A 57,671-nucleotide genomic window follows, 5' to 3' on the forward strand; every position below is an offset into this window, starting at 1 on the left:
GCCCGCGTAACCCGCCGGGTCGCTGCTGGGTTCCGTCCCCGCGGCGGGCCCGTCCCCGTCCCACCCCATCCGCCCCGCCCCTACGTGGTGGGGGCGGGCCTCTTGCGTTCGTTCTGCTACCGCCTGTGGGCGAACTACTGCTTGTTCGCGAACTTCTGGCTGAGCGCGTCGTAGACGCCCTTCGCCTCCGGACCCAGGCGCGGGCCCGCCAGCCAGGTGCTGTTGGAGGGGCCGATCGAGGTGTTCGAGACGAGCACCACCTTGCCGTCGGCGCCCTTGGCGAACCAGCCGCCACCGGACGAACCACCGGTCATCGTGCAGCCGATGCGGTACATCGTCGGCTGCGAGGGCTCGATGGTCAGACGGCCCGGCTTGTCGACGCAGTCGTACATCTTCTGGCCGTCGAAGGGCGGGGCGGCCGGGTAGCCCCAGGCACCCATGCTCTGGATGGACTTCACCTGCGGGGTGCTGAAGTCGACGGTCAGGGCGTTGCCGACCGTCTCCTCCAGCGACTTGCCGTTGCCGTTCTCCGACTTCACGTGCAGGACGGAGAAGTCGTAGGGGGCGCCGGCGCCACCGGTCTCGGCGCCCTGCGTGATCCACTGCGCGGACGTCTGCGCCCAGTCCGCCCACCACACGCCGTACGGAGCGACGTCCGTCACCGGCGCGCTGTTGACCTGCGCGCCCGGCAGGCCCTTGTCGTTGTACGACGGCACGAAGGCGATGTTGCGGTACCAGCCGCCCTTCTTGCCGGCGTGCACGCAGTGACCCGCGGTCCACACCATGTTCGACTTGCCGGGGTGTGCCGGGTCCTTGACGACCGTCGCCGAGCAGACCATGTGGCCCTCGGGGCCGTCGAAGAAGACCTTGCCGACCGGGGCGGCGTTGTTGTGGTACGGCAGGCCGACGGCCTTGGCCTGGACCGGCCGCGGCTCGGCGTCGGTGACGCCCTGATCGGTGGAACCGCCGCCCGGTACCGTGCCCGGGGCGCCCTGGGTGGCGAGCGTCTTGTCGCTGGCGCGCGCGTCCTTCATCGTGTCGGGCTTCCAGTGGCCCTCGATGATGGGGTTGATGAAGTCGCGGGCCTCACGCAGCCACTGGTCCTTGTCCCAGTTCTTCCAGGCCCCGTCCTTCCACTTCTTCTTCCACTTCTCCAGGTCCTGGGTGGGGATCCCCTTGGGAAGGCTGGGGAAGTCGTCGCCCTTCTGACCGGCGGTCGCGCTGGGCTTCGCCTCGCCGGTGGCCTTGTCGTCGGACGGGCCGCACGCGGTGGCGGTCAGCGCCAGAGCGGCGGCGAGGGCGGCGGCCGCCAGGGCCGGCCGGCGTTTCGATGGCATGGAGTGGACTCCCCCTGTGATGTGCACTCGCTCTGGGCGAATGTCCGCTATGTGCGCGGAATGTTGTGAACTTGTCATGCACCGCCCCGGCGCGGGGCAGGGCCCCACTATGCCGGTGCCGAGGGAGACGGGCACGGGCGGGTCCACGGTTCCGCAATGAAGGATCTTGATCCGGGCCGTGATCCGCAGCTCTCGGCGTCGTTGGTACGTACGGGGGACACCCGACCATCGTTCAGCGGCAGGAGGAGGTACCCGAGCCATGGCCCCGACCCGACTACCGCCGCCCACGCCCTTAGCGGCTCCGCCCGCAGGTCATGCGGGCATCCTGCGGCGGCAGTCCGCACGCGAGCCCGCGGCCCGTACGTACGCGAGGTCGCTGCCCATCGTGCCGGTGCGCGCCCGGGGGCTGACGATCGAGGGCGCCGACGGCCGCCGCTACCTCGACTGCCTGTCGGGAGCGGGCACACTGGCGCTCGGCCACAACCACCCGGTGGTGCTCGAAGCCATCCGCTCCGTCCTCGATTCCGGTGCACCGCTGCAGGCCCTGGACCTGGCCACCCCCGTGCGGGACGCCTTCACCGGCGAGCTGTTCGCCACGCTCCCGCGCGGCCTCGCCGACTCGGCCCGGATCCGGTTCTGCGGACCGGCCGGCACCGACGCGCTGGAGGCCGCGCTCGACCTCGTACGGGCCGCGACCGGCCGCGACGGCCTGCTGGCGTTCTCCGGCGCCTGCCACGGGACGTCCGGCGGGTCACCGGCCGCGGCGCCAGGCGTGCGGGCCGCGCGGCTGCCGTTCCCGCAGGACTACCGCTGCCCGTTCGGGGTCGGCGGCGAGGCCGGCCGACAGCTGTCGGCGCGCTGGGCGGCGTCCCTGCTCGACGATCCCGGCAGCGGCCTGTACGACCCGGCCGCGGTGATCGTCGAGCCGGTGCAGGGCGAGGGCGGGGTCCTTCCCGCACCCGACGCCTGGCTGCGCGCCATGCGCGAGATCACCACGGCCCGGGCCATCGCCCTGATCGCCGACGAGACGCTGACGGGGGTCGGCCGGACGGGAGCTTTCTGGGCCGTCGAGCACAGCGGGATCGTCCCGGACGTGATGGTCATGTCCAAGGCCATCGGCGGCAGTCTCCCCCTCGCCGTCATCGTCCACCACGAGGACCTCGGCGCCGGGCGTCCCGGCGACCGGGCCGACACCTTCCGCGGCAATCAGCTCGCCATGGCCGCGGGCACCGCGACCCTCAAGTACGTCCGGGAGAACGCACTGGCCGGGCGCGCGGCCCTGCTCGGCGAGCGCATGCTCGACCGGCTCCGGCCGCTGGTACGGGAACACGACTGCGTCGGCGACGTACGGGGCCGGGGCCTGATGACCGGCATCGAGCTCGTCGACGCCGCGGCGGCGCCGGGTCCCGGCTCCCCGGCCACCGGTCCGCTCCCCGCCGCCCCCGCGCTGGCCGCCGCCGTGCAGCAGGAGTGTCTGCGGCGCGGGCTGATCGTCGAACTGGGCGGCCGTCACTCCTGCGTCGTCCGCCTGCTGCCGCCCCTCACCATCACCGACGAACAGGCGGAAGCCGTCCTCGACCGGCTGTGCGACGCCATCGCCGAGGTCTCCCGCACAGCCCACCGGATCACCGCCCCGAGAACGCCGAAGGAGGAAGGCGCCGCATCCCCGGCCGGAACGCCGCGACATGCCCGCCGCACAACCGCATGAACGCACCCCGCCCCGCCGACGCGTCCACCGCGGGCCCCGACCGGTCCCTGGTGGTGCCCCGTCCGGCCGGCCACCGCGGCGGGACTCCGGACCCCGGCTTCCCCGGCGCCGGCGACCCCCTGGACCACCCCGACCCGCGCACCGCCGGCGACGCCGCCGCCGTGGAGAGCCTGCTGCGCTGCTGGGTGCGGGAGAACGGCATCCCCCGTCCCCACGGCGACATCCTGTACCTGCCGCTCAACGCCAGCGGCATCCCCCTGACCGTCCCCGTGCGCTACTGGTCGGCCACCGGCTGGCACCGCTTCGGCCGGGTCACCCTCACCGGCGGCCCCGACGACGCCCCCGCCTTCGACGCCGTCACCCTGGCCGCCCTGCTCGGCCGCGAGGCCGCCCACCGGTCAGCACAGACCGGCCGGGCGCCCGCAGAGGACGGTGCCGACCTCGTGGCCCGGGTCGCCGACTCGGCGCGGCGCACCGCCCTGTTCCTCGCGCACCGGCGCCAACGGCCCGCCGACCCGGACGCCGGAGACCTCTTCCTCTACAGCGAACAGTCCCTGCTCCTCGGGCACCCCCTGCACCCCGCCCCCAAGAGCCGCGAGGGCCTCTCCGACGCCGAAGCGTTCGACTACTCACCCGAACTGCGCGGCCGCTTCCCCCTGCACTGGCTCGCCGTCCACCGTTCCGTACTGGCCACGGACTCGGCGTGGACCGAGCGCGGCCGCGCCGTCGACGCCCCCACCCTGGCCGCCCGCCTAGCCGGACCCGGCCTGGAACTGGAACTTCCGCCCGACACCGTGGCCCTGCCGGCCCACCCCTGGCAGGCCCGCGACCTCCACCACCGCCCAGCCGTGGCCGCGCTCTTCGAGGCCGGGCTGCTCCACGACCTCGGCGCCCGCGGCGAGCCCTGGTACCCCACGTCATCCGTACGCACGGTGCACCGGCCCGGCGCGCCCGCCATGCTCAAGCTCTCCCTCGGCCTGCGCATCACCAACTCGCGCCGGGAGAACCTCCGCAAGGAGCTGTGGCGCGGCGTCGAGGTGCACCGCCTGCTGCGCGGCGGCCTCGCCGAGCGGTGGCGGGCAGCCTGCCCCGGCGGCCTCGGCTTCGACATCGTCCGCGACCCCGCCTGGCTGGCGGTCGACGCCCCCGACGGCACGCCCCTGCCCGGCATCGACGCCGTCATCCGGCACAACCCCTTCGGCCCCGGCGACGACGCCGTGTGCGTCGCCGGGCTCGCCTCCCCCCGGCCGTGGCCCGGCGAGCAGGGCCAGAGCGGGCAGCCGGCCATGTCCTCCCGCCTCGCGCACACCATCGGCCGGCTCGCCTACCGCACCGGGCGCCCCACCGGTGCCGTCGCCGCCGAGTGGTTCCTGCGCTACCTGGACGCCGTCGTACGGCCCATGCTCTGGCTGGACGGCGAGGCGGGCATCGCGCTGGAGGCGCACCAGCAGAACACGCTCGTCCTGCTGGACGCCGACGGCTGGCCGGTCGGCGGGCGTTTCCGCGACAACCAGGGTTACTACTTCCGTGAGTCCCAGCGTGCCGCCCTCGACCAAAGGCTTCCCGGCATCGGCCGGGAGAGCGACACCTTCGTGGCCGACGAGGTCGTGGACGAGCGGTTCTTCTACTACCTCGGCATCAACAACGTCCTCGGGCTGATCGGTGCGTTCGGCTCGCAGAGCCTGGCCGACGAGCAGGTCCTGCTCGCCGCCCTGCGCCGCTTCTTCAAGGAGGCCGCCACCGGACCCGCCCGGACCAGCTCCACCCTGGCCGAGCGCTTCCTCCACGCACCCACCCTGCGCTGCAAGGCCAACATGCTGACCAGGCTTCGGGGGCTCGACGAGCTCGTCGGACCGGTGGACACCCAGTCCGTGTACGTCACCATCGCCAACCCTCTTGCCCAGACGGCGGGGTGAGGGGCATGAGCACCGAGTGGAACGAGGCAGCGGGTGTGCCGGCCTTCGACCCGCTGACGGACCCCCTCCCCGGCTGCTCCCACAGCGAGGACAGCATCGACACGGTCGACCTCCGGCTGACCGAGGAACTCATCGAGTTCATCGCCTGCGACCACCCGGGGGCCGCCCCTGCGCCGGGCCCGCCCCACGGGTCCGACCTTCTGGACGGCCTCGCCGACTGGGGACCTGTCAGCACGGACGCGGGTCCGTTCCAGCTCGTACCGGTGCGCATCGAGCGTGACCTGGGGCTGGTCACGCAGTGGATGAACGATCCGGCAGTCGAGGCGTTCTGGGGCCTGGCCGGGCCCGACACCGCCACCGCGGGCCATCTGCGCGCGCAGCTCGACGGCGACGGGCGCAGCGTTCCCTGCCTGGGGGTGCTCGGGGGAGTCCCCATGAGCTACTGGGAGCTCTACCGCGCCGATCTCGACCCGATCGCCCGCCACTATCCGGCCCGGCCGCACGACACGGGGATCCACTTCCTCATCGGCAGGACCGCCGACCGTGGCCACGGCCTGGGCACCCTCCTGCTGCGCACTGTCGCCGATCTCGTCCTCGACCGCCGGCCGCCCTGCGGCCGCGTCGTCGGGGAACCGGATCTGCGCAACGTCCCCTCCGCGGCGGCCTTCCTCGGCGCGGGGTTCCGGATGACGGGCGAGGTGGAGCTGCCCGACAAGCGGGCGGCTCTGATGATCCGCGACCGCGCCCTGCGTGCCGTCCTCTAGACGTCCACCGGGGTCCGCTGGTGCCCATCCAGGTCCACTGGGCTCCGGTCGCGTCGGCCGCTGCGGCCCGCCTCCGCCTTGCGGGGACGCTCCGTCGGCTGCCCTTGGAACGTATCGACGGGGGCACCGGGAGAGCCATCACGGCCCGCGATGTCAGTGCCGCCCCGTAGGCTGGCAACGCTATGACTGCCACCTCCTCGCCTTCCCTCCCCGACCTGCTGCACGCCGCCGTCACCGCCGTCGGGGGCACCGAGCGGCCCGGCCAGGTCGCCATGGCCGAAGCCGTCGCCGCCGCCATCGACGGCAACTCCCACCTGCTCGTACAGGCGGGTACCGGCACCGGTAAGTCGCTCGGCTATCTCGTCCCGGCGCTCGCCCACGGCGAGCGCGTGGTCGTCGCGACGGCCACGCTCGCGCTGCAGCGCCAGCTCGTCGAGCGCGACCTTCCGCGCACGGTCGACGCGCTGCATCCGCAGCTGCGCCGCCGCCCGGAGTTCGCCATGCTCAAGGGCCGCTCCAACTACCTCTGCCTGCACCGGCTCCACGAGGGCGTGCCCCAGGAAGAGGAGGAGGGGCTCTTTGATCCCTTCGAGGCGGCGGCACCCTCCAGCAAGCTGGGCAAGGACCTGCTGCGGCTGCGCGACTGGTCGGACGAGACCGAGACCGGCGACCGCGATGATCTCACGCCCGGCGTCTCGGACCGCGCCTGGTCGCAGGTGTCCGTCACCTCCCGTGAGTGCCTGGGCGCGTCGAAGTGCGCGTACGGCGCCGAGTGCTTCGCCGAGGCCGCCCGTGAGCGGGCCAAGCTCGCCGACGTCGTGGTCACCAATCACGCGCTGCTCGCCATCGACGCGATCGAGGGCGCGCCGGTGCTCCCCAGCCACGAGGTCCTGATCGTCGATGAGGCCCACGAGCTGGTCTCCCGGGTCACCGGTGTCGCCACCGGCGAGCTCACCCCGGGCCAGGTCAACCGGGCCGTGCGGCGGGCCGCCAAGCTCGTCGACGAGAAGGCGGCGGACGCCCTGCAGACGGCGGCCGAGAGCTTCGAGCGGCTGATGGAGCTGGCCCTGCCCGGCCGGCTGGAGGAGGTCCCCGAGGAGCTCGGTTACTGCCTGATGGCGCTGCGTGACGCGGCGCGCACGGTCATCACGGCTCTGGGCAACACCCGGGACAAGTCCGTCCAGGACGAGGACGCGGTCCGCAAGCAGGCCCTCGCCGCAGTGGAGAGCATCCACGCGGTCGCCGAGCGCATCGTGGAGGGATCGGAGTACGACGTCGTCTGGTACGAGCGCCACGACCGCTTCGGGGCTTCGCTGCGGGTCGCGCCGCTCTCGGTCTCGGGGCTGCTGCGGGAGAAACTCTTCAGCGAGCGGTCGGTGGTGCTCACCTCGGCCACGCTCAAGCTCGGCGGCGACTTCAACGGCGTCGGCGCCTCCCTGGGCCTCGCGCCCGAGGGCGTCGAGGGTGAGGACTGCCCGGAGTGGAAGGGCGTCGACGTCGGCTCGCCGTTCGACTATCCGAAGCAGGGCATCCTGTATGTCGCCAGGCACCTGGCGCAGCCGGGCCGTGAGGGCAGCCGGACGGACATGCTCGACGAGCTCGCGGAGCTCATCGAGGCCGCCGGCGGCCGCACGCTCGGCCTCTTCTCCTCGATGCGGGCGGCGCAGGCCGCCGCCGAGGAGCTGCGTGGCCGGCTGGACATGCCGATCCTGCTGCAGGGCGAGGAAACGCTGGGCGAGCTCATCCGGACCTTCGCCGCGGACACCCGTACATGCCTCTTCGGCACTCTGTCCCTGTGGCAGGGCGTGGACGTTCCCGGCCCGAGCTGCCAGCTCGTCGTGATGGACCGGGTGCCGTTCCCGCGGCCGGACGATCCGCTGATGAGCGCTCGCCAGCGGGCGGTGGAGGACGCGGGCGGCAACGGCTTCATGGCCGTGGCCGCGACGCACGCGGCGCTGCTCATGGCGCAGGGGGCGGGCCGGCTGGTGCGCGCGTCGGGGGACCGGGGTGTGGTCGCGGTGCTCGACCCCAGACTCGCCACGGCCCGCTACGGCTCGTTCCTGCGGGCCTCGATGCCGGACTTCTGGTACACCACGGACCGTAACCAGGTGCGGCGCTCCCTGGCCGCGATCGACGCGGCGGCGAAGGCCGACGGGCGTTAGGGGCGGGGTTTCACCGGCGGTCCGGTAACCGCGGCCGCCGATGGAGCGACCCCGCCGCGCCGATCTGGCACGCTCGCGAAAGCAGCGGCGGCTAAGGCGCAACACAAAGCGCTGACCGGGCGTAACGCACAAGGCATTCAAAAGGCAGGCCCCGGAACCGGCGCAGTGGTTCCGGGGCCCGGTCTTGCCGTGCGTGGCTTCACACCCGCCGCAGTACCGCCACGACCTTGCCCAGGATGGTGGCCTCGTCGCCGGGAATCGGCTGGTAGGCGGCGTTGTGCGGGAGCAGCCAGACGTGGCCGTCCTCGCGCTTGAATCGCTTGACGGTCGCCTCGCCGTCGAGCATGGCGGCCACGATGTCACCGTTCTCCGCGACCGGCTGGCGGCGTACGGTCACCCAGTCGCCGTCACAGATGGCGGCCTCGATCATGGAGTCGCCGACGACCTTCAGGACGAACAGCTCGCCGTCACCCACCAGTTGGCGAGGGAGGGGGAAGACGTCCTCCACCGACTCCTCGGCCAGGATGGGGCCACCTGCGGCGATCCGGCCGACCAGCGGGACGTACGAGGCCGCGGGCTTGCCGGTGGTGTCGGTCGGCTGCGTGCTCGGCTGATCGGAGCCGCGCACCTCGTAGGCCCGGGGGCGGTGGGGGTCCCTGCGCAGGAACCCCTTCCGTTCGAGAGCCATGAGCTGGTGGGCGACCGAGGATGTGCTGGAGAGCCCCACCGCCTGGCCGATCTCACGCATGGATGGTGGGTACCCACGGCGCTGGACGGAGTCCCGGATCACCTCGATCACACGGCGCTGCCGGTCGGTGAGCCCGGAGCTGTCCGCCCGGATGCCCGGGGGCCGTCCAGGGAGCGAGCGGGCCGGCTTCTGCCCCTCGGCGTTCATGGCTGCGTCGTTCATCGGGTGTGCCTGGTCGAGTCGGTTCTGGGAGCGGTCCTGGGCGGTGATGGTGGCGCTGTCTGCGGTGGTGGTCACGTCGGCCCCTCTCGAGATGTTCTCTCCCTAGCTGGACAACGGTAGTTGCTTTCGAAAGGTTGCGCCAAACACACGTTCGAGTGAAATATCGGGGATTCGCTGACGTGATCAGTTGGGAGGGTGTACGGACGGAGATCAATTCGTCCCATTACGGTACTCTTCGGTGCTGAGCCGCCCCGGTTTGTCGGCGTCCGTCCAAGCCGGACGGTAGCCGGTCGGGAGGGTCCGTCCGATACCGCGCGGGAACGCCGCGCCGTGGTGCCAGTGTGACACCCGCGCCCCGCTGGGGCTGCCTTCGGGGCCCCTTCGTAGGGTCGTGTCCGGCTTTCCCGGGGCGACACGCGGTGGAGACGGTTCGCCGCCCGGCACCAGATCTAGTGGTTTGATGGCGACAGCTACCCACAAGTTGTGGTCGATGGGCCCTCCCGGTCATTCGGGGCCGCGGCCATCGCCTATGCTGGGGGCTGCTCGGCGAGAGCCCCTGCGGGCCCGCCGTGGCCGAGGCTTGTGCACGTTTTTTTCGAGGTTTCTCGAGGGTGAAGGAGGGTGGAGAGCCATGCACTGCCCCTTCTGCAGGCACCCCGACAGTCGAGTCGTCGACAGCCGGACCACCGATGACGGCTGTTCGATCCGTAGACGCCGCCAGTGCCCCGACTGCTCCCGTCGGTTCACGACCGTGGAGACCGCGTCACTCATGGTGATCAAGCGGAGCGGGGTCACCGAGCCCTTCTCGCGCAACAAGGTGATCTCCGGGGTGCGTAAGGCGTGCCAGGGCCGCCCGGTCACCGAGGACGCCCTGGCCCAGCTCGGCCAGCGGGTCGAGGAGGCGGTGCGCGCCACGGGCAGCGCCGAGCTCTCCACGCACGACGTCGGGCTCGCCATACTCGGCCCGCTCAAGGACCTCGACCTCGTCGCGTATCTGCGGTTCGCGTCGGTGTACCAGGCGTTCGACTCGCTCGAGGACTTCGAGGCCGCCGTCGCGGAGCTCCGCGACGGTGTCCGCCGCGCCGAGGGTGCGTCCGCGGCGGACCCGGACGGTCCCGTCGCGGATGCCGAAGTCCCGGCGCCCGCCGTGGCCGTCGACTGAGCGGCCGCACATCAGACCTGCCCGGCGCGCTGAGCGCAGCCGGGTGACAGAACACATCGCGCCCCGGAAGAATTAGGCGCATAAGGGCGTTTTGCCCGTAGAGGGAGGCGGCATGACCGAGACGACGAGCGGCCCGGCACGAGGTTCCCGCTCCAAGGGAAACAAGGGCGGCAAGGGTCTGCGCATCGAACGCATCCACACGACCCCCGGCGTGCACCCGTACGACGAGGTGGTCTGGGAGCGTCGTGACGTCGTCATGACCAACTGGCGCGACGGCTCGATCAACTTCGAGCAGCGCGGCGTGAAGTTCCCCGACTTCTGGTCGGTGAACGCGGTCAACATCGTCACCAGCAAGTACTTCCGTGGCGCCACCGGTTCGCCCGAGCGCGAGTCCAGCCTCCGCCAGCTCATCGACCGCGTCGTGAAGACCTACCGCGCGGCCGGCGAGGAGCACGGTTACTTCGCCTCCCCCGCGGACGCCGAGATCTTCGACCACGAGCTGACCTACGCCCTGCTGCACCAGGTCTTCAGCTTCAACTCGCCGGTCTGGTTCAACGTCGGCACCAAGCAGCCGCAGCAGGTCTCCGCCTGCTTCATCCTGTCCGTCGACGACTCCATGGAGTCGATTCTCGACTGGTACAAGGAAGAGGGGATGATCTTCAAGGGCGGCTCCGGCGCCGGCCTGAACCTCTCCCGCATCCGCTCCTCCAAGGAGCTGCTCTCCTCCGGCGGCAACGCCTCCGGTCCCGTCTCCTTCATGCGCGGCGCCGACGCCTCCGCCGGAACGATCAAGTCGGGTGGTGCTACCCGCCGCGCGGCCAAGATGGTCGTGCTCGACGTCGACCACCCGGACGTCGAGGCCTTCATCGAGACCAAGGTGAAGGAGGAGGAGAAGGTCCGCGCCCTGCGCGACGCCGGCTTCGACATGGACCTGGGCGGGGACGACATCACCTCCGTCCAGTACCAGAACGCCAACAACTCGGTCCGGGTCAACGACGAGTTCATGAAGGCCGTCGAGAGCGGCTCGACGTTCGGTCTGCGCGCCCGGATGACCGGCGAGGTCATCGAGGAGATCGACGCCAAGGGCCTCTTCCGCAAGATGGCCGAGGCGGCCTGGGCCTGCGCCGACCCGGGCATCCAGTACGACGACACGATCAACCACTGGCACACTTCGCCGGAGTCGGGCCGGATCACCGCGTCCAACCCGTGCAGCGAGTACATGCATCTGGACAACTCCTCGTGCAACCTCGCCTCGCTCAACCTCATGAAGTTCCTGCGCGACGACGACAATGGCAACCAGTCGTTCGACGCCGAGCGCTTCGCCAAGGTCGTCGAGCTCGTCATCACGGCGATGGACATCTCCATCTGCTTCGCCGACTTCCCGACCGAGAAGATCGGCGAGACCACCCGCGCCTTCCGCCAGCTGGGCATCGGCTACGCCAACCTCGGCGCCCTGCTGATGGCCACCGGTCACGCCTACGACAGCGACGGCGGCCGCGCGCTCGCCGGTGCCATCACCTCGCTGATGACCGGCACCTCCTACAAGCGCTCCGCCGAGCTGGCCGAGGTCGTCGGCCCGTACGAGGGCTACGCCCGCAACGCCGACGCCCACAAGCGCGTCATGAAGCAGCACGCCGACGCCAATGGCGCCGCCCTGCGCATGGACGACCTGGACACCCCGGTCTGGGCCGCGGCGACGGAGGCGTGGCAGGACGTCGTCCGTCTCGGTGAGAAGAACGGCTTCCGGAACGCCCAGGCCTCGGTGCTGGCCCCCACGGGCACCATCGGCCTGATGATGGACTGCGACACCACGGGCGTCGAGCCGGACCTGGCCCTGGTCAAGTTCAAGAAGCTCGTCGGCGGCGGCTCGATGCAGATCGTGAACAACACGGTTCCCAAGGCGCTCAAGCGCCTCGGCTACCAGCCGGAGCAGGTCGAGGCGATCGTCGCCCACATCGCCGAGCACGGCAACGTGATCGACGCTCCGGGCCTGAAGAGCGGGCACTACGAGGTCTTCGACTGCGCGATGGGCGAGCGCGCGATCTCCGCCATGGGTCACGTGCGCATGATGGCCGCCGCGCAGCCGTTCCTGTCGGGTGCGATCTCCAAGACCGTGAACCTGCCGGAGTCGGCCACCGTCGAGGAGGTCGAGGAGGTCTACTTCGAGGGCTGGAAGTTCGGGCTGAAGGCGCTCGCGATCTACCGCGACAACTGCAAGGTCGGTCAGCCGCTCTCCGCCAAGAAGAAGGAGCAGGCCAAGGCCCCCGAGGCTGCTGCCCCCGCCGCCGCGGAGAAGGTCGTCGAGTACCGCCCGGTCCGCAAGCGCCTGCCCAAGGGCCGCCCGGGGATCACTACCTCCTTCACGGTGGGTGGTGCCGAGGGCTACATGACCGCCAACTCCTACCCGGACGACGGGCTGGGCGAGGTCTTCCTGAAGATGTCCAAGCAGGGCTCGACCCTCGCGGGCATGATGGACGCCTTCTCGATCGCCGTCTCGGTCGGTCTGCAGTACGGCGTGCCGCTGGAGACATACGTCTCGAAGTTCACGAACATGCGCTTCGAGCCGGCCGGTATGACGGACGACCCGGACGTGCGGATGGCGCAGTCGATCGTCGACTACATCTTCCGCCGCCTGGCGCTGGACTTCCTGCCCTTCGAGACGCGCTCGGCGCTCGGCATCCACTCCGCCGAGGAGCGTCAGCGTCACCTGGACACCGGGTCGTACGAGGCGGCCGACGACGAGGTCGACGTGGAGGGGCTCGCCCAGTCCGCTCCGCGTCACGTCGAGGCTCCCAAGCCCGAGGTCCCGGCCCAGCCCGCCGCGGCGGCCCCGGCCCCGAAGCAGGTGCACAACTCCACCGAGCTGGTGGAGATGCAGCTCGGCCTGAGTGCGGACGCGCCGCTGTGCTTCTCGTGCGGCACCAAGATGCGCCGTGCGGGAAGCTGCTACCTCTGCGAGGGCTGCGGCTCGACCAGCGGCTGCAGCTGATCGCCCGGTCAGCGCTCCGCCCGAGCGACTGACCGTCGTGTGACCGATGGGGGAGCCGGCTTTTGCCGGCTCCCCCATCGGTGTACCCGGCCCCGCACCAGGGTGTGAATACTAGTGAGGTGATCAACTGGAAGGCGGTGGCAGGGAATGAGTAATTCCATATGGTGCGGCGAGGAATTGGACCTCGATGCCTACTTGGCCCGTATCGGGTTCGAGGGGACCTTCCGGCCGGACCTGGAGACGCTGCGGGCGGTGCATCGCAGTCATGTGGCGGCGATTCCCTTCGAGAATCTCGAGGTGATCCTCGGCCGCCCGGTTCTGCTGGACATCAAGGCACTGCAGGACAAGATGGTGACGCGCAGGCGCGGCGGCTACTGCTACGAGCAGAATTCCCTGCTGGCCGCGGCTCTCGAACGCATGGGTTTCTCCGTCTCCGGGCTCGGCGCGCGGGTGCGGGCGAGCAGCGAGACCCTGCGTCCGGTCACGCACATGGCGCTGAGCGTGGAGGCCGACAGCGAGGAGTGGCTGTGCGATGTCGGCTTCGGTGGTGAGGGCTTGATGGAGCCGCTGCCGCTGCGGGACGGTGCGGAAGCCGGGCAGGGGGAGTGGAGGTTTGGAATGGGGCGTGAAGAGAAGGGCGTACGGGTCCTGCGCACGCTCCGGTCGGACGGTTGGGCCGACCTTTACGCCATCGGTCCAGAGGACCGCTTTCCCGTGGACTACGTCCTGATGAACCACTTCACTTCGACGCACCCGCGTTCGCCGTTCGTCTCCAGGCCGGTCGTCCAGCAGGCGCAGCCGGCCCTACGACGGACGCTCGTGGGTTCGATGCTCACGAACGTACGTCCCGACGGTTCCATGGAACAACGGAAAGTCGGGGAAGGGGAGTTGACGGAGGTGCTGCGGAGCGAGTTCCGGATCGAACTGGACGAGCGGGAGGCCGCGACGCTCGCCCGCGTGTACTCCTGCGGTACGTGACCCGGGCCACTTCCTGAGCCGTACGATGGGTCGGTGCTGGTCAAGTGGATTCGCTGCACCGTGGTGGACCGCCGCGGCTTCGAGCGGGGGCAGCGGAAGTGGGCGGGGTTGCTCGGTGAGCCCGGGTTCCGGGGGCAGGGAGGAGGGTGGAGCCGGGCGCGCTCCGATGTGGTGCACCTCTTCGGATTCTGGGAGAGCCGGGCGTTCTACGACTCCTTCATGGCGCGCTCGCATGACAGGCTGGCGGCTTCGCAGGCCGGCACGTTCAAGAACGCCCAGGTACGGCTCTTCGAGCATCGCTTCGATGTGAAGGTCGGTTTCCGGCCACAGTTCACCGACGCGGACGTCGTGCGCTTCGCCCACTGCAGGGTCCGTGAGGACCGGGTCGAGCACTTCACCCTGATGCAGGAGAAGGTGTGGAATCCGGCGATGGCCGGCTCCCCCGGAATGCTGCGCGGCGTCTTCGGCGAGGCGCCCGGCCAGGAGTTCCTGGTGTTGTCGATGTGGAACTCCGTGGCCGAGCACGGCAAATACCGCGCGGACCGGGTGGAGAGGCTCGGCTTGCGGGCGCAGACCGAGGCCGACGTCGCGGCGATCACGGGCGACGTCGTGGAGATAGAACAGGCCTGGACGGTCTGACGGCCGGCCCGGGGTTGTCCCCGGGCCGACCGCGGTCAGGCCGCCGACGGGGCGTAGACCCCGGCACGGACGGCCGCGAGCACACTGTCGGCGGCCTCTTCCGCGACGGCCGTGTCGACGGGCTCACGGGTGATGAACAGCCGGAAGAACAGTGGGGCGGACACGCTTCGCGCGACGGCGCCCGCGTCGGTGCCGGGCGGGGCCTCGCCACGCTCCACGGCGCGTGCGATCAGTGGCGCGCAGCGACCGAAGCGCTCGGCATAGAAGCCGCGCAGCGCTTGTGCGGCCCGTTCGGACTGGAAGGCGGCGGTGATGAAGGCGGTGGGGGCGGCCGCGCCCGCAGGGTCTGTGAAAGTGTCGACGACCTCTTGGGCCAGAGCCAGCAGGTCCTCGCGCAGCGAGCCTGTGTCGGGCGGGGTCCAGCTGTCCTCGCCCGCCAGGTCGAGGGCGTCCGCCACCAGTCCTTCGACGCCGCCCCAGCGCCGGTAGAGCGTGGTCTTGTGCACGCCGGAGTGCTCGGCCACATATTCGACGCTCAGCCCGGGATAGCCGTGCTCGACGAGGCCGGCAAGGACGGCGTCACGCACCGCGGCGCGGGTGCGGGCGGTGCGTCCGCCGGGACGCACGGTGCCGGGGGCGCTGGAGGAGGGGGCATCCGCAGGCAAATGCAACTCCTGTTGCGTTAATGGGGTGGACTCTGTCATGCTGAGCGTAACGCAACGTGGGTTGCGTTTGACGTCTCGTCGTCGACCTGTGGCCGGCTGCCGCTCCGGAGGTCCGTCTATGCCTACTCAGCTCTCCCTGCGAGAGGTGACCGTGTCCCGCGGTGATCGCCTCCTCCTCGACCGGGTGTCCCTCTCGGTGCGGGCGGGTGAACGGATCGGTGTCGTCGGGGAGAACGGCGCGGGGAAGTCCACTCTGCTCAAGCTCCTGGCAGGAGCCGACAGACCCGACGACGGCGCGGTGGTGGCCTCGGCCGACGGCGGCATCGGGTACCTCGCGCAGACGCCCGGCCTGCCCCCGGACGCGACTGTCGGCCAGGCGATCGACGCCTCCCTCGCCGCACTGCGCACCATGGAAGCCCGCCTTCGCGAGCTCGAGACCGGGCTCGCCGGCGCCGGCACCGGGGCACTCGACGAATACGGGGAACTGCTCACGGCCTTCGAGGACCGAGGCGGTTACGAGGCCGATGCCCGGGTCGACAAGGCCCTGCACGGGTTGGGCGTCGGCCACCTCGGGCGCGACTGGCGCCTGGGCAGCCTGTCGGGCGGCGAACAGGCCCGGCTCGGCCTGGCTTGCACCGTCGCCGCCGCACCCGAGGTCATGCTCCTGGACGAACCGACCAACCATCTGGACGGCACCGCCCTGACCTGGCTGGAGGACATCCTGCGGGCCCACCGCGGCACGGTGGTGGCCATCACCCACGACCGGGTGTTCCTCGAACGCGTCGCCACCGCCGTGGTCGAGGTCGATGCCGACCGGCGCACCCTCGTCCGCTACGGCGGCGGCTACGCCGGTTTCCTCGCGGAGCGGACGGCCGCCCGCCGCCGGTGGGAGCAGGCGTACGAGCGGTGGTGCGCGGAGACCGAGGCGCTCGCCGGGGCCGCCGAGACCACTGCCCGGGTAGTGGCCCCCGGTCGCGCCATCAAGGACGGCAACAAGATGGCGTACGACCGGGACAAGGGGCGCGTGCAGTCCTCCGTCTCGACCCGCGTGCGCAACGCCCGGGAACGGCTGCGCAGGCTCCACGAGGATCCCGTGCCGCGTCCCCCGGAGCCCTTGCGCTTCACCGCCCGGCCGGCGGCCGGCGCCACCGAAGGGGCCCTCGTCGCACTCGACGGCGTACGGGTCGCCGACCGGCTCACCGTAGAGGCGCTCCAGGTCCGGGCGGGCGAGCGGCTGCTGGTGCACGGCCCCAACGGCGCCGGGAAGTCCACGCTGCTGCGCCTGATGGCGGGTGTCGCCCAGCCCGAAGCCGGCACCGTTCGCAGGAGAGGCCGTATCGGCTACCTCGCCCAGGAGATCCCGGTGAGCCGGCCGGGGGAGAGACTGCTGGACGCCTTCCGGCGCGGGCTGCCGGGAACGGATGAGGAGCAGCGGGCGCTTCTGCTGTCCTACGGACTGTTCCACGACCGCGACCTCCACGTACCCGTCGGTTCACTCTCCGCGGGGCAGCGCCGCCGCCTCGCCCTCGGCCGGCTGCTCGCCCGCCCCGCCGACCTGCTGCTGCTCGACGAACCCGCCAACCACCTCGCCCTTGCTCTGGTCGAGCAGCTGGAACAGGCGCTGGCCGAGTGGCCCGGCGCCGTGGTGGTCGTTTCCCACGACCGGGCGCTGCACCGCCGCTTCACCGGTCGCCGGTGCGAGATACGCGCCGGCCGGGCGCTGATCACGGAGGACCGCGAGGCATCCGGACACGGCTCGATCTAGGGTGGCGGCATGTCACGGCCCCGGCGCATCGTCCTCATCCGGCACGGAGAGTCCGAAGGCAATGTCGACGACACCGTCTACGAACGGGAACCCGACCATGCCCTGGCCCTGACGGCGGCCGGCCGTAAGCAGGCCGAGAAGGCCGGGGCCCACCTGCGGGAGCTCTTCGGGGATGAGCAGGTCTCCGCGTACGTCTCGCCGTACCGCCGCACCCATCAGACCTTCCACGCCCTCGGTCTCGACCCCAGCCGGGTCCGCGTCCGCGAGGAGCCGCGCCTGCGCGAGCAGGACTGGGGAAACTGGCAGGAGCGGGAGGACGTGCGCCGGCAGAAGGCCTACCGGGACGCCTACGGCCACTTCTTCTACCGCTTCGCGCAGGGCGAGTCGGGCGCCGATGTCTACGACCGGGTCGGCGCCTTCCTGGAGAGTCTGTGGCGCAGCTTCGACGACCCCGACCACCCGCCGAACGTCCTGCTTGTGACACACGGCCTGACCATGAGGCTGTTCTGTATGCGGTGGCTGCACTGGACCGTCGCTGAGTTCGAGTGCCTGTCGAATCCCGGCAACGGCGAAACCCGGATGCTCCTGCTCGGACCCGACGGCAGGTATCACCTGGACCGGCCATTCGAGCGCTGGTGCACCCCCGAATCGTACGGCTTCACCGGTTAGAGTTCGCTGCGATGACAGCTGACCGATTCCCCCGAGCCCTGGCGAGCCTGCGCGGGCTGGCCGTGGGCGACGCCCTCGGCTCCCAGTTCTTCGTCCCCGCCAACTATCCGTCGCTGAGGCGCCGCGAGCTGCCGCCCGGTCCCTGGCGGTGGACCGACGACACCGAGATGGCCTGCTCCGTGCTGACCGTCCTCGCCGAGCACGGCCGCATCGACCAGGACGCCCTCGCCCGCTCCTTCGCCGAGCGCCATGACGCCGCCCGGGGGTACGGTCCGGCGGTCAACCGGATGCTGCGCCTGGTCAGGGAAGGCGCCGACTGGCGCGAGCTGGCTGCCGCGCTGTTCAAGGGCCAGGGGTCCTGGGGCAACGGCGCCGCCATGCGCATCGCCCCGCTCGGCGCCTGGTACGCCGACGACCCCGAGCAGGCGACACACCAGGCTGAGATCTCGGCGTACACCACGCACCAGCACCGCGAGGCGGTGGCGGGGACCATGGCCGTGGCCGCCGCCTCGGCCATCGCCGCCGGTCCGGCCGGTTCCGTCACCCCCGAGGACCTGCTGGACGGTGTGATCGCGCTCGTGCCGCGCAGCGCGGTCCAGGCGGGTCTGCGCCGCGCCCGCGACATGCTCGACTACGGCAACGCCACCACAGTCGCCGCAGTCCTGGGCTGCGGCCGCCGCACCAGCGCGCACGACACCGTGCCGTTCGCGCTGTGGGCCGCCGCCCGCCATCTCGGCTCGTTCGAGGAGGTGTTCTGGACGACGGCGCAGGCCGGCGGCGATGTGGACACCACCTCGGCCATCGCCGGCGGAGTGGTCGCCGCGGCGGAGCGAGGCGCTCCGCCGGCGGACTGGCTGCGGCACACCGAGCCGCTCCCCGACTGGCTGCCGGACGCCGCGCGCTGACCGGAGGGCAAGAGGTGGGGGCGGGGCGGGACAGCCCGGCCGCGGGGGCGTAACCTTACAGGCGCCATGCCCTACCAACCGCCTACCCACAGCGTCGAGCGCTCGCTCCGAGCGACGACGGGAGCAAAGATCGTCGCCGGTGTGGACGAGGTCGGCCGGGGCGCCTGGGCCGGACCCGTCACCGTGTGCGCGGCCGTCACCGGTTTGCGCCGTCCCCCCGAGGGCCTCACGGACTCCAAGCTGCTGACGCTCAAGCGGCGCACCGCGCTCGCCGAGACCCTGGAGACGTGGGTCACGGCCTACGCTCTGGGCCACTCCTCCCCGCAGGAGATCGACGAACTGGGCATGACGGCAGCCCTGCGGCTGGCCGCGACGCGCGCCCTGGAAGCGTTGCCGGTACGGCCGGACGCGGTGATTCTCGACGGTAAGCACGACTACCTGGGGGAGCCCTGGAAGGTCCGCACGGTCATCAAGGGCGACCAGTCCTGTGTGGCCGTGGCCGCGGCCTCAGTGATCGCCAAGGTGCGGCGTGACACACTGATGTCCGAACTGGGCATGGGCCACGCCGACTTCGGGTTCTGCGACAACGCCGGATACCCCTCGCCGGTGCACCGCGCCGCCCTGGAGGAGCTGGGTCCGACCCCGCACCACCGGTTGTCCTGGTCCTACCTGGACACGTTGCCCAGGTGGCAGCACCTCAAGCGACCACGGATCGCCCCCGAAACCATGGCTTTGGAGGCCGGAGGCCAGCTCGGCTTCGACTTCTGAGTGGCCCAAAACGCCACCCGCCGACGCGACTCGCACCGGCGTTTGATAAATATCACCCCATGCCTCTCATCCCCGAGGAGCCTCAGATTCACGAGAGTGTCCCGGGTCCCCGCGCAGTTCCGGCCGCCGGCCGCCCCGCGATGACCCCCCGCCCTGTCCCTGGTCCCCGCCCGGTCCCGTCGCGGTCCGGTATTCCCGGCCCGCGCAGCGGTCCGGTGCCGTCCCCACGCGCCCCGCGCACCACGGTGGCGGACGCCCCGGCGGCCACCCCGCAGATCCAGCTGATACCCGCCTCCCCGCAGGGCGCCCTGGGCGCCGCGGACGAGGCCGTCGACCTGCTCCTGGACACCGGCCGGGCGCCCGGCGAAGTCCTGGTGTTCACCACCGGCGAGCCGCACCCGTGGGCGGCGCACGAGCTGTCCTTCGGTGAGGCGTCCTACTGGGCGCAGCACGACGCCGGGGACGACGTCTTCTACGCGGCCGCCGACGCGGACCGTGCCTCGGCCCGCCCGGTCGTGGTCGTCGCCGTCAACGGCGGTTCGGACGCGGCGGTGACCGGCGCTCTTTCCGCGGCCGTGGCCCGCGCCGGTGCGCTGCTGATCGTCTGCGGTGACCCGCAGAGCGTCAACGCCCTTCTGCCCGCCGGCGTCTGACGGGCGAGCCCGGTGGCCGGCCGCCCCTGGTGGGCGCGTCGGCCGCCGTGTCCCGTCATGTCACCGGGCAGCCGTCTGGCGGTGCGCCGCGGGCGTCCCGCCGCCGAAGACGACTGACGTGGCCGGGTAGGCGGGCAAGCGAGGGTGGCGCCCGCTGCGGCCCTCGCCGAGGATCCGCCAGCCGGCCGCGGTGAGGGTGATGTACGCGCCGCAGCGCAGCCCGTGCAGGGTGCAGGCGTCGCGCAACCCCCACATCCATGCGCCGTCCTCCTCGGTCCAATGGGCCCCGCCCTCACGGCAGTAGAGCAGCACGGCCGTGCGGACCGCAGTGCGTCTGCGCAGGTCGTGCGGGATCACCAGGCGGAGCCGGGTGAGGAGCGCGTTGCGCAGCTCCCAGCCGTCGGCGGCGCCCGCCCGCATGGTCCGCCGGGCGAAGGAGGCGCTCGCCGCGAGCCGTTCGTCCGGGTGGAACACGGCGATGACGGCCGTGGACAGTGTCGGCAGATGTCTGGCGTGCAGACCGGTGACGACCTCGCGCGGATTGCGCAGCAGGGGGACGCCCGAGGCGACCCACTCCTCGGGCTCCAGCAGCCTGCGCAGACGGGAAGCGGAGCCGGCGGACGGCGGAGCGGAGCCGAAGGCCATGGTTCTCCCTTCGTCTGCACGCCCGCTGTTCCGGGCGGGAGGGGCAGGCAGGGCGGACATGCCGTTAATGGCAGTCCCGGCATGCCGCGAACGGGCGGGAGTGGGGAGTCGGCCCAATTCTCGCGGCCTCACCGGCCGGGCGGCAACGATCAATTGCCGCCACTGACCGGTATATGGCGGTCCGCCGACTGAATTCTCCTTCGCCCCCTAGGCCTGCCTGTGCTTACCCCTGCATGGCCAGCACCAGGGGAAGCACCTCTTTCGCCCCCGATCGCCGCAACAGGCGCGCGGCCACCGCGAGAGTCCAGCCCGTGTCCGCCAGGTCGTCCACGAGCAGCACCGGTCCGCCGCCCGAGGCAAGCGCCTCGGCGAGGGCCGGAGGAACGGTCAGTGCCCCGTCCAACGCCCGCAGTCGCTGGGCGCTGTTGGTGCGCGGCACCCGGGTGTCCGTTTCCCCCGGCCGGTACTCGACCGTGCCCAGGAGCGGCATGCGGCCGATCCGGGCGATGTGTTCGCCCAGGGAACGGATCAGCCGCGGACGGGTGCGGGAGGCGATGGTGACGACACCGACCGGCCGGGCGGCCGCGTCCGGCGCTCCGGACGCCCAACCGCCGGGCCCCCGGGCCCAGTCGGCCAGGACGGTGACCACCGCATCCGCCACATCGTCCGGAACGTCGGCGTCCGGCGCCTGCGGGGCGAGGAGCGGCCGCAGCCGGTTGCCCCAGCCGATGTCGGAGAGCCGTCCGAGCGCCCGGCCGGGAGCGGCCTGCTCGCCCGCGGGGATGCGGCCCTTGAGGTCCACGCCGACCGCGGGCATGCCCGTCGGCCACATCCGCCGCGGCTCCACCTCAACGCCCGGGCGGCCCAGCTCGCCCCGGGAGGCATCCAGAGACCCGGAGGACACATCGGCGGTGAACCGGGGGGCCGCGCAGTTGTCGCACCGGCCGCAAGGGGCGGCCTGCTCGTCGTCCAACTGGCGTCGCAGGAAATCCATCCGGCATTGCGTCGTCGTGGCGTACTCACGCATGGCCTGTTGCTCCGCCTCGCGCTGGCGCGCGACCCAGGCGTACCGCTCCGTGTCGTACACCCATGGTTCACCCGTCGAGGTCCAGCCGCCGCGTACGCGGTGGACGGCTCCGTCCACATCGAGGACCTTGAGCATGGTCTCCAGACGAGAACGGCGCAGCTCCACCTGGGGTTCGAGAGCAGGCAGCGACACGGGGCGCCCGGCGGCGGCCAGCACGTCCAGCGTGCGGCGGACCTGGTCCTCCGGCGGGAAGGCCAGTGAGGCGAAGTACTTCCAGATCGCCTCGTCCTCACGGCCCGGCAGCAGCAGCACCTCCGCGTGCCGCACGCCACGCCCCGCACGTCCCACCTGCTGGTAGTAGGCGATGGGGGAGGAGGGCGAGCCCAGGTGGACGACGAAACCGAGGTCCGGCTTGTCGAAGCCCATGCCCAGCGCGGAGGTGGCCACCAGTGCCTTGACCTTGTTGGCGAGCAGGTCCTCCTCCGCCTGCTGCCGGTCGGCGTTCTCCGTCTTGCCGGTGTACGAGGCCACGATGTGGCCGCGCCGGCGCAGGAACGCCGTCACCTCTTCGGCTGCGGCGACGGTCAGGGTGTAGATGATCCCGGAGCCCGGCAGCTCGTCGAGGTGATCGGCGAGCCAGGCCAGGCGGTGCGCGGCGTCCGGCAGGGTCAGGACGTTCAGGCTCAGGCTCTCCCGGTCCAGCGGGCCGCGCAGGACCAGTGCCTCTTCCGTGCCCTCGCCCGTTCCCAGCTGCTCGGCGACGTCGGCGGTGACGCGGGCATTGGCCGTGGCGGTGGTCGCCAGCACGGGCACGCCGGGCGGCAGGTCGGCCAGCATGGTGCGCAGCCTGCGGTAATCCGGGCGGAAGTCGTGGCCCCAGTCGGAGATGCAGTGCGCCTCGTCGACGACCAGCAGGCCGGTGGCCGCGGCGAGCTTGGGCAGAACCTGGTCGCGGAAGTCGGGATTGTTCAGTCGCTCGGGGCTCACCAGCAGGACATCGACCTCACCCGCCGCCACCTCGGCCTGCACGGTCTCCCACTCCTCGGTGTTGGAGGAGTTGATCGTGCGCGCGCGGATGCCTGCCCGGGCGGCCGCGTCCACCTGGTTGCGCATGAGCGCGAGCAGCGGGGAAACGATCACGGTCGGGCCGCTGCCGCGCTCGCGCAGCAGCGCGGTCGCGACGAAATACACCGCGGACTTGCCCCATCCGGTGCGCTGTACGACCAGCGCGCGGCGGTGGTCGGCGACGAGCGCTTCGATTGCGCGCCACTGGTCCTCGCGCAGTCTCGCCGTGCCCGTGGTGTCTCCGACGAGGCGGGCTAGGACAGTGTCCGCCGAGGTGCGGAGGGCTTCGTTGGTCATGCCCCCATGCAACACGAGGGCACTGACAAAGCGCGAATGGGCGGCGGGGCCTGTGGAAAACTCGAAGGGCGCGATTGTCCACAGGATTAGTACGACAATATTCCGGAGTTATCCACAGGGCTGGCGGGCTTCGCCGGGCTCGCGGGACTCTCGGGGCATGACCCAGCACGATGAATCGGCCCCCACGTCCGCCTCCTCCGCCGCCGCCTCTGTTCCCGCCTGGGAATCCCGGACGGAGACACAGATCACCCTGCGCAGCCCCGCCGAACTCGCCGACGCCCTTCCGTACCTGATGGGCTTTCACCCGACCGACTCCGTGATCATGCTGGCGCTGCACGGTGAGCGCGGCCGCTTCGGCGGCCGGCTCAGGCTCGGCATTCCTGACAACGCAGAGGAATGGTCCGACGTCAGCGACCAGCTCGCCGAAACGCTCGTCGCGGGATGCGGCAAGCGGGGCCCCCGGCCCGACGGCATCGTCCTCTTCCTCTGCCAGGATCCCGCGAAGGGCGAGACCGCGCGACAGGTGATGGAACGGCTCCGCCCGCTCGCCCAGAGCCTGCGCCTGGCGTGCGGCGGGCTCGACGTGCCGGTGTACGAGGCGCTGTGCATCTCGGATGGCCGGTTCTGGTCCTACTGCTGCCCCGACGAGCGCTGCTGCCCGCGGGAAGGCACGCCCCTGGCGCTGCCGGGCACCTCGGTGATGGCCGCGGCCGCCGCCTACGCGGGCATCCAGGTGCGCGGAACGCTGCGCGAAATGGAGGCCCGCTACGCCCCGCTCACCGGCCGCCGGGCCGACGAGCAGGAATCGGCGCTGGACGCGGCCGCCGCGGATCTGGTCCCGCGCATCCTCAGGGGCACGGACTGCGAGACGGTCCGCCAGGAGACCCTCGACCTCGCGCGCCTGGTAGTGGAGCGCTTCCACGAGGCCCGGCCCGCCGCCCGGCCGGAAGCCGATGCGAGGGACGACTCCCTTCTGGCTGCCGACGAGGCGGCGGCGATCATTCTGGGGCTGCAGGACCGCACCACACGTGACCGGGCCGCGGAATGGATGGAAGGGCCGCAGGCCCCGGCGGCGCTGCGGGTCTGGCGCGCCCTCGCCCGGCGCTGCGTCGGGCCGTACATCGAACACGCGGCGGCGCCGCTCACCCTCGCCGGTTGGGTCGCCTGGTCGACAGGTGAGCATCCCGAGGCCCGCGTCGCCCTGAGCCGGGCCCTGAGCGCCGATCCCGAGTACCTCTTCGCGCAGCTCCTGCACCGTGCCTGCAACGAGGGCATGGACCCCGAGCTCCTGCGCCGCTGTCTGCGCCGTGAGCGCACCGGCCGCGTGGTGGACCACGAAAGGGCCGAGACCGGCACCGACCGGCCCGAGGCCTTGCATGCAACGGCTCCACTCGGCGCACCGGGGGAGAGGAACCCGTTGGAGGAACCGGAGGAGAAGAGCTCACGGGAGACGGCTGAGGCGCAGCAGTCGCGAGAGGCGCTGAAGACGGTCGATGCCCAGAGCGCCACTCCCGCCCCCGCCCCCGCGACAGGGGCGCGCCGCCACGCCACCACCGGTGCGAGCGGCGCGGGCGGCCCGGGGGGAACGGGCGGCCCGGGCGCGACAAGCCGCCGGGGCGGGCCGTCCGGTGGGAACGGACCCGCAGGCAAGGCACGCACGCGGCGCCGCACAGGGCGCGGGGTCCGCGGACGGCAGTGAGGGCCGCCACAGGCGGGCCACCGTGACCTCGGCGGGTTCCGCGACGTTCACGTGAGTGGCCCGCAGTCGTTGCCGGTCGTCCAGGTCCGTGACGCCCACAGGGAGCGCAGACAAGTGCAAGGCATTGCCCCCAATGGTCCTTCGCTCCGCCAGCCATCCGAACAGAGGCGGGCCTCCGCCCCGCGGCCCCAGGCGCCGCAGCCCGTGCACGAGGCGCTGATCTGCGTCGCGCTTCCCTCGCTCGCCATCTCCGAGCAGCACGGGCAGCTCACCGGGCACGGACTCGACGGGTTCTACCGGGGAGGTCGCCGCCTGCTGGCGAAGTGCCGGGTGAAGGTCGCCGGTGCCGAGCCGGTGCCAGTCCAGGGGCGCATGCTCGCCGCGGACCGCGCGCGCTTCATCGGCACAGTGCGCACCCCTGCCGACGCGGGACCCGACCCGGCCGTCACGGTCGAGCGGGTGCGGGAGGCCGACGGCATCGAGCGGATCACCGTCCGCAGCGCGGCTGTTCAGGAGCTTCGGCTGGTGGTCGAGGTGTGTCTCGGTACCGATCTCGCCGAGCTGGCGGCCATCGCCGCCGGGCTGGCCGGGCCGGAGCTCCCGGCGGCTGTGCACGCCTCCGGACTGCGCTGGTCGGCGCCGGGGATGCACGCGGTGGTCACGGCCACCCCCCAGCCCGGGGATGTGCTCGCCTCCTCCGGATTGCTGTGCTGGGAGATACAGCTGCCCCCCGGCGGCAGCCGCACCATCGAACTGCGGATCCGGCCGGAACTGCCGGGCAGGCCCGCCGCCCCCGAGCCGGCCGCCCACGGACGCGGAGGGGCCGCGCCGCCCTGGGGTGATGCGGGAGCCGAAGGCGACGACCCACGGGCCGCCGCCCTGCTGGTGACGAGCCTCGACGATCTCCGGGCCCTGCTCGTGCGCGACCCTGCGCACCCCGGCGACGTCCACCTCGCCGCGGGCATCCCGTGGCGCTGTGGTCACCTCGCGCCCGCCGAGGCGCTGTGGGCCGCCCGGATGACGCTGCCCCTTGGAGTACGGCTGGCCGCCGGGACGCTGCGCACCCTGGCCCGTACACAGCTGGCCGGTCCGGGCCCCGACCGCGGCCGCATTCCCGGCGCCCTGCGGCACTCCGGAGCTCATCTGCCGCCCGGCTGCACGGGAGTCGAGGCGACGCTGCTGTTCCCGGCCGTGCTCGCGGAAGCCAGGCGCTGGGGCCTGTCCACGCAGGAGACGGAATCCCTGCTGCCGGCCGCCGAGCGGTGCCTGGGCTGGCTGCGGGCGGCCGTCGGGGAGGGGACGTATCTCGCGGACCCGGTGCCGGCAGGCCCGTACCGCTGCGAGGTCCAGGCGCACGCTCACCGGGCCGCCCTGCTCGGCGCGGACATGCTGGAGTCCTACGGCCGCCCCGGGGCGGCCGGCCTGCGGGAGTGGGCGGCCGGCCTGCGCCGCCGGTTCCGGGAGGACTTCTGGGCCGACGACCCGGGCGGCGGCCGTCCCGTGGCGGCGCGCACGCCCGACGGCCGGCGGATATCTCACCTCGGGAGCGCCGCCGCTCACCTGCTCGACACGGGGTTGCTCGGCGGCGGGACGTACGCGCCGGGACTACTCGACAGGGTGCAGACGGAGCAGCTGGCCCGCATGCTCGGCGGTCCCGCGCTCGACTCCGGCTGGGGCCTGCGCAGCCTGGGGGTCAAGGAGCCCGGGCACAATCCGTTCGGCCACCGAAGCGGCGCCGTACGCGTCCATGAGACGGCCGTCGCCGTGGCCGGGCTCATGGCGGCCGGTTACGAGAAGGAGGCGGGTGGCCTGTTGCGCGGTGCGCTGGACGCCGCCGCGGCCTTCGGTCACCGGCTGCCCGAGATGTACGCGGGGGAGCAGCGCACCGCCGGTGGTGCCCCGCTTCCGCACCCGGCGGCGTGCCGGCCGGCCGCCGTCTCGGCGGCCGGCGCGGTCCAGCTGCTGGCCGCGCTCGCCGGGGTGCGCCCCGACGTGCCAGGGGGCAGCGTGGCGGTCCGGCCGCCGCGCACCACACCGCTCGGCGAACTGCGGTTCACCGGGTTCCGCGTCGCGGAGCAGCCGTTCGCCGTGCGGATCAGCAGGCTCGGGCTGGGCATGGTCGAGGAGGCCGCCGACGGCCTGCAGTTGAGGGCGTGAACGTCATGCGTGTCAGGTTGTCCGACAGCCTTCTGGCGGGCGGTGCCCAAGACCCTGTTTATCGTCAGGCAGACGACTATGATCGCGTCATGCCCTACGACCCGTCGGCCTTCCCGCCCTTCGCAGTCACCGTCGACCTGGTCGTGCTCACCGTGCGGCGGCACGCGCTGTGCGCGTTGGCCGTGCGGCGTGGCGAACCCCCGTACCAGGGCCGCTGGGCGCTGCCCGGCGGGTTCGTGCGGGGCGACGAGGACTTGGCGACCGCGGCCGCCCGCGAGCTGGCCGAGGAGACGGGGCTGCACGCCCACGCCCCGGCGGCGCCCGCTGTCGCCAACGCCGCCCACCTCGAACAGCTCGCCACCTACGGCGATCCCAAGCGCGACCCCCGCATGCGCGTGGTCAGCGTCGCGCACCTCGTCCTCGCGCCCGACCTGCCGGCGCCACGCCCGGGCGGCGACGCGCGCAGCGTGCGCTGGGCGCCGGTCGAGGACCTGCTGGATCAGGAGGTCGGCTACGGCCGCGAGGACGAGCAGGCGGCGCCGCTCGCCTTCGACCACGCCCGCATCCTCGCGGACGGCGTCGAGCGCGCCCGCTCCAAGATCGAGTACTCCTCGCTCGCCACGGCGTTCTGTCCCCAGGAGTTCACCGTCGGGGAGCTGCGCCGGGTCTACGAAGCGGTGTGGGGAGTTGTCCTCGACCCCCGGAACTTCCACCGCAAGGTCACCGGCACTCCCGGTTTCCTGGTGCCCACGGGCGGAACGACGACACGCCAGGGCGGCCGCCCTGCGCAGCTTTTCCGGGCGGGCGGGGCCACCCTCCTCAACCCGCCGATGCTCCGCCCCGAGGCCTAGCTCCAGGGCCGGGCGAACCGGTGGCGCAATGAGCTCACTGATGTGACACGCGTGCCAGAAGATGTCTGCGTTGCGTAGCAAATAGGACATATCGGGTTACGGTGCTGCGGTACGGTCCCGCCGTCCCGCGAGTGAAGCCATGATTCAGGCCATCGGACTGACCAGTGTCCCCCGCCGCCAACAGCCTCCCGTCGTCGACGACCTCACCTTCGAGGCCCGGCCCGGGCGCGTCACCGTCCTGCTCGGCGAGCCCGGAGCGGGCAAGACCACCGCCCTGCGCCTCATGCTGCGACTCGACCCCGGCCGCGGCGTCGCGCTCTTCCGCGGCCGCACCCTGGACCGCATCGCCCACCCCACCCGCGAGATCGGTGTCCTGCTGGGCGACGTCCCGGGCCACCCCGCGCGCACCGCCCGCGGGCACCTGCGCATGCTCAGCGCGGCCGCCGGAGTCCCCGTCGAACGTGCCGACGAGGTACTCGAGGTCGTCGGGCTCAGCGGCCTCGCCGACCAGCGCCTCGGCGACTTCTCGCTCGGCATGGACCGCCGCCTCGGCCTCGCCTCCGCCCTCCTCGGCGACCCCCACACCCTCGTGCTCGACGATCCCGCCCACGGCCTCTCGCCGCGCGAGACCGCATGGCTCCACGGGCTGCTGCGCGGCTACGCGGCACAGGGCGGGGCCGTGCTCGTCACCTCCCAGCACGCCAAGGAGGCGGGCCGCATCGGCGACCAGGTGGTCACCATCGACCAGGGCCGGCTCATCGCCGACCAGCCGGCCGCCGCCTTCGCCGGCAGCCGGCTGCGCCCCCGGGTCGCCGTCCAGTCACCGCTGGCGAACCGGCTCGCCCACGTCCTCGCCACGGAGGCCGACACAGCCGGTGAGGTGACGGACGGCCCTCCGGTCGAGGTGGTGCACGAAGGCGGCAGCCGCATCTTCGTCTACGGCAGCAGCTGCGCGGCCGTCGGCGAGACCGCGTTCCGTCACGGCATCCTCGTGCACCGCCTGACCGAGGAGGCCGCGGACACCGGGCCCGTGACTCCTCTGCAGCGCGCCGACGGCCGCCGGGCCGACGCCGCGGACCGGGAGGCCGGGGCCGAGGAGGAGGCCGCCGAGCAAGCCGCCCCTGAGGTCCTCGCCGGCCTCAGCGCCCGCCTCGCCGCACCCGGCCCCGTGTGGCCCCTGCGGTACGAACTGCGTCGCGCCACGGGCGTACGGACCGGCTGGACCGTGTCCGCCGCTGCGCTGGCCGCCGCGCTGGTCGCCTCCGTACTCCTCGCCCGGACCGGAGCCTCTCCGGCGCTACGTCTGCTCACCGGCTGGCCGGCCTGGCTGCCCTTGCCTCCGGCGGCGTTCGGCGCCGGGCTGCTCGGGGCGCTCGCTTTCGGGCAGGAGTTCCGCTACCCCGCCCTCGCCCCGGACCAGGGCACCGTGCCGCGCCGGCTCGGTCTCCTCGGCGCGAAGCTCGCCGTCACGGCGATGGCCGCGTTGCTCCTGGCTCTTGCGTCCATCGCCCTGGATGCCGCGGTCGTCCGGCTCCTCTTCGGCCGGTCCGTCGCGCTCTTCCCCGACGGCTGGGGCACCCCGCTCGCGGGCTGGGCCGGGCTCACCCTCGGGTGCGCCTGGGCGGGACTGCTCGCCGCCGGGCTCTTCCGGTCCACCGCCCTGGGGCTGGTGGCGGTGCTGGCCGTGCCCACGCTGGTGGTACCCGTGCTGGGCGGACTGCTCTCCCAGCCGGCCGCCCGTTCGCTGATCGGGCTCCCCGACCGATTGCGCGCGGCCGCCGTGGTGCAGTGGCCGTCCGGCCTGGACCAGGGCATCTCAGCGGCCTTGCGACTGATGTCGCAGCCCATCGGATGGGCTCTCGCCCTGTCGCTGACGGGACTGCTCGCCGCGTACGTCCTCACCGTGTTCCGTGGCCGGCCGAGGTGATGGGTGTGCTATTGCGCTACGCCGGGCGGCAGCGAACGCAGAGTGACAATAGGTCTGGAGTGGCCGGAGAAAGAGACTCGCTCCCATTACTCTCCGCAATCACCCGTTCTCGAGCGGTGCCCGGTTCTGTCCGTTTAGACGTCAATTGCGAGGTAATGGGCGATCACCCTTTCGTGTGCTTTTCACCAAAGACCTCAAGGGGCTTCGACGTGTCGCCGACAAAGGAAGCGTGAGTACCCTTGCGCACACCATGATGACCGCGGCTCGCCCCGCCGACTCCGGCCTCGCCGGCCCGGGCGAGCTTGACCGCTACTCCTACGTGGAGGGCCCCGGGCCCGACCGCGTCGCCCCGCCCGCCTGGGACGGCGAGGCGGAGCTGAGCCGGGCCGGCCGTCGCGCCGCCGGCAGCCGTGGCCGAGGGCTGCACGGCCAGCTCGTCCAGCAACTGGGCCAGATGATCGTCTCCGGTGACCTGGGCGCCGACCGCCCGCTGGTGCCGGAGGAGATCGGGCAGCGCTTCGAGGTCTCCCGCACCGTCGTCCGCGAATCCCTGCGCGTCCTCGAGGCGAAGGGCCTGGTCAGCGCGCGGCCCAACGTCGGCACCCGCGTCCGCCCCGTCAGCGACTGGAACCTGCTCGACCCGGACATCATCGAATGGCGGGCCTTCGGGCCACAGCGCGACGACCAGCGCCGCGAGCTCTGCGAGCTGCGCTGGACCATCGAGCCGCTGGCCGCCCGGCTCGCCGCCGGTCACGGCCGCGAGGACGTCCAGCAGCGGCTGGCCGACATGGCCGAGATCATGGGACACGCCCTCGCCCAGGGCGACTCCCTCACCTTCGCCCGCGCCGACGCCGAGTTCCACTCGCTGCTGCTGCAGGTCGCGGGCAACCGGATGCTGGAGCACCTCTCGGGCATCGTCTCCGCCGCCCTGCACGTCTCCGGCGCCGCGACCGGCGGCTGCGACCGTCCCACCGAAGCGGGCGTCGGCCAGCACCTGCGGATCGTCGACGCCGTGGCCGCTGGTGACGCCGCCGGGGCGGAGGCGGCGATGCGGCAACTGCTCGTCACCCACCCGGAGGTCGAGCGCGTGGTGCCCGCGCCGCGCGAGCACTGATCGCGGAAGGCACCGGACGGGGGCGGTGCGTGCGGGACCGCTCGTCCAGCGCGCGCGTACGGCCGTACGCGCGAGCCGGATGAGCCGTTCCGTACGGCCGCAAGCGGCGACCAAAGTAGACGATCTGTCCACTTCAGTGGCTATTCGCTCCCATATGTGGTGTGACTCGGGCCACGAGGATTGGGCGTAACGCTCCTTGAGGCAGCGCGATGACTAAAGAGGTGGTGGCTGCGGAGGGAATACAGGCCTCGTTCGAGACGCTGTGTTGCTCTGCACTATCGCCCGCGCCGTCGGTTCATCCTTTGCCGACGGTCGTCGGAACCGGTCGTCCGTCCAGGACGGGCCGGGACCGGAAGCCGTTTCCATCGTTCCGAGAGGTTGTTCGTGTCGGCCAGCACATCCCGTACGCTCCCGCCGGAGATCGCCGAATCCGAGTCTCTGATGGCGCTCATCGAGCAGGGAAAGGCCGAGGGGCAGATCGCCGGCGACGACGTGCGTCGGGCCTTCGAGGCTGACCAGATTCCGCCAACCCAGTGGAAGAACGTTCTGCGCAGCCTCAACCAGGTCCTCGACGAGGAGGGTGTGACGCTGATGGTCAGTGCCGCAGAGGCGCCCAAGCGCACCCGCAAGAGCGTCGCAGCGAAGAGCCCGGCGAAGCGCACCGCCACCAAGGCCGTTTCCTCCAAGACGGTCACGGCCCGGCAGTCGTCTTCCTCGGCGTCCGGCACGTCCGCCCAGGGCGAGTACGACGCCGAGGCCGATGAGGCCGTGGCGCCCGCCAAGAAGACCGCCGCCAAGAAGGCGGTCGCCAAGAAGACGGTGGCGAAGAAGGCCACCGCGAAGAAGACGACGGCCAAGAAGACCGCGTCCAAGAAGGACGCCGACGAGGTCCTCGAAGACGAGCTTCTCGAAGAGACTCCCACCCCGGGCAAGGGTGACGACGAGGACGAGAGCGGCGAGACCAAGGGCTTCGTCCTGTCCGACGAGGATGAGGACGACGCTCCCGCGCAGCAGGTCGCGGTGGCCGGTGCCACCGCCGACCCGGTGAAGGACTACCTGAAGCAGATCGGCAAGGTCCCCCTGCTCAACGCCGAGCAGGAGGTCGAGCTCGCCAAGCGCATCGAGGCCGGCCTGTTCGCCGAGGACAAGCTGGCGAACTCCGACAAGCTGGCCCCGAAGCTCAAGCGCGAGCTGGAGATCATCGCCGAGGACGGCCGGCGTGCCAAGAACCACCTCCTGGAGGCCAACCTCCGTCTGGTGGTCTCCCTGGCCAAGCGCTACACCGGCCGCGGCATGCTCTTCCTGGACCTCATCCAGGAGGGCAACCTCGGTCTGATCCGCGCGGTGGAGAAGTTCGACTACACCAAGGGCTACAAGTTCTCCACGTATGCGACCTGGTGGATCCGCCAGGCCATCACGCGCGCGATGGCCGACCAGGCCCGCACCATCCGTATCCCGGTGCACATGGTCGAGGTCATCAACAAGCTCGCGCGTGTCCAGCGCCAGATGCTCCAGGACCTGGGCCGTGAGCCCACCCCGGAGGAGCTGGCCAAGGAGCTCGACATGACCCCTGAAAAGGTCATCGAGGTCCAGAAGTACGGCCGTGAGCCGATCTCCCTCCATACCCCCCTGGGTGAGGACGGCGACAGCGAGTTCGGTGACCTCATCGAGGACTCCGAGGCGGTCGTGCCGGCCGACGCGGTCAGCTTCACGCTCCTGCAGGAGCAGCTGCACTCCGTCCTGGACACGCTCAGCGAGCGCGAGGCGGGCGTGGTCTCCATGCGCTTCGGTCTCACCGACGGTCAGCCGAAGACCCTCGACGAAATCGGCAAGGTCTACGGCGTCACCCGCGAGCGGATCCGTCAGATCGAGTCCAAGACGATGTCCAAGCTGCGTCACCCGTCGCGCTCCCAGGTTCTGCGCGACTACCTCGACTGACAGGGCGTCGCGGCACCGCGCACATCGATCCGGCAGGGCCCGGTTCCTCTCCGGAGGGGCCGGGCCCTGCGGCCTTCCGGATGCGAGGACGGCCGCGACAGGTGACGCTGGGTAGGCAAGGAACTCCGCTGTGTCGGGAGAGTGTATGCGCGTCCTGAGGTACCCGCTGGCCGTGGCCTTCGCGCTGCTGCTGGCGGCCGCCGGCCCCGCGGTGCGGGCTGAGGACCGCGAGGTGGTCGGGGGGCAGGTCGTGAAGGTGGCTGACGCGCCCTGGATGGTGGCTCTGGCGAGCCGGGAGCGGTTCGGCGGCGTACGGTCCGGGCACTTCTGCGGCGGGGCCCTGGTGGGCCACAGGACCGTTGTCACCGCTGCGCATTGTCTGAGCCGTGAGGTGCTCGGGGTCGACGTGGCCTCCGCGACGGATCTGCGGGCGATTTTGGGCCGGGACGATCTACGAGGTTCCGCGGGAACCGAGGTGCCGATCCAGAGCATCTGGGTCAACCCGGCGTTCGACATGGAGACCAATACCGGCGACGTGGCGGTCCTCACCCTCGCGGACCCCATGCCGGCCGCGCGCTCGATCCCCATGGCGCCGGCGGGTGACGCGGCGTACGAACCGGGCACGGCGGCCGGTGTCTACGGCTGGGGCGATCTGATCGGCAACGGTACGTATGCCGAGACGCTGCGCGGCGCACGCGTTCTGGTGCTGGATGACACGCTGTGCAAGCAGGCGTATCCAGGCGGCCCGGAAGGGATGTACGCCCCGGCGACGATGCTCTGCGGCGGGCTGCCGCAAGGTGGACGGGACGCCTGCCAGGGCGACAGTGGAGGGCCGCTCGTGGCGCGGGGGCGCCTGGTCGGGCTGGTGTCCTGGGGGAGCGGGTGTGCGCAGCCGGGGCGCCCGGGGGTCTATACGCGGATCTCCGCGGTGGCCGCGCTGGTGCGGGCACACAGCGTCGACGCCTTGCCCGCGAAGGCCCCTCCTGCGCCGCAGCCGCCCCTGCCGCCGGCCTCTTCGGCGTCGGGGCCGCGGTCTGCGCCGAAGGCCGCCCAGCGGCCGCACGGGGGTCCGCGATGACCAGCTCGCGGGTCAGGGTGTCACGCGCGGGTGCGGGGGAGTACGAGAGCGGGCGGCCTCCCCGGTGGTGGGGGAGCCGCCCGCGGCTGTCCAGCCCTGGATGGCGGGACCTCGCTCGTCGTGGGATGCGATGTGTCAGCGTTCCACTGCGGACTCAGTGGTCCTCGTCGGACGCGGACGCCGGGACGGCCGTCAACCGCTCCGTCTCGTCCTGTATCTCCGCGGCGATCTTCTTGAGTTCTGGCTCGAACTTGCGCCCGTGGTGGGCGCAGAAGAGCAGTTCACCGCCGCTCATGAGAACGACGCGCAGGTATGCCTGAGCGCCGCACCGGTCGCAGCGGTCAGCGGCCGTCAGCGGGCTCGCGGGGGTCAGAACAGTAGTCACGTCGCCTCTTCTCTAGCTCGACGAGCTGTCGTACCAGGGTCAACATCCAACCAGGCCGAAAACGTTCCCGCTCGTGGCTTTTCCTCGAAAGTTCCTTCCGAGTGAGCCGGATCTTGACGTTTGGCGGCGAATGAGCCGTATTGCGTGGGCTTACGGTTTCACATCGCTGGGGGCTGTCGTCCTCCCGGCCGGCTTGCCGGGTTGTTCTTGAGGACGTGCCCGGAGCCTAAATGGTTCATGCCTCGAAGGGAACGTGATGTGCACGTCACCCCATCGGGGTATCGAACGCTTGATCGATTCTCGATTAGGATGGTTGTTCTCAAGGGTGGCGGCACAAAGGCTCTACCAGGCCTCGGTACCCTCTGAACGGCAACCGAGCCACTCATGTGCCCGCAGTCGGGGCAAACAGAAATTCAGCGAGGAGCGAACCGCGTGACCGCCGATACGTCCGTGCCGTCCACCGCATTGCTGACCGGGGCAGACCGGGACGGATCCAATTACACCGCGCGGCACCTGCTCGTCCTCGAGGGCCTGGAAGCCGTTCGCAAGCGGCCCGGCATGTACATCGGCTCGACGGACAGCCGCGGCCTGATGCACTGCCTCTGGGAGATCATCGACAACTCGGTAGATGAGGCCCTGGGCGGGTACTGCGACCGCATCGAGGTGATCCTTCACGACGACGGCTCGGTGGAGGTGCGGGACAACGGCCGCGGCATCCCCGTGGACGTCGAGCCCAAGACCGGCCTGTCCGGCGTCGAGGTCGTGATGACCAAGCTGCACGCGGGCGGCAAGTTCGGCGGCGGTTCGTACGCCGCGTCCGGCGGTCTGCACGGTGTCGGCGCCTCCGTCGTCAACGCGCTGTCGGCGCGGTTGGACGTCGAGGTCGACCGCAACAGCAGAACCCATTCGATCAGCTTCCGCCGCGGGGTTCCCGGAATCTTCACCGAGTCCGGCCCGGACGCCCCCTTCGACCCCGCCAACGGCCTGCTCAAGGGGAAGAAGGTCCCGAAGGCCCGCACCGGTACCCGCGTCCGGTACTGGACGGACCGCCAGATCTTCCTCAAGGACGCCAAGCTCTCCCTGGAGAACCTTTACGGCCGTGCCCGCCAGACGGCGTTCCTGGTGCCGGGGCTGACGATCGTGGTCCGGGACGAGCGCGGTCTCGACGGGCAGGACAGCACCGAGGAGATCTTCCGCTACGACGGCGGCATCAGCGAGTTCTGCGAGTATCTCGCCCAGGACAAGGCCGTCTGTGACGTCCTCAGGCTGAGCGGGCAGGGCACGTTCAAGGAGACCGTGCCGGTTCTCGACGACCGCGGCCACATGACGCCCACCGAGGTCACCCGCGAGCTCGGCGTGGACATCGCCCTGCGCTGGGGCACGGGGTACGACGCCACGGTGAAGTCCTTCGTCAATATCATCGCCACCCCCAAGGGCGGCACGCATGTGGCCGGATTCGAGCGTTCGATCACCAAGACCGTCAACGAGGTGCTGCGTTCGAGCAAGCTGCTGCGGGTCGCCGAGGACGACGTCGTCAAGGACGACGCCATGGAGGGACTCACGGCGGTCGTGACCGTGCGGCTGGCCGAGCCGCAGTTCGAGGGGCAGACCAAAGAGGTGCTGGGCACCTCGGCTGCCTCGCGGATCGTGGCCAATGTGCTCGCCAAGGAGCTCAAGGCGTTCCTGACCTCCACCAAGCGCGACGCGAAGCAGCAGGCGCGCGCCATCCTGGAGAAGGTCGTGGCCGCGGCCCGCACGCGCATCGCGGCCCGCCAGCACAAGGAGGCACAGCGGCGGAAGACGGCGCTGGAGTCCTCGTCGCTGCCGGCCAAGCTCGCCGACTGCCGCAGTGACGACGTCGAGCGCAGCGAGCTGTTCATCGTCGAGGGCGACTCGGCGCTCGGCACCGCGAAGCTGGCGCGGAACTCGGAATTCCAGGCGCTGCTGCCGATCCGCGGCAAGATCCTCAACGTCCAGAAGTCGTCGGTCTCCGACATGCTCAAGAACGCCGAGTGCGGCGCGATCATCCAGGTGATAGGAGCCGGGTCCGGCCGCACCTTCGACATCGACGCCGCGCGGTACGGGAAGGTCATCTTCCTGGCCGACGCCGATGTGGACGGCGCGCACATCCGTTGCCTGCTGCTCACACTGTTCCAGCGCTACATGCGGCCGATGGTGGAGGAGGGCCGGGTCTTCTCGGCAGTGCCGCCGCTGCACCGGGTGGAGCTCACCCACCCCAAGAAGGGGCAGGACAAGTACATCTACACGTACTCCGACAGCGAGCTGCGGCAGACGCTGCTGGAGCTGGACCGCAAGGGTGTCCGCTACAAGGACGGCATCCAGCGCTACAAGGGTCTCGGTGAGATGGACGCCGACCAGCTCGCGGAGACCACGATGGACCCGCGCCACCGCACTCTGAGGCGGATCAACATCAGCGACCTGGAGACGGCGGAGCGCGCCTTCGACCTCCTGATGGGCAACGAGGTGGCGCCGCGCAAGGAGTTCATCACCAATTCCGCGGCGACGCTGGACCGCTCGCGCATCGACGCCTGATCCACCTCTGATCCACGCCTGACCGCCGCCCCGCCGCCCCGCGGCGGGGCGGCGACCTGTCCACCGGTCAGGGGCGTGCCGCTGCCCGGTGGCGTGCCCTGGCCGGGGGCCGGGGCAGTCGGACCCGGCAGGCGTCCACCCCCGGGTGGAGAAGATCTCCACCCGGCCTCCACCCCGGATCCACCCGTGCTCCGATCCGGGCCGGGAGCCGACTCCGTAGCGTCGGATGCGTTGGTCATCCACGCACCTTCGCGGTTCGTCCGCGTTCCCACGGAGGCATTCCATGTCCGGTCCGCTCGACCTCGCGGTGATCGCCGGGGTTTGCGCGCTCGTTCTCGCGCGGCAACTGAAGGCGCAGAAGGTGGTCTCCGACGCCAAGGGCTGGGCGATCCTGCCGGCTGTCCTGATCTTCATGTCGGTGCGTGAGCCGGGTCTGATCGACCCGGACCACCGGGCGGTCTCCGTGGCATTGCTCGCGGCCGGGACGCTGGCCGGGCTCGCGACCGGAGCGGGATGGGCGTGGACCACCCGAATATGGGCCGACGCCTCCGGAGCGGTCTGGGCCAAGGGCAACGGTGCGACGGCGGCGATATGGCTCGGCGGGGTGGCTCTCAGGCTGGGCCTGTCCGGCCTCGGTGCGCTGGCCGGGGTCCATCAGGGCGGCCCCGCCACCATGCTGATGATGGCGGCCACGCTGCTCGCCCGCACCGGGGTGGTGGTGTACCGGGCCCAGGACATACGCCCGGCGTACCGTGTCCCTGCCGGTGGCTGAGACCGACGCCCCGGTGGAGGGACAGCACGTGCCGACCGAGAACTGGAGCGAGTGGCCCGCACGTGAGGCGCTCGCCAAGGTAGGGGTGCCCCGGCGCCGCCAGGTGATCGCCTGGGTGACGCGGATCGTCCTGATCGGGGCGTTCCTGTGGGGGGTGTTGCGGGAGGACACCATCCGTGGGTGGGGGTACGCCGCTGTCACCGCGGGCTTCCTGATCTGCGTCGCCGCGGTGTGGCGCTGCTACCACTCGACGCTCGCCCGGCGACTGTGGACGTCGCTGGGGCTGCTGGGGGTGCTCGCGGTAGTGGGGGCCGCCGCGGAGCTGGGCGGTTCGCACGCCGCCTCGACGGGGCTGTGGTGCCTGTGCGCGGCCCTCGCGGTGGAGCGGCTTCCGCTCGGGTACGGACTGGCGGCCGCGGGCGTCTGCATGGGGGCGTACGTCCTGGCGAGCGAGAACCGCTCACTGGCGACCGCCGGGACGGTGGCCGGGGTGCTGCTCATTGGGTACGCGCTCAGGCTGGACGAGGAGGCGCGGGGTGCCGGATTCCGGCTGCTGGCCCAGGAGAGGGCGGCCCGGCAGGCAGAGGCGGAGTCGGCGGCGCTGGCCGAGCGGGCACGGATCGCCCGGGAGATCCACGACGTGCTCGCGCACAGCCTCTCCGCGCAGCTGGTGCACCTGGAGGCGGCCCGGTTGCTGATCGAGAGCGGGGCGGAGCGGCAGCGGGTCCTGGAGCGGGTGTCGGCGGCCAGGGGGATGGCCCGTGAGGGGCTGGCCGAGACCCGGCAGGCGCTGTCGGCCCTGCGCGGGGAGCTGACACAGGCGGAGGACTTCCTGCGGGAAGCGGCGGCGTCGGAGGGGGCGCGACTGGAAGTGACGGGGGAGCCGCGCAGGTTGCCCGCCGAGGCCGGGCTGGCGGTGCGCAGGGTCGCGCAGGAGGCGCTGACCAATGTGCGCAAGCACGCTCCGGGGGCTCGGGTGGAGATGGGATTCGCCTATCTGGACGGGGAGGTGGAGTTGTGCGTCCGTGACGGTGGCGGGCACGGGATCGTCGGTGGGCCGGCGGTCTCCGGCGCCGGGTACGGTCTGCTGGGAATGCGGGAGCGCGCCGAGCTGCTGGGCGGCACGCTGGAGGCCGGTCCGGCCGGACCTGACCAGGAGGGCTTTATGGTGCGTCTGCGGGTGCCCGCGTGACGGGCAGTACGGACGGTGCGGGGGGAGCGGAGGGCACGGGCGGCGTCGCCGGCCCGAGGGCGGCACGGGTGGTGGTGGCCGACGACCAGACGGTGGTGCGTGAGGGCATCGTGATGCTCCTGGGGCTGTTGCCGGGCATCGAGGTGGTCGGGGCGGCGGCCGACGGCCTGGAGGCGGTGCGGCTGGTCGCCGAACACGCCCCGGATGTGGTGCTGATGGACCTGAGGATGCCGCGGTGCGACGGGGTGGAGGCGACGCGGCGCATCCGGGCCCAGTACCCGGCCACCCAGGTGGTGATCCTCACCACCTACGCCGACGACGACTCGCTCTTTCCCGCCCTGCAGGCGGGCGCCCGCGGCTACCTCACCAAGGACGCCGGCGGGGAGGAGATCGTACGGGCCGTGGAGCATGTGATGTCCGGGGAGGCGGGGCTGTCGCCGAAGGTGCAACTGCGGCTGCTGGAACGGCTTTCGGCACCATGGGTCGAAAGCCCGCCCGCCGGGTCCGCGGCCCCTCGCGAGCTGCCGGACGGGCTCACGGCACGTGAGGCGGAGGTGCTCTCCCTCGTGGCCGAGGGGATGACCAACGCGGAGATCGGCCGCAGGCTACATGTGAGCACCGCGACGGTGAAGACGCATATCAACAACCTGTTCGCCAAGACAGGCGTGCGGGACCGGGCGCAGGCCGTGCGGTACGCCTTCCGGTACGGCCTCGCCCGGCCGCCCGGGACGCCCATCACCTGATGGAGTGAACGTCCGCCTGTGCGCGGGGCTGGATCTTTCCGGTCTGTCCATTCTTGGGCACGCGGCCAACGGGGTCGGCGACCAGGGAGAGTTCTGTGAGAGAGAGCGACGGGCGCGCTGCCGTAACGGTTCAGCGGACGGCCGGGACGGAGCCCGCGCGGGATGCGGCCGGAATCTACCGGGAAGTCCAGGGCAGTGCGGCGTTCCGGGAAGTGCGCCGCCGCTACCGCCGGTTCGCCTTTCCCGTGACCGTCGTCTTCCTCGGCTGGTACCTGGCGTATGTGCTGGCGGCGATCGCGGCGCCGGGGGTGATGGCCAGGCCCGTGGCGGGCGCGCTCAACGTGGCGATGGTCGCCGGACTCGCCCAGTTCGCCACGACCTTCCTGCTGACTTGGGCCTACGCGCGCCACGCCCGGCTGCGCCGCGACCCCGCCGCGATGGAGCTGCGCTGGACGGTCACGCTGGAGACGCTGCAGGGCGGCGTGCGGCAGGAGCGGCTGGCGCTCACCGCCGGGCAGGCGCAAGGTCCGGGCGCCTCGTCGCGGAGCCTGGGTGAGATCCGGTGAGCGGGTCCCATCAGGGCCTGGCCATGACTCTGTTCCTCGTCTTCGTCGCCGTGGCCCTCGCCATCGCCACCTGGGCGGGGCGTGAACGGCAGGGCTCACCCGAGGAGTTCTACGCGGGCGGCCGGCTGTTCTCCCCCCTGGAGAACGGTTTCGCCATCGCCGGCGACTATATGTCCGCCGCGTCCTTCCTCGGCATCTCCGGCCTCATCGCCCTCTACGGCTATGACGGAATGCTCTACTCCGTCGGCTTCCTCGTCGCCTGGCTGGTCGTACTGTTCCTCGTCGCCGAACTGGTCCGCAACTGCGGGCGGTTCACCCTCGCCGACGTCCTGGTCGCCCGCCTGCGCGAGCGCCCGGTCCGTATCGCCGCCGGCATCTCCTCCATCACCGTCTCCGTTCTCTACCTCGTCGCCCAGATGGTCGGCGCGGGCAGCCTGGTGGCCCTGTTGCTGGGCGGCACCGGCGAGCGGGCCCGCGGCTGGACGGTGATCGCCGTCGGGGCCCTGATGGTCGTCTACGTCACGCTGGGCGGGATGCGGGCCACCACGTGGATCCAGATCGTCAAGGCTGTGCTGCTGATGGGCGGCACGATCGCGCTGACCGTCCTCGTCCTGCTCCGCTTCCACGGCGACGTCTCCGCGCTGCTCACCACGGCCGCCGACCGCAGCGGTCACGGCCGCGACTTCCTCGCACCGGGCCTGAAGTACGGCCACGACCTGACCTCCCGGCTGGACTTCATCAGCCTCGGCCTCGCCCTCGTCCTCGGCACCGCCGGTCTGCCGCACATCCTCGCGCGCTTCTACACCGTGCCCACTGCCCGGGCCGCACGCAGGTCGGTCGTGTGGGCCATCGCCCTCATCGGCGGCTTCTACCTCATGACCATCGTCCTCGGCTTCGGCGCCGCGGCGGTGCTCGGCAGCGACGCGGTGCGGGCTGCCAGCCCGGCCGGTAACACGGCCGTGCCCCTGCTCGCCCTCGACCTGGGAGGCGGCGCGGGCTCCACAGGAGGAACGATCCTGTTCGCTGTGGTCGCGGCCGTTGCCTTCGCCACCATCCTCGCCGTCGTCGCCGGGGTCACCCTGGCCTCCTCCGCCTCGGTCGCCCACGACCTCCACGCCACGCTGAGCCGCCGCGGCAGCGCCGGCCGCCGTGCACGTGCCGGCCACGCACCCCGCGGCGAGGTCACCGTCGCGCGCGTCGCGGCGGCCGGCACCGGAGTGGTCGCCATCGGGCTCGGGCTGCTCGCCCAGAACCTCAACGTCGCCTTCCTGGTCGGCCTGGCCTTCGCCGTCGCCGCCTCGGCCAACCTTCCGGTGCTGCTCTACTCGCTGTTCTGGCAGCGCTTCACCACACGGGGCGCGGTCTGGTCCGTCTACGGCGGGCTGATTCCTGCCGTGCTTCTCGTCGTCGTCTCCCCGGTCGTCTCCGGCAGCCCGGATGCGATCTTCCCCGGCCTGGACTTCCGGCTGTTCCCCCTGGAGAACCCCGGCCTGGTCTCCGTGCCGCTCGGCTTCCTCGCCGGCTGGCTCGGCACCGTCACCTCGCCCGAGCCCGCCGACGGAGCCGGATACGCCGAAGCGGAGGTGCGCTCCCTCACCGGCGCCGGGGCGGCATGAGGGCGGTTCACCGGCCCGCCCAGGTGTAGCGGTGCTCGGGGCGGCCCGTCTCGCCGTACTTGAGCGTCAGACTGAGCCTTCCCGACTCCTCCAGCCGCTTGAGGTAGCGCTGGGCCGTCGACCGGCTCAGCCCCGACCGCTCCGCCACCTCGTGCGCCGACAGCGGTCGCGTCGCGTCCGAGAGCACCCGCCGGATCAGTTCGGCGGTCGGCGCGGAGTGGCCCTTGGGCAGCGGAGCGGTGGCCGAGGCGGTGCGCAGGGCACCGAAGATCCGGTCGACCTGGTCCTGTTCCGCCTCCTCGGCGCCCTCGAACGTCCGGCGCAGCCGCGCGTACGCCTCCAGCTTCGCCCGCAGCCCCGCGAAGGAGAACGGCTTCACCAGATACTGCAGGGCGCCGTAACGCATCGCCGTCCGCACGGTCGCGATGTCGCGGGCGGCCGTGACCATGATGACGTCCGTGTGGTGGCCCAGCTGCCGGATGCGGCGGACCAGCGACAGTCCGGTCTCGTCCGGCAGGTAGTGATCCAGCAGCACCAGGTCGATGCCGCCGCGCTCCAGCAGCGCCAGGGCCTGCGCCGCGTTGTGGGCTGTCGCCCGCACGCGGAAGCCCGGCACCCTGGCGACGTACGCCGCGTTGATCTCGGCGACGCGGAAGTCGTCGTCCACGACCAGGACCTCGATCATCCGTTCACTCCTTCGAGGGATCGCGGCGCATCCGGTGTCAGGGCCGGTGCGCGCAGCGCCTCCGGCAGCTCCACCGTGAACACCGCGCCGCCGCCGTCCCGTTCGCCGGCCCGGGCCGAGCCTCCGTAGCGCTCGGCCAGCCGCCGCACGAGCGAGAGGCCCAGGCCCCGGGGGCGGTGCGGGGCGGCCTCCTTGGTGGACCATCCGTCGGCGAACACCAGCTCCCGGACCTCCACCGGGACCCCCGGGCCGTTGTCCGAGACGCTCACCACGACAGCGGTGCCCGCGGCCCGCACCTCGACCTCCACGAACGCGTCCGCCCGGTGCCGGCTCGCCGCGTCCAGCGCGTTGTCGACGAGGTTGCCGAGCACCGTGACGAGGTCCCGCGGGTCCACCACCCCGTCCGGCAGGTACGTCCCCTCGCTCACTCGCAGGGCTACCCCGCGCTCCGCCGCGACCGCGCTCTTGCCCACGAGCAGGGCACTGACCAGCGGTTCGTGCACCCGCTCGGTCACCTGCTCGGCGGTCGCCCGGTGGGCGCCCGTCACCTCCGCCACAAAATCGACGGCCTCCTCGTAGAGCCCCAGCTCCAACAGCCCGACGATGGTGTGCAGCCGGTTCGCGTGCTCGTGGTCCTGTGCGCGCAGTGCCTCCGTCAGCCCCCGGGTGCCGTCCAGCTCCCGGCCCAGTTGCTCCAGTTCGGTACGGTCGCGCAGCGTGGCCACCGTGCCGCCGTCGGTGGTGTCCATGCGGTTGGCGAGCAGTACCCGCCCGTCCCGGACGGTGAGCAGGTCCGTGCCGGCCACGCGGCCCGTCAGGACGTCGGTGGTCCGGCCGGGCGGCAGGACGGCGTCCAGCGGCTGCCCGATGGCGTCGGGCCCGAGGCCCAGGAGCCGCTGCGCCTCGTCGTTGACCAGCCGCACGCGACCGCGCCGGTCGAGTGCGACCACGCCCTCGCGGATGCCGTGCAGGATCGCCTCGCGCTCGTCGAGGAGGGCGGAGATCTCCGAGAGTTCGATGCCGTGGGTGCGCTTGCGCAGTCGCCACGAGACGGCGAACGCGGCCAGAGCACCGGCCGCGAGCGCGGCGCCGGCGTACACGAGGAGGCCGGGCAGCGCCTGCAGGAGGACGTCGCGCACGTCGTCGTAGGCGATGCCGACCGAGACGGCGCCGACGATGGCACCCTCCGTGTCGCGCAGGGGCACCTTGCCCCGGGCCGAGCGGCCGAGGGTGCCGTTCTCGATGCCCGTCCACTCGTGGCCCGTCAGGGCGGGGCCGGGGTCGGTGCTGACGTGCCGGCCGATCTCGCCGGGCGTGGTGTGGGAGTAGCGGATGCCCTGGGTGTCGACCACCACGACGTAGCTGGCGGCCGTGGCCAGGCGGATGCGCTCGGATGCGGCCTGGACCGGTCCGTCGGGCCCGGGGCGGCCGGCGAGTACGGCGTGGGCGATGCCGGGCTGCGCGGCCGTGGCCTGGGCGATGGCCAGGGCCCGCTGCTCGGCCTGCTCGTCGAGCTGGGCACCGAGGGGCTGGAGGAACAGGCCGGCGGTGAGCGCGATGACGCCCGTGGTGATCAGGAGCTGGACGGAGAGGACCTGCGCGAAGACGCGGCGGGGCCACCGGAGGCGCATGCGTGTCCCTTTCGTCTTCTTCGTCTTCAGGCTCGTCGTCCGGGCCGTCGGCTCGGCGCGCATGCCCTGCAGGGCCTGGCGCGCGGATCGCCGCAGGTCGCTGCCATGAACATGAACGCCGCTGATATGAACCGAACGTAGCCGGATGATGGCCTCTTGTGTCGCCCCTGTGTCACTTTTGTTGTTCTATCGCGAGCAAAACGAGCAGAACAGGCTTCGTGCACTCAAGTCGCACAGCGCTCACAAGACTGCCCCTGTGGTGCACGCCATACCTAACCTCCAGCACCGGTTGCCCCGCACGGGATGGCGGGGCCGGACACCCGGGCAGCGGAGGCGGACGGATGAACAGCGGCACCCCACGTGACAACCCCCCGGACAGCCCTCCGGGCACCTCGTCCAGCACCTTGTCGAGCACCTCCTGGAGCACTCCTTCCGGAACATTTCCGGCCATCGAACTGCGCAGCGCGAGCAAGGTGTTCCGCACGCCGTCGGGCGGAGAGCACACGGCTGTGCGTGATCTTGATCTGACCGTCGCCCAGGGCGAGTTCGTGGCGGTCGTCGGCCCGACAGGTTGCGGCAAGTCGACCACCCTCACGCTCGTGAGCGGCCTGGAGGAGCCCACCGAGGGCGAGGTGCTGGTCGGCGGCGAGGCGGTGACCGGGATCAGGCCCGAGGTCGGCTTCGTCTTCCAGCAGGACGCGGTCTTTCCCTGGCGCACGGTGCTGTCCAACGTGATGGCCGGCCCGCGCTTCCGCGGTGCGCCGAAGGCGGAGGCGCGCGAGCGGGCCCGCGACTGGCTCGGCCGGGTGGGGCTCGCGGCGTTCGAGGACCGCTATCCGCATCAGCTCTCCGGGGGCATGCGCAAGCGCGTGGCGCTCGCGCAGACCTTCGTCAACGACCCGGCGATCCTTCTCATGGACGAGCCGTTCTCGGCGCTGGACGTGCAGACCCGGGCGCTGATGTCGGACGAACTGCTGGAGCTGTGGGGCGGCGGCTCCCGCGAGAGCGGCGGGAAGGCCGCCGCCGAGAGGGCGTCCGTCGTCTTCGTCACCCACGACCTGGAGGAGGCCATCGCGCTCGCCGACAAGGTCGTGGTGATGACCGCCGGCCCGGCCACCGTGAAGAAGATCTTCCCGATCGGCCTTCCCCGGCCGCGCAAGGTCGAATCCGTCCGCCTGGAACCGGAGTTCATCGAGATCTACCGGGAGATCTGGTCCTCCCTCGGTGAGGAAGTCCGTATCACCCGTGAGAGGGGTGCCGCCCATGTCGCTTGAGTCCGCTGAGTCTGTCGGTGCTTACACCGCCCTGCCCAGAAGCACCGGCCGGACCAAGGCCCGCGCGAAGGCGGCCCGTAGCCGCCGGCTCGTGATCCTCGGCGCCCGCGTGCTGCTGCTCGTCGTGCTGCTGGCCGCCTGGGAGGTGCTGTCCCGCACCAAGGTCATCGACCCGTTCAACTTCTCGATGCCGTCGAAGATCTGGGACCAGATCGCGCAGTGGACGCTGCACGGCACCCCGTACGGATCGCTCGGGGAACAGATCTGGTGCACGCTTCACGAGGCCCTGCTCGGCTGGGCCATCGGCGTGACGGCCGGAGTGGTGCTCGGCATCGTGCTCGGCCGCGCCCCCTTCCTCGCCGACGTCCTCGGTCCGTACATCAAGGTGCTCAACGCGCTGCCGCGCATCGTCCTCGCGCCGATCTTCCTGATCTGGTTCGGCCTCGGGCCCGCCTCCAAGATCGCCTCGGCCGTGGTGCTGGTCTTCTTCCCCGTCTTCTTCAACGCCTTCCAGGGGGCCCGCGAGGTGGACCGCAACCTCGTCGCCAACGCCCGCATCCTGGGCGCGAGCAATCGCCGGGTGACCCTACAGGTCGTCATCCCCTCCGCCACCTCGTGGATCTTCACCAGCCTGCACGTCAGCTTCGGCTTCGCCCTCATCGGCGCCATCGTCGGCGAGTACATGGGCGCGGCCAAGGGCATCGGACTGCTGGTCGCCGCCTCGCAGAGCACCTTCAACACGGCCGGCGTGTATGCGGCGATGACCATCCTCGCCGTCGTCGCCCTCCTCGCCGAGGGCCTGCTGACCTTCGCCGAGAAGCGGCTCTTCCGCTGGAAGCCCGGCGGGCACTGACCGGTACGGCGGGCACTGACCCGTACGGCCTGCCCCCCACCTCCTCCCGCCTCCCCCCACCACCCCACACCCCCCGACTTCCGCCCGAAATCGATCGTAAGGAACGGATCATGCGTACGTACGGCAGGATCGCCAAGGTCTCCGCGACGGCCGTCGCGGGGGTGATGTGCCTGTCCCTCTCCGGATGCGCCGATGAATCCTCGGCCGACACCTCGGGGAGCGAATCGTTCAAGGGCGACACCGTCAAGATCATGGTCGGCGGCCTGGACAAGGTCATCTACCTGCCCGCGGTGCTCACCCAGCGACTGGGCTACTTCCAGCAGGAGGGCGTGACGGTCAAGCTCCTCAGCGAGCCCGCGGGCGTGCAGGCCACCACCTCGCTGGTGTCCGGCGACGTCCAGGGGGTCGTCGGCTTCTACGACCACACCCTCGACCTGCAGGTCAAGGGCAAGCAGGTGGAGTCCGTGGTCCAACTCGCCCAGACGCCGGGGGAGGTGGAGATCGTCTCCAAGCAGGCCGCCTCCGGCCTCTCCTCGCCCAAGGACTTCAAGGGCAAGAAGCTGGGCGTCACCGGTCTCGGCTCGTCCACCGACTTCCTGACGAAGTACCTCGCGGTGAAGAACGGCGTGCCGGTCAGCGACTTCACGCCGGTGGCCGTCGGTGCGGGCCAGACCTTCATCGCGGCCCTGGAGAAGGGCGCCATCGACGGCGGCATGACCACCGACCCGACCGTCGCCCAGGTCCTCGCCAAGGACCTCGGCAAGGTCCTCGTCGACATGCGGACCCCCGAGGGTTCCAGAGCGGCGCTCGGCGGCCTCTACCCCGCGTCGAGCCTGTACATGAACACCGACTGGGTCAACACCCACAAGGAGACCGTCCAGAAGCTCGCCAACGCCATGGTCAAGACTCTGAAGTGGATGTCGGAGCACACGCCCGAGGAGATCATGGCCCAGATGCCCGCCGACTACGCCAAGGGCGGCAAGGAGCTCTACGCGAAGGCCATCGAGAACACCCTGCCGATGTTCACCAAGGACGGCGTGATGCCCGCCGACGGGCCCAAGACGGTCCTGGAGGTCCTCAAGGCCTTCAACCCCAACCTCAAGAACGCCTCGGTGGACCTCAAGAAGACCTACACCACGGAGTTCGTGGAGAAGTCCGGCTGAGTGATCAGCCGAGCGCGGTGACGGCGACGACGTCCATGCGGGCCGGCGTGCCGAGCGCCCTGCCGCAGCTCTCCGGCCGGGGCGGCTGCGCCGCACCCTGCTCGACCTCGACCCGCCAGGACCGCCCGTCGGTGTGCGCGACGGTCACGCTCCAGCGGGGTGCGCCGCCGTCGGTCGCGGTGATGTCCAGTGCGTCCGCGCTCTCCTCGCCGGTCAGCGCGCGCACCGCCAGCTCGGCGGCCTGGCCGGGGCGCTCCCACGCCGAGCGGCCCCGGCAGTTGGCGGTGGCGACGCGGCCCTCGCGCGCCGCTTCGAGCGCCTCCTTGACGGCGTGCGCGGTGGCCCGCCCGTAGGCGTAGCCGTAGGGCAGGACGAAGAGGGTCGGCGAGAAGCGGTGCCCACCGATATGGGTGACCTCCCAGACCTCGGTGCCGCCCGCGGCGGTCAGCTCCGCGGCGAGGGGCCGGCCCAGCAGCGCGCAGCAGCGGTCGCGCTTGCCGTTGGTGCAGACGAGCGCGAGCGGATCCCCGTCGTACGGATCCCACAGCCCGCCGTGCTCGCCGGCACCCAGTGCCGCGAGGTCCAGCTCCAGCAGCCGCGCGGGGTCGGCGAGCAGCGTCGTACGGATCCAGGAGCGGCCGGGTGCGGTGTGGGCGGCGAAGACCCGCTGGACGGACGCCTCGCGGCAGTCGGCGTGCCGCCCGGGGCGCCGGATCAGCGCGATGCGCACACCGGTGCCCGCGACCGACTCGTCCAGGGCGCGGCCGACTGCGGGGTCGAGGTGACTGGAGGTGAGCGCGTCGGCTCCCCACGGACCGGGCTGCTCGATCAGCAGCCACGTCCGCGCGGGTGCGGCGGTGCCGGCCAACGGCTCGGTCAACAGGCGGGAGGCGGTCGCGCACGTGCTCACGTAGGTAAGCCTAACCTGAGTGTGCTTGGCGCTGTGTACCGGCCTGATCCACCCGGGCGACGGGCGGCCCCAAGGGCGGCAGGCCCGCCGCCCCTATCCTGGGGCAGGTGAAATCCTGGGGCAGGTGAAATCCTGGGGCAGGCGAAGGACCCGCTCGACTCATGATGGAGGCGCTCACCCTTGGCCAAGCGACAGATCCCGGTCATCGTGCTCGCCGGCTTCCTGGGCTCCGGCAAGACGACCCTGCTCAATCACCTTCTCGGGCGCAGCGGGGGCAGCCGGATCGGGGCGATCGTCAACGACTTCGGCAGCATCGAGATCGACGCGATGAGCGTCGCCGGACAGGTCGACTCCATGGTGTCGCTGGGCAACGGCTGCCTGTGCTGCGCCGTGGACACCAGCGAGCTGGACGGCTTCCTGGACCGGCTGGCCCGGCCGGCGGCCCGGATCGACGTGATCGTCATCGAGGCCAGCGGACTGGCCGAGCCGCAGGAACTCATCCGGATGATCCTGGCCAGCGACAACAGGAACATCGTCTACGGCGGGCTGGTCGAGGTCATCGACGCGGCGGAGTTCTCCGGCACGCGCGAGCGGCACCCGGAGATCGACCGGCATGTGGCCATCGCCGATCTCGTGGTCCTCAACAAGACCGACCGCATCGGGGACGAGGCACGCGAGAGCCTCACGGCGACGCTCACCGGGCTCGCCCCCGGCACGCCCGTGGTGACGGCCTCGCACGGGCGCGTCGACCCGGACCTGCTGTTCGACCGCAAGCCCAGGCAGGAGCGGACCGAGGCGATCCGGCAGCTCTCCTTCGAGGACCTGTGCACGGGGGAGCGCGACGAGGACCTCGGCCACCATGGTCATCTGCACGCCGCCTACGAGAGCGTGGAATTCATATCCGACGACCCGATGCACCCGCGCCGGCTGATGGAATTCCTCGACAGCCGGCCGGAGGGGCTCTACCGCATCAAGGGCTTCGTCCACTTCGGGGTGGCCGGGCACCGGCACAAGTTCGCCGTGCACGCCGTCGGTGACTTCCTGCGCTTCTACCCGTCGGCGTGGGCGCGCTCCGAGAAGCGCGCCACCCAGCTCGTCATGATCGGTGCCGGAATCGACGCCCGGGCCTTGCGGGACGGGCTCGACGCGTGCCGGGACACCGCCGCGCCGTCCTCCGGGGAGGACGACCGCAGCATGTGGGGCGTCCTGCGGTACGCGCAGTCCTGAGCCGGCGGTACGCGCAGTCCTGAGCCGCCCGGTGGGCCGGCCCGGACCGCGCACCGGCCCCGGGTGCGGGTCCGGGGCCTACACCGGCCCCGCCACCGTGGCCACCGGCTTGGGCAGAGGCGTACCCGAACCGTCACGGCGCGGGTCGGTCTCCGGCAGGTCGACGGGGGTGCCGTTGGCGGCCGCGGCGCGGGCCGGGGTGGCCCCCGCCCAGCCCAGGACCAGGCAGTCCTCGCCCTTCAGGAAGCGCTGGCAGCGCACACCGCCCGTCGCCCTGCCCTTGCGCGGGTACTGGTCGAACGGCGTCAGCTTCGCCGTCGCCTCCGAAGCGGCGCCCGGCAGGCCGCCACGGGCCCCGGCCACCGTGAAGACGACCGCGTCCTCCGCCGGATCGACGGCCGTGAACGAGATGACCTTCGTGCCGGACGCCAGCTTGATGCCCGCCATGCCGCCCGCCGGGCGGCCCTGCGGGCGCACCTGGGAGGCCTGGTAGCGCAGCAGCTGGGCGTCGTCCGTGATGAAGACCAGATCCTCCTCGCCCGTCCGCAGCTCGACCGCGCCGACGATGCTGTCCCCGTCCTTGAGGGAGATGACCTCCAACTCGTCCTTGTTGGCCGGATAGTCGGGGACCACGCGCTTGACGATGCCCTGCTCCGTACCGATCGCCAGGCCGGGCGAGGACTCGTCCAGGGTGGTCAGGCAGGCCACCCGCTCGCCGTCCGCCAGGGACAGGAACTCCGCGACCGGCGCACCGCCCGCCAGGCTCGGGGCTGCCGCCGTCTCCGGCAGCTGCGGCAGATCGATCACCCGCAGCCGCAGCAGCCGCCCGGCCGAGGTCACCGCTCCCACCTCGCCCAGGGCCGTCGCCGGGACCGCGGAGACGATCACGTCGTGCTTGACGCGCTTGGTCTCGCCCGCCCCCGGCGGGAACGGCTCACCCGTGGCCGTACGGGCCAGCAGCCCGGTCGAGGACAGCAGCACCCGGCACGGGTCGTCCGCGACCTGCAGCGGCACCGCCGACGCCGGGGCGCCCGCCGACTCCAGCAGGACCGTGCGCCGGTCGGTGCCGAACTTCTTCGCCACATCGGCCAGTTCGGAGGAGACGAGCTTACGGAGCTCGGCGTCCGACTCCAGGATCCGGGTGAGCTCCTCGATCTCCCGGTTGAGCTTGTCCCGCTCCGACTCCAGCTCGATCCGGTCGAACTTCGTCAGGCGGCGCAGCGGGGTGTCGAGGATGTACTGCGTCTGCACCTCGGAGAGCGAGAACCGCTCGACGAGTGACCCCTTCGCCTCAGCGGCGTTCTCACTCGATCGAATGATTCGGATGACCTCGTCGATGTCGACGAGCGCCACCAGCAGACCCTCGACCAGGTGCAGCCGGTCGCGCCGCTTGCCGCGCCGGAACTCGCTGCGTCTGCGCACCACCTCGAAGCGGTGGTCGACGTAGACCTCCAGCAGTTCCTTGAGGCCCAGCGTCAGCGGCTGGCCGTCCACCAGCGCGACGTTGTTGATGCCGAAGGACTCCTCCATCGGCGTCAGCTTGTAGAGCTGCTCCAGGACGGCCTCGGGGTTGAAACCGTTCTTGATCTCGATGACCAGGCGCAGGCCGTGGGCGCGGTCGGTGAGGTCCTTGACGTCGGCGATGCCCTGCAGCTTCTTCGAACCGACCAGGTCCTTGATCTTGGAGATCACCTTCTCCGGACCCACCGCGAAGGGCAGCTCGGTGACCACCAGGCCCTTGCGGCGGGCCGTCACGTTCTCCACGGCGACGGTCGCCCGGATCTTGAAGGTGCCGCGGCCCGTCTCGTACGCGTCGCGCACCCCGCTCAGGCCGACGATCCGGCCGCCCGTGGGCAGGTCCGGGCCCGGGATGTACTTCATCAGCGTGTCGAGATCGGCGCCGGGGTGCCTGATCAGATGCCGGGCGGCGGCGATGACCTCGCCCAGGTTGTGCGGCGGCATGTTCGTCGCCATGCCGACCGCGATCCCGGACGTGCCGTTGACCAGCAGGTTCGGGTACGCGGCGGGGAGTGTGACCGGCTCCTGCTCGCTGCCGTCGTAGTTCGGCGTGAAGTCGACGGTGTCCTCGTCGATCGACTCGGTCATCAGCGACGTGGCCGCCGCCATCCGGGCCTCGGTGTACCGCATGGCCGCGGGCGGGTCGTCGTTGCCCAGCGAGCCGAAGTTGCCGTGGCCGTCGACCAGCGGCACCCGCATCGAGAAGGGCTGTGCCATTCTCACCAGCGCGTCGTAGATCGACGCGTCGCCGTGCGGGTGGAGCTTTCCCATCACCTCGCCGACGACGCGGGCGCACTTGACGTACGAGCGCTCGGGGCGCAGCCCCATCTCGTTCATCTGGAACAGGATGCGGCGGTGGACGGGCTTGAGGCCGTCCCGGGCATCGGGCAGGGCGCGGGAGTAGATGACGGAGTAGGCGTACTCAAGGAAGGAGCCCTGCATCTCGTCGACGACGTCGATGTCGAGGATGCGCTCCTCGAAGTCTTCCGGCGGCGGGGTCTTCGTGCTGCGGCGGGCCATCGCGGCTGCTGCTCCTTCGATCGGGTGCCGAGGCGGTTCTGACGCCGACCATTGTGGACCGCGCCACTGACAACCCTGACCGCGACCCGTCCCGGGCGTGTACAGCGGGCCGGGAACTTCGCCAGATGTCAGCGCGCTTGCATACAGTGACAGCACTGTTCATCACGCGAGTCGTCGCGAGGCACCGCGAGATCTCAAGAGATCGAAGGGACGTACATGCCCATGGGTCACACGGCCACGCAACAGGCCGGTTCCGGCGGCCTGACAGCGACCGAGCACCGCCTGGCCAATGGCCTCAGGGTCGTGCTCTCCGAGGACCATCTGACCCCGGTGGCGGCCGTCTGCCTCTGGTACGACGTCGGCTCGCGCCACGAGGTCAAGGGCCGCACCGGCCTCGCCCACCTCTTCGAGCACCTTATGTTCCAGGGCTCGGCGCAGGTCAAGGGCAATGGCCACTTCGAGCTGGTGCAGGGCGCCGGCGGTTCGCTCAACGGCACCACCAGCTTCGAGCGCACCAACTACTTCGAGACCATGCCCACCCACCAGGTGGAGCTGGCCCTGTGGCTGGAAGCCGACCGGATGGGCTCGCTGCTCACCGCGCTCGACGACGAGTCGATGGAGAACCAGCGCGACGTCGTCAAGAACGAGCGCCGCCAGCGGTACGACAATGTGCCCTACGGCACGGCCTTCGAAAAGCTGACGGCCATGGCCTACCCCGACGGCCACCCGTACCACCACACGCCCATCGGCTCGATGGCCGACCTGGACGCCGCGTCCCTGGAGGACGCGCGCGCCTTCTTCCGCACCTACTACGCGCCCGGCAACGCCGTCCTCGCGGTCGTCGGCGACATCGACCCCGAGCAGACGCTCGCCTGGATCGAGAGGTACTTCGGCTCCATCCCCTCGCACGACGGCAAGCAGACCCCGCGCGACGGCTCCCTCCCCGACACCATCGGCGAGGAGGTGCGCCAGGTCCTGCGCGAGGAGGTGCCCGCCCGCGCGCTGATGGCCGCCTACCGCCTGCCGCACGACGGCTCCCGCGAGGCCGACGCCGCCGACCTGGCCCTGACCATCCTCGGCGGCGGCGAGTCCTCCCGCCTGCACAACCGCCTGGTCCGCCACGACCGCTCGGCCGTCGCCGCCGGCTTCGGCCTGCTGCGCCTCGCCGGCGCCCCCTCGCTCGGCTGGCTGGACGTCAAGGCGTCCGGCGGCGTCGAGGTGCCCGCCATCGAGGCCGCCGTCGACGAGGAGCTGGCCCGCTTCGCCGTCGAGGGACCGACACCGCAGGAGATGGAGCGCGCCCAGGCCCAGCTGGAGCGCGAGTGGCTGGACCGGCTCGCCACCGTCAGCGGCCGCGCCGACGAACTGTGCCGCTTCGCCGTGCTGTTCGGTGACCCGCAGCTCGCGCTGACCGCCGTGCAGCGCGTCCTGGAGATCACCCCCGAGGAGGTGCAGGCCGTCGCCAAGGCCCGTCTGCACCCCGGCAACCGCGCCGTGCTGGTGTACGAGCCGACCTCCGCGCAGTCCGACGCCGGCGCCGACCGGCACGCCGACCAGAACGAAGAGGAGACGGACCGGTGAGCGACGCCGCATCCGCCAGCACCACCACCGCGACGATGGAATTCCACCCGCAGCCCAAGCCCGGGCAGGCCACCCCCTGGGCCTTCCCCGCCCCCGAGCGCGGGCAGCTGCCCAACGGCCTCACCGTGCTCCGCTGCCACCGCCCCGGCCAGCAGGTCATCGCCGTCGAGATCAGCCTGGACGCGCCCCTGGAGGCCGAGCCCGAGGGCCTGGACGGCGTGGCCACGATCATGGCGCGCGCCTTCTCCGAGGGCACCGACAAGCTCAGCGCCGAGGACTTCACCGCCGAGCTGGAGCGCTGCGGCGCCACCCTCGACGCGCACGCCGACCACCCCGCCGTGCGCGTCTCCCTGGAGGTCCCGGCGTCCCGGCTGGCCAAGGCCCTCGGCCTGCTCGCCGACGCGCTGCGCGTCCCCGCCTTCCCCGACAACGAGGTCGAGCGCCTCGTCGCCAACCGGCTGGACGAGATCCCGCACGAGCTCGCCAACCCCGCCCGCCGGGCGGCCATGGCGCTCTCCGCCGAGCTCTTCCCGGCCGGCTCCCGGCTCTCCCGCCCCCGCCAGGGCACCGAGGAGACCGTCAAGCGCATCGACGCCGCGGCCGTGCGTGCCTTCTACGAGGACCACGTCCGCCCCGCCACGGCGACCGCCGTCATCGTCGGCGACTTCACCGGCATCGACCTCGACGAGGCCCTGGCCGAGTCGCTGGGCACCTGGACCGGACCGGGCGCCGAGCCCCGGCCCGTACCGGCGGTCACCGCGGACGACACCGGCCGCGTCGTGATCGTGGACCGCCCCGGCGCGGTCCAGACGCAGCTGCTCATCGGCCGCGTCGGCCCCGACCGGCACGACCGGCTCTGGCCCGCCCAGGTGCTCGGCACGTACTGCCTCGGCGGCACCCTCACCTCCCGCCTGGACCGCGTCCTGCGCGAGGAGAAGGGCTACACCTACGGCGTCCGGGCCTTCGGTCAGGTGCTGCGCTCGGTGCCCCCGTCCGAGGGCGCCACGGGCACGGGCCTGCTCGCCATCAGCGGCTCCGTGGACACCCCCAACACCGGCCCGGCGCTGGAGGACCTGTGGGCCGTGCTGCGCACGCTGGCCGCGGAGGGACTGACCGAGGCCGAGCGTGACGTCGCCGTGCAGAACCTGGTCGGCGTCGCACCGCTGAAGTACGAGACGGCGGCCGCCGTCGCGGCCACCCTCGCCGACCAGGTGGAGCAGTACCTCCCGGACGACTTCCAGGCGCGGCTGTACGAACGCCTCGCGGAGACCGGCACGGTGGAGGCCACCGCGGCCGCCGTCAGCGCGTTCCCCGTGGACCGCATGGTCACCGTCCTCGTCGGTGACGCCGCCGAGATCACCGAGCCGGTCAAGGCCCTCGGTATCGGCGCGGTGACCGTCATCCCCGCCTGACGGGTGCTCAACACCCGGCATCCCCTGTGCCGATGTGCCGGATATGAGTGGACAAGGGAGGCGCGTGAGCCCGCAGAGGCGCACGCGCCTCCCTTATGTCCAGTTTCATGCAGTGGTTGCACGTTGGTCGTGTGGCGTACGTCATAAAAGCCCCGTTCTGTTTGCCGTTCGAATCTGACGCCGTTTAGCGTCAGGGCGGCAGTCCGTCAGATCGGAGCCGCAACCGCGGTCCCGGACAGCCATCGCCGAGTTCCCGAGGCGCGAGCCGAGGGGAGCCGGGGACCCAAACGTCCCTGGGGTGAATCGGGTCCCTTTCACGAGGGAGCCGTAGGAGACCTTCCTGCTCCGAACCCGTCAGCTAACCCGGTAGGCGAGAAGGAAGGAAAGGATCGCCCAGCCATGGGTAAACACCGTCGTCCGAGCCGAGCCGTGCGTGTCAGCGCCAATGTGGCGGGCATAGCCACCCTCGCCGCCGCGGGTGTGGTCGCCGGTGTCGCCGCCCCGGCGTTCGCCGCCACCGACGACAACCACCGCCTTGAGGACACCGGCCTGACCCAGGCCATCGTCATCGGCGACGTCATGGCCGACAACGTCGACGCCCAGGCCGAGACCCAGCGCAGCGCCGCCGACGAGGCCGCCATCCGGCTCCAGGCCGAGGCCACGGCCAAGCAGCGGGCCGCCGACGCCAAGCAGCGCGCCGAAGAGGCCAAGCGCAAGCTCGAGGAGGAGCGCGCCGCCAAGGAGCGCGCCGCCCGCGACGAGGAGCGCAAGCGCCTGGGCACCTTCGTGAGCCCGATCGACGGCTCCTACGTCTCCACCTCCTACAAGGCCTCCAGCGGCCTGTGGTCCTCCGGCAGCCACACCGGCATCGACATGCACGCCGAGACGGGCACCTCGGTGCGCGCGGTCGGCTCCGGCACCATCGTCGAGGCCGGCTGGGGCGGCGCGTACGGCAACAACGTCGTCATCAAGATGTCGGACGGCACCTACACGCAGTACGGCCACCTCTCCTCGATCGACGTCTCCGTCGGCCAGACGGTCACCCCGGGCCAGCAGATCGGCCTCTCCGGCGCCACCGGCAACGTCACCGGCCCGCACCTGCACTTCGAGGCCCGTACCGGCGCCACCTACGGCACCGACATCGACCCGGTCGCCTACATGGGCGCCCACGGCGTCAGCCTGTAGGACCGCGCAGGCGGCGCACCAAGCTTTCCGAAAGACCCCGGCCCCTGGCCGGGGTCTTCGCGTTTGGCCAAAAAATATCCATGAACCGGCTGACCCATCGGAAATCCCACCCGATTGCCATAGAGTCGCTGAACGGTCGTCAATCGTCCGTGATTCACGGGGGTCAGGTCATAAGTCGGAGGTACAGCCATGCGGGGCCGTACGTGAACGGCGATGGCGAGGCGGTGCACAGCGGCCGCCGCATTTCCGCGCACGCCGTGTGCACCGCGATCCGCGACGACATCGTCTCCGGTGCGTTCCCGCCCGGCAGCCGGCTCATCGAGGAACTCCTGGCCCGCCGTTACGGGGTCTCCCGGGTGCCGGTGCGCGAAGCGCTGCGCACCCTGGCCTCCGAGGGCTTCGTGACCACCCGGCGGCACGCCGGCGCCTGTGTCGCCGAGCCCACCGAGCGGGAGGCGGCCGACCTGCTCGACGTCCGTGCCCTGCTGGAGCCGCTGGGCGCCGCCAGGGCCGCGCAGCGGCGCACCGAGGCGCATCTGAAGGTGCTGCGCGGGCTGGTCAGGCTCGGTCAGGAGCGGGCGCGCACGGGCCGTACGGGCGAACTGCGCCCGCTGGGCGACTGGTTCGACGAGACGCTCGCCCAGGCCTCCGGCAGCCCCAGCCTCGCGGCGCTCCTCACCCAGCTGCGGCGCAAGATCGCCTGGGTGTACGCGGCGGAGCCGCCGGTGCGGCCGCTGGAGAGCTGGGAGGCGTGCGGGGCGCTCGTGGACGCCGTGGCCCGCGGTGACGCCGAGCGGGCGCGTGCCCTGGCCGTCGCCCGGGCCGGCCGTTCGCCCGGGGAATTCCGGCTGCGGCGGCCGGCAGGCCCGCGCCGGGCGCCGTCCCCGAAACAATCCGTAAACACGGCGGGCGCCCGTTCTTAACAATGAGCCGCTATTCGTGCGCGAATAGCGGCCCGGCAATTTCTGCTTTTCCGCGGCAGTGGGGCCGCGGCGGCTTCTTGCGGCTGCCACGGCCCCACTGAATCAAGCTGCCACGTACCCGCCGCATCACAGCGGGCCCGGTGGGTCAGACGGTCTCGGGGAGCTCCTCGAGGCCCTCGGCGACCAGCTTGGCCAGACGGTCGAGCGCGGCCTCGGCACCCTCGGCCTCGGTGGCCAGGACGATCTCCTCGCCACCCTGGGCGCCCAGGCCCAGCACGGCGAGCATGGACGCGGCGTTGACCGGGTTGCCGTCGGCCTTGGCGATCGTCATGGGGACGCCGGCGGCCGTCGCCGCACGGACGAAGATCGACGCGGGCCGGGCGTGCAGGCCCTCGGCCCAGCCGACGTTTACGCGGCGCTCAACCATGGTGTTGCCCTTCAAGTCGATATTGGTTGTCTAGACCATTGTCGCATGGGGCGCGCGGTGCCCATGCGCGCGCCCGCGCAGGGCCGTACGGCCCGCTCCCATGGGCCGGACGCCGCCACCGGCTGTCGGTGCCCGGCCTTACGCTGGCCCCATGCAGACGCCGCCCGAGCATGCGTACCCGGCCCACTGGGAAGCCGATGTCGTGCTGCGCGACGGGGGCACCGCGCAGATCCGGCCCATCACGCCC

At 71.6% G+C, this 57,671-nt stretch carries 46 protein-coding genes and 1 riboswitch (1 of these 47 running past the window's edge); of the genes, 35 read left to right on the forward strand and 11 right to left on the reverse strand.

All coding sequences use genetic code 11. The features are described 5' to 3' along the window. Positions 1-134 precede the first annotated feature (134 nt). On the reverse strand, positions 135-1,337 hold the full coding sequence (locus tag AB0F13_RS03565) for a hypothetical protein (RefSeq protein WP_362074534.1): 1,203 nt from the start codon (positions 1,335-1,337) through the stop codon (positions 135-137). A gap of 259 nt (positions 1,338-1,596) precedes the next feature. Between AB0F13_RS03565 and AB0F13_RS03570 the strand changes: the two genes are divergently transcribed. From AB0F13_RS03570 to AB0F13_RS03585, 4 genes are all read left to right on the forward strand, one after another. Further along, on the forward strand, positions 1,597-3,045 hold the full coding sequence (locus tag AB0F13_RS03570) for a diaminobutyrate--2-oxoglutarate transaminase family protein (RefSeq protein WP_362074537.1): 1,449 nt from the start codon (positions 1,597-1,599) through the stop codon (positions 3,043-3,045). Beyond that, on the forward strand, positions 3,042-4,961 hold the full coding sequence (locus tag AB0F13_RS03575) for an IucA/IucC family protein (protein ID WP_362074540.1): 1,920 nt from the start codon (positions 3,042-3,044) through the stop codon (positions 4,959-4,961). The genes AB0F13_RS03570 and AB0F13_RS03575 overlap by 4 nt, the downstream gene beginning before the upstream one ends. A 5-nt stretch (positions 4,962-4,966) precedes the next feature. Then, positions 4,967-5,725: a GNAT family N-acetyltransferase gene (locus AB0F13_RS03580; protein ID WP_362074543.1), complete on the forward strand. Its 759-nt coding sequence runs from the start codon at positions 4,967-4,969 to the stop codon at positions 5,723-5,725. A gap of 182 nt (positions 5,726-5,907) precedes the next feature. After that, the gene (locus tag AB0F13_RS03585) at positions 5,908-7,887 is read left to right on the forward strand and encodes an ATP-dependent DNA helicase (protein WP_362074546.1); all 1,980 of its coding nucleotides are present in this window, start codon (positions 5,908-5,910) and stop codon (positions 7,885-7,887) included. A gap of 199 nt (positions 7,888-8,086) precedes the next feature. Here the strand turns inward: AB0F13_RS03585 and lexA are convergent, their stop codons facing one another. Then, on the reverse strand, positions 8,087-8,872 hold the full coding sequence (lexA, locus tag AB0F13_RS03590) for a transcriptional repressor LexA (RefSeq protein ID WP_099202316.1): 786 nt from the start codon (positions 8,870-8,872) through the stop codon (positions 8,087-8,089). A gap of 556 nt (positions 8,873-9,428) precedes the next feature. On the opposite strand from lexA, the gene nrdR reads away from it, so the two are divergent. From nrdR to AB0F13_RS03610, 4 genes are all read left to right on the forward strand, one after another. Beyond that, positions 9,429-9,959: a transcriptional regulator NrdR gene (gene nrdR / locus AB0F13_RS03595; RefSeq protein ID WP_362074549.1), complete on the forward strand. Its 531-nt coding sequence runs from the start codon at positions 9,429-9,431 to the stop codon at positions 9,957-9,959. Between the two features lie 112 nt (positions 9,960-10,071). Further along, on the forward strand, positions 10,072-12,948 hold the full coding sequence (locus AB0F13_RS03600; RefSeq protein WP_362074552.1) for a vitamin B12-dependent ribonucleotide reductase: 2,877 nt from the start codon (positions 10,072-10,074) through the stop codon (positions 12,946-12,948). A 147-nt stretch (positions 12,949-13,095) separates the two neighbouring features. Beyond that, positions 13,096-13,926 (forward strand): arylamine N-acetyltransferase, encoded by an 831-nt coding sequence (locus tag AB0F13_RS03605; protein WP_362074555.1) that lies wholly within the window; start codon positions 13,096-13,098, stop codon positions 13,924-13,926. A gap of 33 nt (positions 13,927-13,959) precedes the next feature. Continuing rightward, complete coding sequence (locus AB0F13_RS03610) at positions 13,960-14,565, forward strand: YdbC family protein (protein ID WP_362074558.1); 606 nt, start codon at positions 13,960-13,962, stop codon at positions 14,563-14,565. A gap of 35 nt (positions 14,566-14,600) precedes the next feature. Here AB0F13_RS03610 and AB0F13_RS03615 read toward each other — a convergent pair whose 3' ends face one another. After that, a complete protein-coding gene (locus tag AB0F13_RS03615; protein ID WP_362074560.1) occupies positions 14,601-15,230 on the reverse strand; it encodes a TetR/AcrR family transcriptional regulator C-terminal ligand-binding domain-containing protein in 630 nt (209 codons plus the stop codon). Positions 15,231-15,348: 118 nt separating this feature from the next. Between AB0F13_RS03615 and abc-f the strand changes: the two genes are divergently transcribed. From abc-f to AB0F13_RS03640, 5 genes are all read left to right on the forward strand, one after another. After that, positions 15,349-16,995, forward strand: coding sequence for a ribosomal protection-like ABC-F family protein (gene abc-f, locus AB0F13_RS03620; protein ID WP_362074562.1), 1,647 nt, complete (start codon positions 15,349-15,351; stop codon positions 16,993-16,995). 9 nt (positions 16,996-17,004) lie between these two features. Continuing rightward, complete coding sequence (locus AB0F13_RS03625) at positions 17,005-17,664, forward strand: histidine phosphatase family protein (RefSeq protein ID WP_362074565.1); 660 nt, start codon at positions 17,005-17,007, stop codon at positions 17,662-17,664. A gap of 11 nt (positions 17,665-17,675) precedes the next feature. Next, the gene (locus AB0F13_RS03630) at positions 17,676-18,569 is read left to right on the forward strand and encodes an ADP-ribosylglycohydrolase family protein (RefSeq protein ID WP_362074568.1); all 894 of its coding nucleotides are present in this window, start codon (positions 17,676-17,678) and stop codon (positions 18,567-18,569) included. Between the two features lie 66 nt (positions 18,570-18,635). After that, positions 18,636-19,337, forward strand: coding sequence for a ribonuclease HII (locus tag AB0F13_RS03635; RefSeq protein ID WP_362074571.1), 702 nt, complete (start codon positions 18,636-18,638; stop codon positions 19,335-19,337). A 59-nt stretch (positions 19,338-19,396) separates the two neighbouring features. Beyond that, positions 19,397-19,990, forward strand: a complete 594-nt coding sequence (locus AB0F13_RS03640) for a hypothetical protein (protein WP_362074574.1) — start codon at positions 19,397-19,399, stop codon at positions 19,988-19,990. Positions 19,991-20,050: 60 nt separating this feature from the next. Here the strand turns inward: AB0F13_RS03640 and AB0F13_RS03645 are convergent, their stop codons facing one another. After that, positions 20,051-20,635 (reverse strand): hypothetical protein, encoded by a 585-nt coding sequence (locus tag AB0F13_RS03645; protein WP_362074576.1) that lies wholly within the window; start codon positions 20,633-20,635, stop codon positions 20,051-20,053. 223 nt (positions 20,636-20,858) lie between these two features. Continuing rightward, positions 20,859-23,024 (reverse strand): RecQ family ATP-dependent DNA helicase, encoded by a 2,166-nt coding sequence (locus AB0F13_RS03650; RefSeq protein ID WP_362074578.1) that lies wholly within the window; start codon positions 23,022-23,024, stop codon positions 20,859-20,861. Between the two features lie 157 nt (positions 23,025-23,181). Between AB0F13_RS03650 and AB0F13_RS03655 the strand changes: the two genes are divergently transcribed. The 7 genes from AB0F13_RS03655 (at position 23,182) to AB0F13_RS03685 (ending at position 33,788) form a co-directional block, all read left to right on the forward strand. Next, a complete protein-coding gene (locus AB0F13_RS03655) occupies positions 23,182-24,723 on the forward strand; it encodes a DUF4192 domain-containing protein (protein WP_362074581.1) in 1,542 nt (513 codons plus the stop codon). Between the two features lie 204 nt (positions 24,724-24,927). Beyond that, complete coding sequence (locus AB0F13_RS03660) at positions 24,928-26,880, forward strand: glycogen debranching N-terminal domain-containing protein (RefSeq protein ID WP_362074584.1); 1,953 nt, start codon at positions 24,928-24,930, stop codon at positions 26,878-26,880. Between the two features lie 89 nt (positions 26,881-26,969). Continuing rightward, positions 26,970-27,731 carry an NUDIX domain-containing protein gene (locus AB0F13_RS03665; protein ID WP_362074587.1) on the forward strand — a complete coding sequence of 254 codons (762 nt, stop codon included), beginning with the start codon at positions 26,970-26,972 and terminating at the stop codon, positions 27,729-27,731. A gap of 139 nt (positions 27,732-27,870) precedes the next feature. Beyond that, positions 27,871-29,658, forward strand: a complete 1,788-nt coding sequence (locus AB0F13_RS03670; RefSeq protein WP_362074590.1) for an ATP-binding cassette domain-containing protein — start codon at positions 27,871-27,873, stop codon at positions 29,656-29,658. A gap of 175 nt (positions 29,659-29,833) precedes the next feature. Continuing rightward, positions 29,834-30,772, forward strand: coding sequence for an FCD domain-containing protein (locus AB0F13_RS03675; protein ID WP_362074593.1), 939 nt, complete (start codon positions 29,834-29,836; stop codon positions 30,770-30,772). 378 nt (positions 30,773-31,150) lie between these two features. After that, positions 31,151-32,710: an RNA polymerase sigma factor gene (locus AB0F13_RS03680; protein ID WP_362074596.1), complete on the forward strand. Its 1,560-nt coding sequence runs from the start codon at positions 31,151-31,153 to the stop codon at positions 32,708-32,710. A 145-nt stretch (positions 32,711-32,855) separates the two neighbouring features. Beyond that, positions 32,856-33,788 carry a serine protease gene (locus AB0F13_RS03685; RefSeq protein ID WP_362074599.1) on the forward strand — a complete coding sequence of 311 codons (933 nt, stop codon included), beginning with the start codon at positions 32,856-32,858 and terminating at the stop codon, positions 33,786-33,788. 154 nt (positions 33,789-33,942) lie between these two features. Here AB0F13_RS03685 and AB0F13_RS03690 read toward each other — a convergent pair whose 3' ends face one another. Next, complete coding sequence (locus AB0F13_RS03690; RefSeq protein ID WP_086567216.1) at positions 33,943-34,173, reverse strand: hypothetical protein; 231 nt, start codon at positions 34,171-34,173, stop codon at positions 33,943-33,945. Positions 34,174-34,605: 432 nt separating this feature from the next. Here AB0F13_RS03690 and AB0F13_RS03695 point away from each other — a divergent pair, with 432 nt between their 5' ends. From AB0F13_RS03695 to AB0F13_RS03720, 6 genes are all read left to right on the forward strand, one after another. Continuing rightward, positions 34,606-36,726, forward strand: a complete 2,121-nt coding sequence (locus AB0F13_RS03695; RefSeq protein ID WP_362074602.1) for a DNA topoisomerase IV subunit B — start codon at positions 34,606-34,608, stop codon at positions 36,724-36,726. 283 nt (positions 36,727-37,009) lie between these two features. After that, positions 37,010-37,498 (forward strand): DUF1453 domain-containing protein, encoded by a 489-nt coding sequence (locus AB0F13_RS03700; RefSeq protein ID WP_362074605.1) that lies wholly within the window; start codon positions 37,010-37,012, stop codon positions 37,496-37,498. Then, complete coding sequence (locus tag AB0F13_RS03705) at positions 37,491-38,690, forward strand: histidine kinase (RefSeq protein WP_362074608.1); 1,200 nt, start codon at positions 37,491-37,493, stop codon at positions 38,688-38,690. Before AB0F13_RS03700 ends, AB0F13_RS03705 begins: the two co-directional genes overlap by 8 nt. A gap of 68 nt (positions 38,691-38,758) precedes the next feature. Then, complete coding sequence (locus AB0F13_RS03710) at positions 38,759-39,433, forward strand: response regulator transcription factor (protein WP_362075991.1); 675 nt, start codon at positions 38,759-38,761, stop codon at positions 39,431-39,433. Between the two features lie 95 nt (positions 39,434-39,528). Next, positions 39,529-39,999: a DUF485 domain-containing protein gene (locus AB0F13_RS03715; protein ID WP_362074611.1), complete on the forward strand. Its 471-nt coding sequence runs from the start codon at positions 39,529-39,531 to the stop codon at positions 39,997-39,999. Continuing rightward, positions 39,996-41,615: a cation acetate symporter gene (locus AB0F13_RS03720; protein WP_362074614.1), complete on the forward strand. Its 1,620-nt coding sequence runs from the start codon at positions 39,996-39,998 to the stop codon at positions 41,613-41,615. The genes AB0F13_RS03715 and AB0F13_RS03720 overlap by 4 nt, the downstream gene beginning before the upstream one ends. A 7-nt stretch (positions 41,616-41,622) precedes the next feature. Here the strand turns inward: AB0F13_RS03720 and AB0F13_RS03725 are convergent, their stop codons facing one another. Both AB0F13_RS03725 and AB0F13_RS03730 read right to left on the reverse strand, forming a co-directional pair. Continuing rightward, the gene (locus tag AB0F13_RS03725) at positions 41,623-42,300 is read right to left on the reverse strand and encodes a response regulator (RefSeq protein ID WP_362074617.1); all 678 of its coding nucleotides are present in this window, start codon (positions 42,298-42,300) and stop codon (positions 41,623-41,625) included. Then, complete coding sequence (locus tag AB0F13_RS03730; protein WP_362074620.1) at positions 42,297-43,931, reverse strand: sensor histidine kinase; 1,635 nt, start codon at positions 43,929-43,931, stop codon at positions 42,297-42,299. The genes AB0F13_RS03725 and AB0F13_RS03730 overlap by 4 nt, the downstream gene beginning before the upstream one ends. Positions 43,932-44,335: 404 nt before the next feature. Here AB0F13_RS03730 and AB0F13_RS03735 point away from each other — a divergent pair, with 404 nt between their 5' ends. The 3 genes from AB0F13_RS03735 to AB0F13_RS03745 all read left to right on the forward strand — a co-directional run bounded on the left by AB0F13_RS03735 (position 44,336) and on the right by AB0F13_RS03745 (position 47,221). Beyond that, a complete protein-coding gene (locus tag AB0F13_RS03735; RefSeq protein WP_362075994.1) occupies positions 44,336-45,205 on the forward strand; it encodes an ABC transporter ATP-binding protein in 870 nt (289 codons plus the stop codon). Then, complete coding sequence (locus AB0F13_RS03740) at positions 45,195-46,058, forward strand: ABC transporter permease (protein ID WP_362074623.1); 864 nt, start codon at positions 45,195-45,197, stop codon at positions 46,056-46,058. The genes AB0F13_RS03735 and AB0F13_RS03740 overlap by 11 nt, the downstream gene beginning before the upstream one ends. Positions 46,059-46,168: 110 nt before the next feature. Next, positions 46,169-47,221 (forward strand): ABC transporter substrate-binding protein, encoded by a 1,053-nt coding sequence (locus AB0F13_RS03745; RefSeq protein WP_362074626.1) that lies wholly within the window; start codon positions 46,169-46,171, stop codon positions 47,219-47,221. 4 nt (positions 47,222-47,225) lie between these two features. Here the strand turns inward: AB0F13_RS03745 and AB0F13_RS03750 are convergent, their stop codons facing one another. Further along, the gene (locus AB0F13_RS03750; RefSeq protein ID WP_362074629.1) at positions 47,226-48,131 is read right to left on the reverse strand and encodes a sucrase ferredoxin; all 906 of its coding nucleotides are present in this window, start codon (positions 48,129-48,131) and stop codon (positions 47,226-47,228) included. Positions 48,132-48,311: 180 nt separating this feature from the next. On the opposite strand from AB0F13_RS03750, the gene AB0F13_RS03755 reads away from it, so the two are divergent. Then, the gene (locus AB0F13_RS03755; protein ID WP_362074632.1) at positions 48,312-49,358 is read left to right on the forward strand and encodes a GTP-binding protein; all 1,047 of its coding nucleotides are present in this window, start codon (positions 48,312-48,314) and stop codon (positions 49,356-49,358) included. A gap of 78 nt (positions 49,359-49,436) precedes the next feature. On the opposite strand, the gene AB0F13_RS03760 is transcribed toward AB0F13_RS03755, so the two are convergent. Beyond that, on the reverse strand, positions 49,437-51,896 hold the full coding sequence (locus AB0F13_RS03760; RefSeq protein ID WP_362074635.1) for a DNA topoisomerase IV subunit A: 2,460 nt from the start codon (positions 51,894-51,896) through the stop codon (positions 49,437-49,439). 222 nt (positions 51,897-52,118) lie between these two features. Here AB0F13_RS03760 and AB0F13_RS03765 point away from each other — a divergent pair, with 222 nt between their 5' ends. From AB0F13_RS03765 to AB0F13_RS03780, 4 genes are all read left to right on the forward strand, one after another. Then, complete coding sequence (locus AB0F13_RS03765; protein ID WP_362075997.1) at positions 52,119-53,477, forward strand: pitrilysin family protein; 1,359 nt, start codon at positions 52,119-52,121, stop codon at positions 53,475-53,477. A gap of 35 nt (positions 53,478-53,512) precedes the next feature. Further along, a complete protein-coding gene (locus AB0F13_RS03770) occupies positions 53,513-54,889 on the forward strand; it encodes a pitrilysin family protein (RefSeq protein ID WP_362076000.1) in 1,377 nt (458 codons plus the stop codon). A gap of 233 nt (positions 54,890-55,122) precedes the next feature. Next, positions 55,123-55,277: riboswitch (cyclic di-AMP (ydaO/yuaA leader) on the forward strand. Between the two features lie 11 nt (positions 55,278-55,288). Continuing rightward, a complete protein-coding gene (locus AB0F13_RS03775; protein ID WP_362074638.1) occupies positions 55,289-56,074 on the forward strand; it encodes a peptidoglycan DD-metalloendopeptidase family protein in 786 nt (261 codons plus the stop codon). A 203-nt stretch (positions 56,075-56,277) separates the two neighbouring features. Next, positions 56,278-56,997 carry a GntR family transcriptional regulator gene (locus AB0F13_RS03780; protein WP_362074641.1) on the forward strand — a complete coding sequence of 240 codons (720 nt, stop codon included), beginning with the start codon at positions 56,278-56,280 and terminating at the stop codon, positions 56,995-56,997. A gap of 145 nt (positions 56,998-57,142) precedes the next feature. Here AB0F13_RS03780 and AB0F13_RS03785 read toward each other — a convergent pair whose 3' ends face one another. Beyond that, complete coding sequence (locus tag AB0F13_RS03785; RefSeq protein WP_362074644.1) at positions 57,143-57,424, reverse strand: HPr family phosphocarrier protein; 282 nt, start codon at positions 57,422-57,424, stop codon at positions 57,143-57,145. A 151-nt stretch (positions 57,425-57,575) separates the two neighbouring features. On the opposite strand from AB0F13_RS03785, the gene AB0F13_RS03790 reads away from it, so the two are divergent. Then, positions 57,576-57,671, forward strand: the start of a protein-coding gene (locus tag AB0F13_RS03790) for a GNAT family N-acetyltransferase (protein WP_362074647.1). Its footprint extends 2,703 nt past the window's final position; only the first 96 of its 2,799 coding nucleotides appear in the window; it begins with the start codon at positions 57,576-57,578; its stop codon lies beyond the right edge, outside the window.

Origin of the sequence: Streptomyces sp. NPDC026206 (assembly GCF_040638465.1) — a bacterium.
In the GTDB taxonomy this organism is placed as follows: Bacteria; Actinomycetota; Actinomycetes; order Streptomycetales; family Streptomycetaceae; genus Streptomyces.

Coding starts and splice junctions, on each gene's coding strand:
- AB0F13_RS03730 (WP_362074620.1), bottom strand. CDS start 43,931: ATGCGCCTCCGGTGGCCCCGCCGCGTCTTCGCGCAGGTCCTCTCCGTC.
- AB0F13_RS03770 (WP_362076000.1), top strand. CDS start 53,513: ATGGAATTCCACCCGCAGCCCAAGCCCGGGCAGGCCACCCCCTGGGCC.
- AB0F13_RS03765 (WP_362075997.1), top strand. CDS start 52,119: ATGGGTCACACGGCCACGCAACAGGCCGGTTCCGGCGGCCTGACAGCG.
- AB0F13_RS03760 (WP_362074635.1), bottom strand. CDS start 51,896: ATGGCCCGCCGCAGCACGAAGACCCCGCCGCCGGAAGACTTCGAGGAG.
- AB0F13_RS03585 (WP_362074546.1), top strand. CDS start 5,908: ATGACTGCCACCTCCTCGCCTTCCCTCCCCGACCTGCTGCACGCCGCC.
- AB0F13_RS03785 (WP_362074644.1), bottom strand. CDS start 57,424: ATGGTTGAGCGCCGCGTAAACGTCGGCTGGGCCGAGGGCCTGCACGCC.
- AB0F13_RS03685 (WP_362074599.1), top strand. CDS start 32,856: ATGCGCGTCCTGAGGTACCCGCTGGCCGTGGCCTTCGCGCTGCTGCTG.
- AB0F13_RS03565 (WP_362074534.1), bottom strand. CDS start 1,337: ATGCCATCGAAACGCCGGCCGGCCCTGGCGGCCGCCGCCCTCGCCGCC.
- AB0F13_RS03700 (WP_362074605.1), top strand. CDS start 37,010: ATGTCCGGTCCGCTCGACCTCGCGGTGATCGCCGGGGTTTGCGCGCTC.
- AB0F13_RS03725 (WP_362074617.1), bottom strand. CDS start 42,300: ATGATCGAGGTCCTGGTCGTGGACGACGACTTCCGCGTCGCCGAGATC.
- AB0F13_RS03575 (WP_362074540.1), top strand. CDS start 3,042: ATGAACGCACCCCGCCCCGCCGACGCGTCCACCGCGGGCCCCGACCGG.
- AB0F13_RS03580 (WP_362074543.1), top strand. CDS start 4,967: ATGAGCACCGAGTGGAACGAGGCAGCGGGTGTGCCGGCCTTCGACCCG.
- AB0F13_RS03740 (WP_362074623.1), top strand. CDS start 45,195: ATGTCGCTTGAGTCCGCTGAGTCTGTCGGTGCTTACACCGCCCTGCCC.
- AB0F13_RS03655 (WP_362074581.1), top strand. CDS start 23,182: ATGACCCAGCACGATGAATCGGCCCCCACGTCCGCCTCCTCCGCCGCC.
- AB0F13_RS03745 (WP_362074626.1), top strand. CDS start 46,169: ATGCGTACGTACGGCAGGATCGCCAAGGTCTCCGCGACGGCCGTCGCG.
- AB0F13_RS03635 (WP_362074571.1), top strand. CDS start 18,636: ATGCCCTACCAACCGCCTACCCACAGCGTCGAGCGCTCGCTCCGAGCG.
- AB0F13_RS03775 (WP_362074638.1), top strand. CDS start 55,289: ATGGGTAAACACCGTCGTCCGAGCCGAGCCGTGCGTGTCAGCGCCAAT.
- AB0F13_RS03605 (WP_362074555.1), top strand. CDS start 13,096: ATGAGTAATTCCATATGGTGCGGCGAGGAATTGGACCTCGATGCCTAC.
- AB0F13_RS03645 (WP_362074576.1), bottom strand. CDS start 20,635: ATGGCCTTCGGCTCCGCTCCGCCGTCCGCCGGCTCCGCTTCCCGTCTG.
- AB0F13_RS03640 (WP_362074574.1), top strand. CDS start 19,397: ATGCCTCTCATCCCCGAGGAGCCTCAGATTCACGAGAGTGTCCCGGGT.
- AB0F13_RS03600 (WP_362074552.1), top strand. CDS start 10,072: ATGACCGAGACGACGAGCGGCCCGGCACGAGGTTCCCGCTCCAAGGGA.
- AB0F13_RS03650 (WP_362074578.1), bottom strand. CDS start 23,024: ATGACCAACGAAGCCCTCCGCACCTCGGCGGACACTGTCCTAGCCCGC.
- AB0F13_RS03665 (WP_362074587.1), top strand. CDS start 26,970: ATGCCCTACGACCCGTCGGCCTTCCCGCCCTTCGCAGTCACCGTCGAC.
- AB0F13_RS03630 (WP_362074568.1), top strand. CDS start 17,676: ATGACAGCTGACCGATTCCCCCGAGCCCTGGCGAGCCTGCGCGGGCTG.
- AB0F13_RS03625 (WP_362074565.1), top strand. CDS start 17,005: ATGTCACGGCCCCGGCGCATCGTCCTCATCCGGCACGGAGAGTCCGAA.
- AB0F13_RS03570 (WP_362074537.1), top strand. CDS start 1,597: ATGGCCCCGACCCGACTACCGCCGCCCACGCCCTTAGCGGCTCCGCCC.
- abc-f (WP_362074562.1), top strand. CDS start 15,349: ATGCCTACTCAGCTCTCCCTGCGAGAGGTGACCGTGTCCCGCGGTGAT.
- AB0F13_RS03670 (WP_362074590.1), top strand. CDS start 27,871: ATGATTCAGGCCATCGGACTGACCAGTGTCCCCCGCCGCCAACAGCCT.
- nrdR (WP_362074549.1), top strand. CDS start 9,429: ATGCACTGCCCCTTCTGCAGGCACCCCGACAGTCGAGTCGTCGACAGC.